This window comes from Companilactobacillus halodurans (assembly GCF_009600995.1).
Classification (GTDB): domain Bacteria; phylum Bacillota; class Bacilli; order Lactobacillales; family Lactobacillaceae; genus Companilactobacillus; species Companilactobacillus halodurans.
The window spans coordinates 1-57671 of record NZ_VDFO01000009.1 but is presented as its reverse complement, the minus strand read 5'-3'; the positions used below and the strand labels follow the sequence as shown (position 1 = coordinate 57671).

At 36.3% G+C, this 57671-nt stretch carries 55 protein-coding genes, 1 rRNA gene and 1 pseudogene (1 of these 57 running past the window's edge); 43 read left to right on the top strand and 14 right to left on the bottom strand.

From position 1 onward, the window contains the following. The 3 genes from FHL05_RS03510 to FHL05_RS03500 all read left to right on the top strand — a co-directional run. Positions 1-287 carry the final stretch of a cation:dicarboxylate symporter family transporter gene (locus tag FHL05_RS03510; protein ID WP_153522013.1) on the top strand. It extends 994 nt beyond the left edge of the window, so the window shows 287 of its 1281 coding nt (coding positions 995-1281); its start codon lies off the left edge, out of view; its stop codon occupies positions 285-287. Positions 288-728: 441 nt separating this feature from the next. Then, positions 729-1076, top strand: a complete 348-nt coding sequence (locus tag FHL05_RS03505) for a hypothetical protein (RefSeq protein WP_153522011.1) — start codon at positions 729-731, stop codon at positions 1074-1076. Further along, a complete protein-coding gene (locus FHL05_RS03500; RefSeq protein ID WP_153522009.1) occupies positions 1073-2644 on the top strand; it encodes a hypothetical protein in 1572 nt (523 codons plus the stop codon). The genes FHL05_RS03505 and FHL05_RS03500 overlap by 4 nt, the downstream gene beginning before the upstream one ends. Positions 2645-2720: 76 nt before the next feature. Here the strand turns inward: FHL05_RS03500 and FHL05_RS03495 are convergent, their stop codons facing one another. Further along, complete coding sequence (locus FHL05_RS03495) at positions 2721-3347, bottom strand: CPBP family intramembrane glutamic endopeptidase (protein ID WP_238333965.1); 627 nt, start codon at positions 3345-3347, stop codon at positions 2721-2723. 141 nt (positions 3348-3488) lie between these two features. Between FHL05_RS03495 and groES the strand changes: the two genes are divergently transcribed. The 4 genes from groES to FHL05_RS03475 all read left to right on the top strand — a co-directional run bounded on the left by groES (position 3489) and on the right by FHL05_RS03475 (position 7190). After that, positions 3489-3773, top strand: coding sequence for a co-chaperone GroES (gene groES / locus FHL05_RS03490; protein ID WP_153385178.1), 285 nt, complete (start codon positions 3489-3491; stop codon positions 3771-3773). A gap of 53 nt (positions 3774-3826) precedes the next feature. Then, positions 3827-5464, top strand: coding sequence for a chaperonin GroEL (groL, locus tag FHL05_RS03485; RefSeq protein ID WP_153385179.1), 1638 nt, complete (start codon positions 3827-3829; stop codon positions 5462-5464). Between the two features lie 153 nt (positions 5465-5617). Beyond that, positions 5618-6505 (top strand): alpha/beta hydrolase, encoded by an 888-nt coding sequence (locus FHL05_RS03480; protein ID WP_153385180.1) that lies wholly within the window; start codon positions 5618-5620, stop codon positions 6503-6505. Positions 6506-6629: 124 nt separating this feature from the next. Next, entirely contained in the window at positions 6630-7190 is a 561-nt protein-coding gene (locus FHL05_RS03475) for a hypothetical protein (protein WP_153385181.1), read from the top strand. 53 nt (positions 7191-7243) lie between these two features. Here the strand turns inward: FHL05_RS03475 and FHL05_RS03470 are convergent, their stop codons facing one another. Continuing rightward, entirely contained in the window at positions 7244-9496 is a 2253-nt protein-coding gene (locus tag FHL05_RS03470; RefSeq protein WP_238706867.1) for an isopeptide-forming domain-containing fimbrial protein, read from the bottom strand. Next, on the bottom strand, positions 9381-9752 hold the full coding sequence (locus FHL05_RS12505) for a hypothetical protein (RefSeq protein WP_238706866.1): 372 nt from the start codon (positions 9750-9752) through the stop codon (positions 9381-9383). The genes FHL05_RS03470 and FHL05_RS12505 overlap by 116 nt, the downstream gene beginning before the upstream one ends. Before the next feature lie 150 nt (positions 9753-9902). On the opposite strand from FHL05_RS12505, the gene FHL05_RS03465 reads away from it, so the two are divergent. Further along, on the top strand, positions 9903-10712 hold the full coding sequence (locus tag FHL05_RS03465) for a MerR family transcriptional regulator (RefSeq protein ID WP_153385990.1): 810 nt from the start codon (positions 9903-9905) through the stop codon (positions 10710-10712). A 75-nt stretch (positions 10713-10787) separates the two neighbouring features. Next, complete coding sequence (locus FHL05_RS03460; RefSeq protein WP_153385988.1) at positions 10788-11483, top strand: DUF554 domain-containing protein; 696 nt, start codon at positions 10788-10790, stop codon at positions 11481-11483. Between the two features lie 62 nt (positions 11484-11545). Here FHL05_RS03460 and FHL05_RS03455 read toward each other — a convergent pair whose 3' ends face one another. Then, positions 11546-11884 carry a nucleotide pyrophosphohydrolase gene (locus FHL05_RS03455; protein WP_153522007.1) on the bottom strand — a complete coding sequence of 113 codons (339 nt, stop codon included), beginning with the start codon at positions 11882-11884 and terminating at the stop codon, positions 11546-11548. Position 11885: 1 nt separating this feature from the next. Further along, on the bottom strand, positions 11886-13655 hold the full coding sequence (locus FHL05_RS03450; protein ID WP_153385984.1) for a DUF2075 domain-containing protein: 1770 nt from the start codon (positions 13653-13655) through the stop codon (positions 11886-11888). Between the two features lie 189 nt (positions 13656-13844). On the opposite strand from FHL05_RS03450, the gene FHL05_RS03445 reads away from it, so the two are divergent. From FHL05_RS03445 to FHL05_RS03345, 21 genes are all read left to right on the top strand, one after another. Beyond that, positions 13845-14648: a TIGR00282 family metallophosphoesterase gene (locus tag FHL05_RS03445; protein ID WP_153385982.1), complete on the top strand. Its 804-nt coding sequence runs from the start codon at positions 13845-13847 to the stop codon at positions 14646-14648. 24 nt (positions 14649-14672) lie between these two features. Further along, positions 14673-17312, top strand: a complete 2640-nt coding sequence (mutS, locus tag FHL05_RS03440) for a DNA mismatch repair protein MutS (protein WP_153385980.1) — start codon at positions 14673-14675, stop codon at positions 17310-17312. Positions 17313-17327: 15 nt separating this feature from the next. Continuing rightward, on the top strand, positions 17328-19250 hold the full coding sequence (mutL, locus tag FHL05_RS03435; RefSeq protein WP_153385978.1) for a DNA mismatch repair endonuclease MutL: 1923 nt from the start codon (positions 17328-17330) through the stop codon (positions 19248-19250). A 3-nt stretch (positions 19251-19253) separates the two neighbouring features. Beyond that, entirely contained in the window at positions 19254-19844 is a 591-nt protein-coding gene (gene ruvA, locus FHL05_RS03430) for a Holliday junction branch migration protein RuvA (RefSeq protein WP_153385976.1), read from the top strand. Between the two features lie 25 nt (positions 19845-19869). Then, positions 19870-20907: a Holliday junction branch migration DNA helicase RuvB gene (ruvB, locus tag FHL05_RS03425; RefSeq protein WP_420360965.1), complete on the top strand. Its 1038-nt coding sequence runs from the start codon at positions 19870-19872 to the stop codon at positions 20905-20907. Positions 20908-20974: 67 nt separating this feature from the next. After that, positions 20975-22012 carry a tRNA preQ1(34) S-adenosylmethionine ribosyltransferase-isomerase QueA gene (queA, locus tag FHL05_RS03420; protein ID WP_153385974.1) on the top strand — a complete coding sequence of 346 codons (1038 nt, stop codon included), beginning with the start codon at positions 20975-20977 and terminating at the stop codon, positions 22010-22012. Between the two features lie 9 nt (positions 22013-22021). Then, positions 22022-23164 carry a tRNA guanosine(34) transglycosylase Tgt gene (gene tgt / locus FHL05_RS03415; protein ID WP_153385972.1) on the top strand — a complete coding sequence of 381 codons (1143 nt, stop codon included), beginning with the start codon at positions 22022-22024 and terminating at the stop codon, positions 23162-23164. Between the two features lie 96 nt (positions 23165-23260). Beyond that, positions 23261-23779, top strand: coding sequence for a preprotein translocase subunit YajC (gene yajC / locus FHL05_RS03410; RefSeq protein WP_153385996.1), 519 nt, complete (start codon positions 23261-23263; stop codon positions 23777-23779). Between the two features lie 87 nt (positions 23780-23866). Continuing rightward, on the top strand, positions 23867-24013 hold the full coding sequence (locus tag FHL05_RS03405) for a hypothetical protein (protein WP_153385970.1): 147 nt from the start codon (positions 23867-23869) through the stop codon (positions 24011-24013). Positions 24014-24246: 233 nt separating this feature from the next. After that, a complete protein-coding gene (gene zwf / locus FHL05_RS03400; protein WP_153385969.1) occupies positions 24247-25683 on the top strand; it encodes a glucose-6-phosphate dehydrogenase in 1437 nt (478 codons plus the stop codon). A gap of 14 nt (positions 25684-25697) precedes the next feature. Continuing rightward, complete coding sequence (gene dinB / locus FHL05_RS03395) at positions 25698-26831, top strand: DNA polymerase IV (RefSeq protein ID WP_338025941.1); 1134 nt, start codon at positions 25698-25700, stop codon at positions 26829-26831. Continuing rightward, on the top strand, positions 26824-27780 hold the full coding sequence (locus tag FHL05_RS03390; protein WP_153385965.1) for a DHH family phosphoesterase: 957 nt from the start codon (positions 26824-26826) through the stop codon (positions 27778-27780). The genes dinB and FHL05_RS03390 overlap by 8 nt, the downstream gene beginning before the upstream one ends. Next, on the top strand, positions 27781-29130 hold the full coding sequence (locus tag FHL05_RS03385; protein ID WP_153385963.1) for a DEAD/DEAH box helicase: 1350 nt from the start codon (positions 27781-27783) through the stop codon (positions 29128-29130). It begins immediately after the preceding gene. Positions 29131-29378: 248 nt separating this feature from the next. Further along, positions 29379-32015, top strand: a complete 2637-nt coding sequence (gene alaS, locus FHL05_RS03380; RefSeq protein WP_153385961.1) for an alanine--tRNA ligase — start codon at positions 29379-29381, stop codon at positions 32013-32015. Positions 32016-32078: 63 nt separating this feature from the next. Continuing rightward, positions 32079-32336: an IreB family regulatory phosphoprotein gene (locus tag FHL05_RS03375; RefSeq protein WP_010018752.1), complete on the top strand. Its 258-nt coding sequence runs from the start codon at positions 32079-32081 to the stop codon at positions 32334-32336. Then, a complete protein-coding gene (gene ruvX, locus FHL05_RS03370; RefSeq protein ID WP_153385959.1) occupies positions 32337-32771 on the top strand; it encodes a Holliday junction resolvase RuvX in 435 nt (144 codons plus the stop codon). A gap of 10 nt (positions 32772-32781) precedes the next feature. Further along, positions 32782-33078, top strand: coding sequence for a DUF1292 domain-containing protein (locus FHL05_RS03365; RefSeq protein ID WP_153385957.1), 297 nt, complete (start codon positions 32782-32784; stop codon positions 33076-33078). A gap of 104 nt (positions 33079-33182) precedes the next feature. Further along, complete coding sequence (locus tag FHL05_RS03360) at positions 33183-33725, top strand: CvpA family protein (RefSeq protein ID WP_153385955.1); 543 nt, start codon at positions 33183-33185, stop codon at positions 33723-33725. Positions 33726-33777: 52 nt separating this feature from the next. Then, a complete protein-coding gene (locus tag FHL05_RS03355) occupies positions 33778-36132 on the top strand; it encodes an endonuclease MutS2 (RefSeq protein ID WP_153385953.1) in 2355 nt (784 codons plus the stop codon). A gap of 68 nt (positions 36133-36200) precedes the next feature. Further along, positions 36201-36512: a thioredoxin gene (gene trxA, locus FHL05_RS03350; protein WP_153385951.1), complete on the top strand. Its 312-nt coding sequence runs from the start codon at positions 36201-36203 to the stop codon at positions 36510-36512. 117 nt (positions 36513-36629) lie between these two features. Continuing rightward, positions 36630-38660, top strand: a complete 2031-nt coding sequence (locus FHL05_RS03345; protein ID WP_153385949.1) for a hypothetical protein — start codon at positions 36630-36632, stop codon at positions 38658-38660. 148 nt (positions 38661-38808) lie between these two features. On the opposite strand, the gene FHL05_RS03340 is transcribed toward FHL05_RS03345, so the two are convergent. Next, a complete protein-coding gene (locus FHL05_RS03340) occupies positions 38809-39288 on the bottom strand; it encodes a DUF2507 domain-containing protein (protein ID WP_238333998.1) in 480 nt (159 codons plus the stop codon). Between the two features lie 138 nt (positions 39289-39426). Between FHL05_RS03340 and murI the strand changes: the two genes are divergently transcribed. The 4 genes from murI to FHL05_RS03320 all read left to right on the top strand — a co-directional run bounded on the left by murI (position 39427) and on the right by FHL05_RS03320 (position 41647). After that, positions 39427-40254, top strand: a complete 828-nt coding sequence (gene murI, locus FHL05_RS03335) for a glutamate racemase (protein ID WP_153385947.1) — start codon at positions 39427-39429, stop codon at positions 40252-40254. After that, positions 40229-40831, top strand: a complete 603-nt coding sequence (locus FHL05_RS03330; protein WP_153522003.1) for an XTP/dITP diphosphatase — start codon at positions 40229-40231, stop codon at positions 40829-40831. Before murI ends, FHL05_RS03330 begins: the two co-directional genes overlap by 26 nt. A 62-nt stretch (positions 40832-40893) precedes the next feature. Further along, complete coding sequence (locus FHL05_RS03325) at positions 40894-41316, top strand: DUF948 domain-containing protein (RefSeq protein ID WP_153385943.1); 423 nt, start codon at positions 40894-40896, stop codon at positions 41314-41316. After that, a complete protein-coding gene (locus FHL05_RS03320; protein WP_153385941.1) occupies positions 41306-41647 on the top strand; it encodes a hypothetical protein in 342 nt (113 codons plus the stop codon). The genes FHL05_RS03325 and FHL05_RS03320 overlap by 11 nt, the downstream gene beginning before the upstream one ends. A gap of 52 nt (positions 41648-41699) precedes the next feature. On the opposite strand, the gene FHL05_RS03315 is transcribed toward FHL05_RS03320, so the two are convergent. Next, positions 41700-42800: a M24 family metallopeptidase gene (locus FHL05_RS03315; protein ID WP_153522001.1), complete on the bottom strand. Its 1101-nt coding sequence runs from the start codon at positions 42798-42800 to the stop codon at positions 41700-41702. A gap of 171 nt (positions 42801-42971) precedes the next feature. Between FHL05_RS03315 and ccpA the strand changes: the two genes are divergently transcribed. Then, positions 42972-43973, top strand: coding sequence for a catabolite control protein A (ccpA, locus tag FHL05_RS03310; protein ID WP_153521999.1), 1002 nt, complete (start codon positions 42972-42974; stop codon positions 43971-43973). 61 nt (positions 43974-44034) lie between these two features. On the opposite strand, the gene FHL05_RS03305 is transcribed toward ccpA, so the two are convergent. The 5 genes and pseudogenes from FHL05_RS03305 to FHL05_RS03285 form a co-directional block, all read right to left on the bottom strand. Beyond that, the gene (locus FHL05_RS03305) at positions 44035-44346 is read right to left on the bottom strand and encodes a hypothetical protein (protein ID WP_153385937.1); all 312 of its coding nucleotides are present in this window, start codon (positions 44344-44346) and stop codon (positions 44035-44037) included. Between the two features lie 23 nt (positions 44347-44369). Continuing rightward, entirely contained in the window at positions 44370-44672 is a 303-nt protein-coding gene (locus FHL05_RS03300; RefSeq protein ID WP_153385935.1) for a hypothetical protein, read from the bottom strand. A gap of 868 nt (positions 44673-45540) precedes the next feature. Then, positions 45541-47367 (bottom strand): annotated as a pseudogene (locus FHL05_RS03295) (transglycosylase domain-containing protein); the annotation flags it as partial. A 333-nt stretch (positions 47368-47700) separates the two neighbouring features. Further along, the gene (pepV, locus tag FHL05_RS03290; RefSeq protein ID WP_153521997.1) at positions 47701-49104 is read right to left on the bottom strand and encodes a dipeptidase PepV; all 1404 of its coding nucleotides are present in this window, start codon (positions 49102-49104) and stop codon (positions 47701-47703) included. A 66-nt stretch (positions 49105-49170) separates the two neighbouring features. Continuing rightward, entirely contained in the window at positions 49171-50604 is a 1434-nt protein-coding gene (locus tag FHL05_RS03285) for a glycerophosphodiester phosphodiesterase (protein ID WP_153385917.1), read from the bottom strand. Between the two features lie 64 nt (positions 50605-50668). Here FHL05_RS03285 and FHL05_RS03280 point away from each other — a divergent pair, with 64 nt between their 5' ends. Genes FHL05_RS03280 through FHL05_RS03255 form a run of 6 tightly spaced genes read left to right on the top strand, consistent with a single transcriptional unit; the run spans position 50669 to position 54942 of the window. Next, complete coding sequence (locus tag FHL05_RS03280; RefSeq protein ID WP_153385916.1) at positions 50669-51004, top strand: hypothetical protein; 336 nt, start codon at positions 50669-50671, stop codon at positions 51002-51004. Continuing rightward, entirely contained in the window at positions 51004-51615 is a 612-nt protein-coding gene (locus FHL05_RS03275) for a metallophosphoesterase (protein WP_153385915.1), read from the top strand. Before FHL05_RS03280 ends, FHL05_RS03275 begins: the two co-directional genes overlap by 1 nt. Positions 51616-51621: 6 nt before the next feature. Continuing rightward, a complete protein-coding gene (locus FHL05_RS03270) occupies positions 51622-52989 on the top strand; it encodes a bifunctional metallophosphatase/5'-nucleotidase (RefSeq protein ID WP_153385914.1) in 1368 nt (455 codons plus the stop codon). Positions 52990-52998: 9 nt separating this feature from the next. After that, positions 52999-53574 carry a YutD family protein gene (locus FHL05_RS03265; protein ID WP_153385913.1) on the top strand — a complete coding sequence of 192 codons (576 nt, stop codon included), beginning with the start codon at positions 52999-53001 and terminating at the stop codon, positions 53572-53574. Continuing rightward, positions 53571-54347 carry a TIGR01457 family HAD-type hydrolase gene (locus FHL05_RS03260; protein ID WP_153385912.1) on the top strand — a complete coding sequence of 259 codons (777 nt, stop codon included), beginning with the start codon at positions 53571-53573 and terminating at the stop codon, positions 54345-54347. Before FHL05_RS03265 ends, FHL05_RS03260 begins: the two co-directional genes overlap by 4 nt. Continuing rightward, on the top strand, positions 54340-54942 hold the full coding sequence (locus FHL05_RS03255; protein ID WP_153385911.1) for a TIGR01906 family membrane protein: 603 nt from the start codon (positions 54340-54342) through the stop codon (positions 54940-54942). The genes FHL05_RS03260 and FHL05_RS03255 overlap by 8 nt, the downstream gene beginning before the upstream one ends. Positions 54943-54952: 10 nt before the next feature. Here FHL05_RS03255 and FHL05_RS03250 read toward each other — a convergent pair whose 3' ends face one another. Both FHL05_RS03250 and FHL05_RS03245 read right to left on the bottom strand, forming a co-directional pair. Then, the gene (locus FHL05_RS03250; RefSeq protein WP_153385994.1) at positions 54953-55594 is read right to left on the bottom strand and encodes a DedA family protein; all 642 of its coding nucleotides are present in this window, start codon (positions 55592-55594) and stop codon (positions 54953-54955) included. A gap of 93 nt (positions 55595-55687) precedes the next feature. Next, entirely contained in the window at positions 55688-56683 is a 996-nt protein-coding gene (locus tag FHL05_RS03245) for an NAD(P)/FAD-dependent oxidoreductase (RefSeq protein ID WP_153385910.1), read from the bottom strand. Positions 56684-56762: 79 nt separating this feature from the next. Here FHL05_RS03245 and FHL05_RS03240 point away from each other — a divergent pair, with 79 nt between their 5' ends. Next, complete coding sequence (locus FHL05_RS03240) at positions 56763-57149, top strand: CvfD/Ygs/GSP13 family RNA-binding post-transcriptional regulator (RefSeq protein WP_153385909.1); 387 nt, start codon at positions 56763-56765, stop codon at positions 57147-57149. Positions 57150-57566: 417 nt separating this feature from the next. Continuing rightward, positions 57567-57671, top strand: a 16S ribosomal RNA gene (locus FHL05_RS03235); the annotation flags it as partial.

Below are 57671 nucleotides of genomic sequence, written 5' to 3'. Positions count from 1 at the left end.
TTGGGCAACAAATTACCCTTGTTGTGGTATTGATGTTAACATCTAAAGGGATGGCCGGAGTTCCCGGAGCATCGTTTGTCGTACTCCTAGCCACGGTATCGACTATCGGTGTGCCAATGCAAGGTTTGACCTTCATTGCTGGGATCGACCGTCTTGTAGATATGGGACGTACCGCTGTTAACGTTGTCGGTAATTCTCTTGCAACAGTTATTATTGCTAAGAGTGAACATGAATTCGATGACGATAAGCGTCAAAAGTACGTTGCATCATATAAGCGTGGGGATTAGTTAACTCCCTGTGATATAGACGATTTAAACACATAATTGGAAGTTGCCAAACTCGACTTTCAAGCATTAAAGAAAAAGCTACTAATTCGTATTTTGAATTAGTAGCTTTTTTGGTCTGCATCAAAATGTATTGGGGGGATTTTTTTCTAGAAGCAACTTAGAATGTTTATTCTCAAGAATAACTTAAATAAGGTTTCGGAATAATTTTAAATTCTGAAACTTTATTTTTTTAAATCAAATATTTTATAGAAAGTCAAATTATTAGCTCCGAAATTCAATCTAAATATTGAAAAATATTTTGCAAATATTGACTATTATATATTAAATCTCATGATATAATTCTTTTAGTAAAATGAAAGGGGATTCATAATGCACAAGTCAAATAAATTTTATAAGATATTATTTTGCTTGGTTATGATTTCTTTTTTTGCATGCCTTTTTATGAGTGATAAGTCCAGTGAAATTCAAGCAGACACCTTGGATTCTCCAGTTGCTAATTTGGACTTAAAGGATGAGGTAACGGTTGTACCCAAACATGAGCCAACCGATGATGTTAAGAAATTCTTGGGAATCTGGTTGACTTCAGGATACAATCTACAACCGAATGCGAATACTTATGTCGTTGAAAATAACACGACTAAACTCTATACCGATCAATCGAGATCCTTTGCTACTTTTTTGCTGACGGCTACATCTTGGGCCCACTATCAATGGTACGAAAGTAGCGATGGAAAAACTTGGTCAGAGGTTAAAGAAAAAACGGCGGGAATAAAAAGAATCTTACTTTGACACCGACAGAAGTGGGGACAAAATATTATCAACAAAAAACAGCGTGGTATATGTTTATTTCAGCATTATCGCCAACGGTTTGGTCACAAGTTGCAGCGGTCCACACCTTAGATAGCGACGTCGATGTTGATGATTTAACAGTCACAACTGATGATGATTATATCTATAATCAGACTTCAGATATCACGACGACTTCGACTTATGCCAGAGCACATGTGAAACCAGAAAACTTTACGGGGACGATTAAGTGGAGTATTGATAAACCAGAATTAGCAACTATTGATGAGGAAACTGGTTTAATTACGGCTAATAATCGTTCACAAAGTGGTGAAGTGACCGTTACGGCAACAGCTGTCAACAGTTCCAATAGTGCACCCAAAGAAGCTGAGGCGAAATTAATGGTTGGTGGTGGTTTGGAAGATCAAACCGTTAATGTCGGTGAAAAAGCTACTTTTGCTTTAATGGGAAATATTGGTGAATTCGAAGAACAAGAGGATTTGAACTACTCAATTCGTTGGTTTAAAGAAGATCCAATCACTCATGAACAATCAGAAATTGAAATTGGCAAGAATTCAGTTGCCCATACAACCGATGCAACCACGCTTGATGATGATGGAGCTGAATACTTTGCCCACATTGAAGCAAAGACCAATGGTAAGACTTACGAATACGATACTAACAAAGCTAAATTACATGTCTTGTCAACAGAAGGTCCGACAATTGAATTAGATGAGACTATCAAGAACAATACCTATGACAATAACAGTGATACCGAAAAAACGATTTATGATGTTATCAGTCAAGATAAGGTAGTTTACAATTCCACCATCACTAATACTAGTAATGGTGCTCGGCTCAAGGATGCCACCTATACGGTGCCATTACGATCAGATACAAAAGTTAACAAAGTTTTGATCGATGGCGAAGAGACGAATGATTATTCAGTTACTAGTGGCAGTGGGGAAGATGATTTAAAAATTAAGAACCTCGCTTTTGGAATCAATCAAAGCCATGAAATTGAAATTCAAACGACTGTCAGTGACGTCAACAGTCGTGAGAGCTTCCGGTCCAATGCTCATATAGAAGGAACTGATGATAATGGCAATACCGTCAAGAAAAGTGGCGATACTAGGACTTTAAACTTGATTACCAATAAACTCGAATATCAAGTTAATGATATCGATTATGGAACCATTAAACCAATTGGGAATGAGAAAGTTATCTATCGTCAAGATGAAACTAATTGGCCAAATAATATTATGAACGTTGATGATATGAGAAGAAGTAAATCAGGCGTGCAATTATATTTGAGTCAAGCTGCCGATTTTACTGATGATAGTGGCAATGTTTTACAAGGACATCTCAAGTATTACGATGATGATGGTGAAGCTGATCTTCTCAATAACTCCATTCTTGTTTCCAACTCTACCAGTGGCCAGGGAATGAACTCATTAAGCTGGCGTGCTGACAAGGGTGTGTTACTGGAAATGGATAATAGGATGATGAATGCTTCTGGAAATTACCATACTAAATTAAATTGGACTTTTGTAGATAGTCTTGATGAATAAAATTAGTGCTAAAAAAAGACAGATTATTTTCGATAAAATTCGAAAGTAATCTGTCTTTTTCTGTAAAGTGCTTGACCTAGGCAATAGCCAAAGTTAACACGATGGCATTCATCAATAAGTGACTGCCAGCACTGGCATAAATATTTTTTGATTTGTAATAAACAAATGAGAACCAAAGTCCCATGGCGACATAAACTAAAAATCTTGTATCTTGATGCATGAAAGCAAACAAACAAGCAGAAATTATTGCAGCAATATAAACATTGGTTGGTTTAATCAAGTTAGCGAAGAAAACTCGTCTGAAGATGATTTCTTCCATGATTGGTGCAGCTATCATAACGTAAATGAAATAGTATGGATAAGCTTTGACCATCAATAATAATTGCAAGGTGTTTTGGGAACTGGTATTAGCGTTAAAAATTAATTGATCAGCAAAGCCAATTCCGTATTGCAAAACAATAGCACCGATGGTTCCGATAATAATCCACTGCAAATCATGATTTAAAGTAGTTTTTTTCTCAAATTCATTTCGACCACTTAATTTGACTAAATAAATCATAATTCCGGTTGCAATCAGTGAACCGATAGTCAAAGTAACAAAATAGCCTGAGCCCGTCACAGAAAGCATTGATAGACCAGTACCCAAACATAATAATAGGATATAGGTCAACAGTGTAAAGAACTGATTTGTTTGGTAAGACATAGTTTCCTCCATATTTTTTAAAGGTAAATACTTGCATGTTACTGATAAAATGTTAATATAAAACTTGTGATTAGCACAAGAGAACTTCGAGTGCTAAATATTAATAATAAACTTAAAAATAATCAATCGGAGGGATTTAAATTGTTAAAACCACTTGGAGATAGAGTCATTGTAACAGTCGATAAAGAAGAAGAAAAGACAGTCGGTGGCATTGTTTTGGCAAACAACGCTAAGGAAAAGCCACAAACAGCGCAAGTTATTGCTGTAGGTGACGGATTAGTTGCTGACGATGGAAAGAAAGTACCTATGAGCATTAAAAAAGGTGATAAGATTCTTTTCGATAAATATGCTGGCTCAACAGTTAAGTATGAAGATAACGAATATTTGATCCTTCATGAAAAAGATGTCATGGCAATTGTTGAATAACATTAAAAATTAATCAAATAAAAATTTAAATTAATTATGGAGTGTGAAAATTAATGGCTAAACAAATTAAATTTTCAGAAGATGCACGTTCAAAGATGATGGCTGGTGTCGACAAGCTAGCTGATACAGTTAAGACAACACTTGGACCTAAAGGTAGAAACGTTGTTCTTGAAAAGAGCTATGGTTCACCTGAAATTACAAATGATGGTGTTACGATTGCTAAGAGTATTGATTTAGAAGATCACTTTGAAAACATGGGTGCTAAGTTAGTTTCTGAAGTTGCTTCAAAGACAAATGATATTGCTGGTGATGGTACTACTACAGCTACTGTCCTTGCCCAAGCAATCGTTAAGGAAGGTATGAAGAACGTTACAGCTGGTGCAAATCCTGTTGGTATCAGAAGTGGTATCGAAAAGGCTACAAAGGCTGCTGTTGATGAACTTCACAACATTTCACACAAGGTTTCCGGCAAGAGCGATATTGCTCAAGTAGCTTCAGTTTCATCAGCTAGTGAAGAAACTGGTAAATTGATTGCTGATGCCATGGAAAAAGTTGGTAACGATGGTGTTATCACAATTGAAGAATCAAAGGGTATCGATACGACACTTGATGTTGTTGAGGGTATGCAATTCGATCGTGGATACATTTCACAATACATGGTTACTGATAACGACAAGATGGAAGCTGACTTAGACAATCCATACATCTTGATTACTGATAAGAAGATTTCAAATATTCAAGATATCTTGCCATTGCTACAAAAGATTGTTCAACAAGGCAAGTCATTGCTTATCATTGCTGATGATATTGAAGGTGAAGCTCTACCAACACTTGTTTTGAACAAGATTCGTGGTACATTCAATGTCGTTGCCGTTAAGGCTCCTGGCTTTGGTGACCGTCGTAAGGCTCAACTAGAAGATATTGCTACATTAACAGGTGGTACAGTTATTACTTCTGACCTTGGCCTTGAACTAAAAGATACAACTATGGATCAATTAGGTTCAGCTGGTAAAGTTACAGTTACAAAGGACAACACAACAATCGTTGAAGGCTCTGGCGATAAGGATGCTATTGACGAACGTGTTGGCTTACTTAAGAAGCAAATTGGTGAAACAACATCAGACTTTGACAAAGAAAAGCTTCAAGAACGTTTGGCTAAATTAGCCGGTGGCGTTGCTGTTGTTAAAGTTGGTGCTGCTACTGAAACTGAATTGAAAGAACGTAAGTACAGAATTGAAGATGCTCTAAACTCAACACGTGCCGCTGTTGAAGAAGGTTACGTTGCTGGTGGTGGTACAGCTTTGATGAATGTACTTGATAAGGTTACAAGCCTTAAAGAAGACGGTGACGTCCAAACAGGTATCAACATCGTAGCTCGTGCACTTGAAGAACCACTACGTCAAATTGCTGAAAATGCTGGTTTCGAAGGTTCAGTTATCGTTGAACACATCAAGCAACAAGATAATGAAGTTGGTTTCAATGCTGCTAGCGACAAGTGGGAAAACATGGTTAAGGCCGGCATCATCGACCCAACTAAGGTTACTCGTTCAGCTCTACAAAATGCAGCCAGTGTTGCCGCATTGTTGTTGACAACTGAAGCTGTTGTTGCTGACAAGCCAGAACCAAAAGATAATAACGCTGCTCCAGCAGGTGGCAATCCTGCAGCCGGCGGTATGGGCGGCATGATGTAATTTTTAAATAAATTACTGATTGGTTAGTCTTGATTTAAATATTTAAATTAAAAATTAATTACCTCTTAAGTGAGTAGATTGAAAATGAATCTATTTACTTGAGAGGTTTTTTTGTTGAATAAAGTTATAAAATAAACATGGGGTGTTTATTTCATGACAAATCAAAAAATTACTGAAGCTATTTTAGCAATGAGAAAAGAATTCCAAACAAATGATGATAAAAGGGATGCTGGACTTCCCACCAAGGTTAAAGGTGTTAAAAGAATCGATAACCTTTCTTATGGTCCAGATCCCAAATGGAATCTCTTAGATATTTATTTACCAGAAAATGTTGATAAACCAATTCCAACAGTTATTAATATCCATGGTGGCGGCTGGTGCTATGGAACAAAGGAAACATATCAATTTTATGGCTTGAATTGGGCTAAGAATGGTTTTGCTTTTGTTAATCCTAATTACCAGCTAGCTCCAGATGCAGTTTTTCCAGAAGAATTGAATCAAGTCGACCAATATATCCATTGGGTAGCTAATCACGCTAAAGAATATGATTTAGATACTAACAATGTCTTTTTAGTCGGTGACAGTGCTGGTGGTCAAATGGCTGAACAATATGTAACCATTTTGACCAATAATAAGTATCGCAAATTGTTTGGTTACGAATTACCTGATTTGAAATTCAGGGCAGTAGCTTTGAATAGTTCAGCTAATTTCATGCTTGATCCAGGGACTATCTCAGGTGCTGTCGGTGGCTACTTTACGGATGAAGTTGTGAAATCTCAAAGAGAAAAGCTAGATACCGAAAAATACATCAATCAAGACTTTTTACCAACTTATATCTCAACTGCAAATAATGATTTTGTCAGAAACAACTCGATCAAAATGGATGGTTTCTTAACGGCTAAAGGAATTACGCATATTTGTAAAATGTATGGAGATCAAGAACATCCCAGAGCACATGTTTTCTTAATTAACCAAAAAGATGATATTGCTAAACAAGCTAATGACGATGAAGCAGAGTTCTTTAAAAAATATCTTAAATAGAATTAAAAATAAGCGATAGTAGATTAAACTCTATTATCGCCTTTTTATTTCCTATGTTACGATTAAAAGTATAAAATTATTAATTAGCAATAATAACCGTAAACTAATAGAAGAGAGAACCAGAATGGAAAGTATCGAATTTGGTCAAAAGATCAATTATGTACCAATGGCAATCAGTTGGGGAATCGGATTAATCATCGGACTAGGAATTGCCTTTTTCACCCATCTAGTGCTCCTAGCAGTGATTTTAGGAGTTACCTTTTTAGTGATCAGCGGGCTAGTTTTTGCACGTACCTTGAGCGATTTTTATGGCTATTGGGAAGTAGACAATAATGGAATCAAATCTTTCGATTATCAAAACTTTGCGGTCAGATTTCAATCAATTTTGATGCCATTTAGCGAAGACCAATTTATTTTTAAATTTAGCGATATTAAAGCTTTGACCGTTGTCGTGGGAAAAGATATGAATGCACCTGCCAACGTTTTAGGTGGTTCATTCAATGCCCCTAAGAAAATAATATTTAATTTGCCAACACCATATTATTTACGAGTTCAATTAAAAGATAGTCGTGAAGTCAACCTTGATTTGTCAGTCGATTGGGAAGATAGCGAAGCAATTCAGTACGTCATAGCCATGATTTGCGATAAAGCCAATATTGGAGCTGACATTGTTAAACAAGCATAAATAAAAAGCTAGTAATCATCAAACGGTTACTAGCTTTATTTTTATAAAAATTATTATTGTGGCACGTCTTGAATCGACCAAGTGATTTTGCCGTTGTAGTTTCCTGCATCAGTATTTCCGGGAACGCGCAACTTCCATTTCTTTAACCCAATATATTTACTGAGGTCGAAACCAGTATACGAGCCTTTGAAACCAGCGCTATTAATGGCTACACCATCTTTGGTAATCGGCAAGAAGTTATCTGAATTCTCAGAATCTGCTTGATTGAAGAACAGACAATCGTCATTAGATTGGTTGAGTTTTTCGCTCGTATTAGTGTTAGCGATAGGGTCGGAGCCATCATTGTCATAACTGACCAGCACTTGAAAGGCCGTGTCATCGGTATGGTCGATCACCAGTTTTCCAGTTGTACTGATATTAGGTAGTAACTTGTCAGCGGTAGGGTTATTGATGCTACCAAAGTCGATCTTACTAGGAACCTCTGTAAAAGCAGTCGTTGGTAAAGCTTCTTGAATCTCGACATCGGCACTCTGTTCGGTCGGCAGACTGCTGAAGGTTTCGTCGCCACTCGTCTTCACATTTTGCAGATAAGCTGTATTGGAAGCAGTTGATGCCATTGTGCCAGTAACTTTAGCTTTGAAACTAATGGTATTGGTCATGCCATTGACCAGCATATTAACTGGGAAATTGAGACTGTCACGACTGGAGCCATTTAAAGTAACACTGTTAGGAACTAATTCAAGACTGTCGGGCAAGGTATCGCTGAAAGTTGAGCTGTCCAAACTATCTTTACCGTTACTGATAAATTTTATTTGATACTCGATAATATCATCTTTTTTAGCAGTGACTTTGTTGGTAAAATCGCCAGTTGGGTCAGTTGTGTCATTTCTGAGTTCCTTAGTGAAGCGGTATTTAAAATCCGGTATTTCGACAGGAATATCGACGCTGTCAGTATAGGTTTGTGAATCGCTGAGACCAAGATTAGATCCAGTGAAACTAGCGGTATTGGTTAAGTGACCATCTGTTAAGTTGTCTGGGGCTTCATTGTTGATTGTAGCTTCAAAAGTAACTTTAGCTGAAGTACCATCTTCAATACTAAGGTAAGGGTTGAAAGTAATGGTGTTATTGTTAACACTAAAATCACCGACAAGAGAATTTTTGTTAACTGTTAACCCCGCAGGTAAGTCATCTATGAGTTTCGTTAAAATCCAAGTTGCGTTGTAACCATCATTTTTCGTGGTCAAAGTAAATCGTAAAGTATCGCCAACATGGTTTTTTCCATCTTTTGATGTTAAATTCTCATAAGTTTTACTAACAATAGGAATTGCATAACCAGCAATAGTAGCACCAATATTTGAAACGTAACGAGATACGCCACCAGCTGCCAAATTTGTTTCCGGCCATCTGAGAGTATAAGCTGTATCTTGTTTGTTGTTGGTATCAACAACATCATATTCTTTCCCAGAATTATCTTTACCTTTTAACAAATTAGCATCTTTTGCAGCCGCTGTATCACCGTTTTGAGTGGCGGTTGGATTACTGGCCCAAGGAAGAGTAGGCGAAACCATATTGGCACTGCTGCCTAAACCTTGCTTTCCTTTGACACCCCAGTTAGTAGGATTGGAGAAAACACGTCCCATGAAGTCTTTGAAGCCATTGCCATTTTTATCATCATTAGTTACGAATAGTTTTGAAGCTGGATCATAGGTTGAACCACTTAACAAATAGAGTCCTTCACCGTCACCGATAGCAAACATGGGGACATTATCAACTGTGGTATCCATGTTGGGACTCAAAGCTGTATCTTCTCCGAAGAAAGTTTGAAATTGCTTTTTGGCATTGCTAGGATTATAGACATACAATTCACGTTGGACGACCGGTGAACCACTGATCGATGGTCTTAGAACGATTTCAACGTAAACTTGTAATTTAGAATAGTAACCAACGATTTTAAAGACTGGTTTGTTGTTGGCGTCAGTTCCAGTGTAATAAAGTTTAGCAATGTGGTTAGTGCTATCGTAATCGCTTAAATTAGCTAGAACGTTGCTCGTTTTATTGAAAGTCGTGTCTGAACTAGTGGCGGTCAAGAGTGCGAAGTCGATTGAAGTATCAGAGGCCATTTGTGGACTGCCACCAGTACCGTTATATGAATCAGTTCCTTGGTGTAAAATTCCGTAATACTTACCATTATTATTTAAAAAAGACGTTGATTTTTGAATTAGTAATAATTGGACTGCTGCCTTGAGTAGCTGTGGTACTGGAAGAAGTGATGGTTTTATCGCCAGCTTTAACGTTATTATTGGCATCTCTTGCAGTACCAAAGGTGTATCCTAGTGAGACGTTTCCGCCAATGGTGATATTTCCAATATCATTTGAAGGTGAATTCAGTTGCCTTTTCCAATTAGTAATACCATCGTATTCGCTCATTTTTGTGGCAGCACTAACAAGGTCTGCTTCTGAAAGAGCTTTGACCGTTATTGTATTATTTGAAAAAGTGAGGACCATTATTATTGTCATAAAGAAACTGAATAGTATTTTTAGAAATGTTCTCTGGCACTTCATGTCTATTCCCCCAAAAAACTTGATCGTTTAATACAAATTTGTACTATCTACAATTTGCATTATATCGTGAATTAATTAACTTAATGGCCCATCTATTAACTAAAAAAATTTCATAATATGAATTAAATAATTAATTTAAGAGGAAAAATTATGAATCAATTATTTACAATTGGTCAGTTGGCTAAAATATTTAAAACTAAAATTCCTACTTTGCGGTACTACGATGAAGTAGGAATTTTGAAACCAGCTAAAGTGGATTCAAAGAACCATTACCGTTATTACACGACTGAACAATTTGAACGCTTAAATGTAATAACTTATTTACGAACTTTGGATTTGTCATTGGATGCCATCAAAGATTTTTTTGAAGCCCGCGATACTTCGAAATTGGAAGCAATGCTAAGAGAACAAAAAGTGCAGGTACAAAAGCAAATCACAACTCTGCGCAAAGTTGAACAAAGAATCGATGACCGTTTGCTGCAAGTTGAGGATGCTTTAAATAGTACGTTGGGTGAAATAGAAGTAGTGAAGTTAGAAGCTATTCCAGTAGTTATTTTGAAAGAATCATATCGACCTAATGAGGACATTGAATTTCCGATTTCAGTGCTACGCAAAAAGTATAATTTGGAGAAGAATATTTTTTTAGGCAAGATTGCTTTGGCAATTTCAAAAGAGCAATTGTTGCACCAAAAGTTTGATGAATATACTGAATTAATCATGATTTTAGAACCAGGCGCCGACAATCAAGCAACCGCAACTTTACCAGCGGGAACTTATTTACGTTTGCGATTTCATGGGACCCACAATACAGCAGGACCTGAGTATCAAAAGCTGATAGATTATTGTTCTCAACATAATTATCAAATCAACGGCGATGCTGTTGAGACGACTTTGATCGATTACGGCATCACCGATGATCTATCAAAATATGTGACAGAAATTAAAATACCAATAGTTTAACAATTTTTCATTGACCCTCTAGTTACTGGAGAGTTTATACTTATGAATTAAAATAACAGTATCTGGGGGATTACTATGATAGGAACGATTTTTAATGTGATAATGATTATCGCCGGAAGTTTTGCGGGCAGTTATTTCAAAAAGGGCATTAAAGCTGAGTATAACGAAATTCTGACGCAAGCTTTGGGATTAGCTGCCATGATGATTGGTATCAATGCCGTCGTCGAACGGATGCCAAAAAGTCATTATCCCGTTTTGTTCATCGTCAGCCTGGCAATTGGGGGACTGTTGGGCCAGTGGATCAATTTGGAGAAACATTTTGATAATCTGGTCGGTAAATTTTCCAAGAAGAGTACTGACGGAGGGAAAAATTTAGCAGAGGGTTTGGCAACCGGAGTGTTACTCTACTGTATCGGCTCGCTGTCGATTTTAGGTCCCATTCAAGAAGCATTGAATCATGACTCGACCTTCTTATTTACCAATGGAATGCTCGATGGAATCACTTCAATCGTTTTGGCATCCACCTTTGGAATAGGGATGGCTCTAGCGGCAATAGCTGTTTTTGTTTGGCAAGGGAGTATTTATCTGATAGCGATTTTATTGCAGAATTCGATTAATACCAATATGATTACCGAATTAACGATTGTTGGAGGCGTTTTGATTTTTGCCTCTGGATTAGGTTTGTTGAATATCAAAAAAATTAAAGTGTTGAATTTATTGCCATCTTTGGCAGTTCCAATTGTTGTGATTGAGATTATGCAGTTGTTTTAGGTAAAAAATGGAGTTACAAATTGAGATTTCATCAATTTGTAACTCCATTTTAAATTTGGTAATTAATTGTTTTTGAGTTCAGTGTATTTTTTATTATTACCGAAACTTTTATCCACAGGATATTTTTCACTATCCTTTTTGAGCTTCTCAGCCATTATTTCGTCAATATCAAAGTTCATATTATCAGCCATCATATACGAATAAATCAAAACATCAGCTAGTTCTTCTTTAATTTTATCAGGCTTTTTATCGACGACCTCTTGAGATTTTTTCCATTGGAATAATTCCAATAACTCGGAAGCCTCTAAAGAAATGGAAATGGCTAAATCCTTTTCGTTATGAAATTTTCTCCAATTGCGGTCGTCACGAAATTTATTGACTTTATCCATAGTATTTGACATATTAAATCGATCCTTTCTGTGCTTCTAAGAGTTTTTGTTGCAAAGCATCGTCAACGGCGAAGATATAAAGGCCATTGACTCCACGCGTTAAAAGAACATTTAATTCGTTTTTCAAGAATTCATTGGAATTATCAATCTTTTGTCCTTGGAAACTTCTTCTCTGGGTCGCTTTACGATTTTTACTAGCAGTTTTATCAAAAACAATTTTCCCATTTTGATATTTCACTGAGGGTCCGATAATGACACCTGCATAATTCAAATCGAATCCTTGGATAGTAAAAGTTGAACCAATTTCATCAATCGTTTGTTCCTGTTCAGCCCAAGCTAAATTTTTTGTCTTCTTTACTTTTGGCAATTGTAAATTCCAAGGCATTGAGAAATCATTGATTTTAACTTGCCATAAATCTCCATTCTCATCTTTTTTCCCGTTGATATATTTCCAATCAAAAGTTGCGAGAAGCCGAGAAATACCGGAATCTTGATTTTCAGATTTTGTTTTTATGGCTTGATAAAGTTTTTCAGGAGATGATAAAATTTTTAAATCATACTGGTCATCAAAAGGAATGTTAGAAATAGATTGTTTGTCAATCAAATTTCTAATCCAACTCACAGTGTCAGCATTCCCATTGATACGCATCTGATTTTTTAATTCAATCAAATTATTTTTGGCATGAGCATCAAGCTTTAATTTAGTAAGTTGATTTTCATCCCAATATTCTTCAGTTGTGAGAATCTGATTTGGATCGAACACAGCAACGACTACTTTGGCTCTTTGCAATAAATCAGCTAATTGATTTTTACCTTGATATGATTGCTTGCCCTGCGTCCAAAGTAAATGAGCTTCGTCTACTAATAAAATATCTACTTTTTTATCTACAGAGTGATGGGTAATAAAATTAGTAGGTTTATTAACTATTGATTTGTTTTTTCCTTTTGATAATCCTAATTTCTCTGCAATCTGTTGATAAACTTTCAATTGTTGTTCATGATTGACTAGCAAGGTTTCGGTTTTATTTCTCAAAATAACATTATCGCTGTCCTTAGCCGATAATTGAAATAATTCGTAGAATAGGTTACTTAACAAAACGGTTTTTCCAGCACCAGCTTCACCAGTTACTAAAATTAATTGACCGCTTTTATTGCGATTCAGTGCTTCTTCAATTTTGGCAAGAATTTGGTCCTTAGCTTTAAACTGTTCAATTGTTAATTTATGAAAGGGCGATGCTTTGAAAATGGCGGAATCTTTTATAACGTTTAGTGGTGGAAAAAGGTGTTCTTTTTTATTTCTCAAACCAGTCCAGATTTTTTGAAAAATACTATCTAGTTCATTAGATGTATAATACTCATCTTGCTGATTCGACCTTTTATTGGAAATACTTTTGACAGAATCTATTCCTGACATATAGTGCATCAAACGGTTTTCAATGTCTAAAGTTAATGATTTATTGAAGTGGCTGTGTCCTATCAAAAACATTTCAGCACTATTAGATTGTTCAATATCTTTCCAAAATTTACTTTCCTTTGAATCGATTTGAAGATGTTCATTGGTTCTACGTTTTATATCATTAGTTTCACCGACGTAAACAGAATAATTGTCAAATGATTTTTGATTTTTCTTAGAATTAGTTTTCTCGTTGACGATATAAATAGTTGGATACCTGAATAAGAGCTTTGATTTATCAGTTGAATTTATTTTCTTTTCAAGCTCAGTCAAAGAGTCATTATCATAATTAATTTCTTCAATGATTGGTGACGAAATATCTTTATCCATTGTTTAGATTCCCTTATTTGATTTTAAGATCATAATACCTGTTTTCTTTGATCGAGTAAAAGTAAATTTGATGAGGAATCGGCAGCTAAATTAAAATTCAAAATAAACCGACCAGACGTTCGTCTGGTCTTTTTAATTTCTGCTAAAATTGATACAATATCATAGGTAAAGATTGGGGATAAAAACGTAATGAAAATACTCTTCGTAGGAGATGTCGTCGGCTCTGTCGGCATTAAAGCTATAGAAACATATTTACCTGAGATTAAAAAGAGGGTAAAGCCACAATTAACGATTGTTAATGGTGAAAATGCCGCTGGTGGCAAAGGTATCAAAGAACCAGACTATCAAAAGATTACTCGTGCTGGTGCTGATATCGTGTCCGGTGGAAATCATAGCTGGGATAAACGCGAAGTCTTGGATTTCATTGATGATCCCAAGAAAAATATTTTGCGTCCGTACAACTTTTCTGGGGACCACGTTCCTGGAAGAGGCTACATTGAAATTAACGTTAATGGTAAAAAAGTTGATGTCATCAATATGCAAGGAACTGCTTTGATGCAGCCGCTCGATAATCCATTTATTGCTGCTGACAAGTTAATTGACAAATTGGACAAGGATGCCATAAAATTTGTAGACTTCCATGCTGAAACAACAAGTGAAAAAATTGCTTTTGCCAACTACATGGTTGGACGAGTTTCAGCGGTTGTTGGAACGCATACACACGTCCAAACAAATGATGCACAGGTTATCAACAAACAAACAGCTTTGTTAACAGATGTCGGAATGACTGGTTCATATGATGGGATTCTTGGTGACAAAAAGGAACCTATTATCAACCGTTTCCTCACTCAAAGACCAAACAAATTTGACGTCGATGAAGATGGTCGCATGCAAATCAATTTCTGCGTCGTTGAAATAAATGATAAAACCAACTACGCTCGTAGTATTAAGAATTACGTCATCACACCAAATAATCAAAATTTTCTAAATTAACTAAAAAATAAGTGGAGGGAATTCATGCCACAAAAAACTAAAGAAACGCCAATGATGGAGCAATATCTGGAGTATAAGAAACAATACCCAGATGCTTTTTTGTTATATCGAGTTGGTGATTTTTATGAAATGTTCTATGACGATGCCGTCAAGGGTTCTCAAATCTTGGAATTGACGCTGACATCTCGCAATAAAAAAGCTGACGAAGGCATCCCAATGTGTGGAGTGCCGCACCATGCAATCGAAGGCTATATTGACACGCTTGTGGATAAAGGCTACAAAGTTGCCGTTTGCGACCAGTTAGAAAATCCTGCTGATGCTCAAGGCAAAATGGTCAAACGTGGCGTTACTCGTGTTGTCACACCAGGTACCATCATGGACAAGACTGACCAAGCTAAGGAAAATAATTACATCACCGCAATTACAGCTAACAATGGAAAATTTGGTTTAGCTTACGCCGACTTATCAACAGGTGAAGTCAAAGTAACTTCTGTTTCCACACAATTAGATTTGACCAATGAATTGCAAAACCTTGATACCAAAGAAACAGTGGTTTATGGCACTTTCCCTCAAAAGTATCTCGATAAATTACGCAAACTAGGCATTTTAATTTCTAAGCTAGATGAATTGGAAGAAAACTACAGTTTCGACTTTTCACAAGTCACTTCTGACCAAGAAGTTTCAACCGTTAAGTTGTTGATAAGTTATCTGATTAAGACACAAATGCGTTCACTAGACCATTTAAAAGCCGCTCAACCTTATGAGATTTCGGCATATTTAGCCATGGATCACTCGGCTCAAAGCAACTTGGAACTGTTCAAGAACATGCGCACTAATAAAAAATCAGGAACGCTTTTGTGGCTGTTAGATGAAACTAAAACTGCTATGGGAAGCCGTTTGTTAAAACAATGGGTAGCTCGTCCTTTAGTGAGCGTGGATAAGTTAAAACGTCGTCAACATTTCGTGCAAGTCTTTTTGGACAATTATTTCCAACGTTCATCTTTCCAAGACTACTTAACTAAAGTCTATGATTTGGAACGTTTAGCCGGTCGAGTAGCTTATGGGACCGTCAATGGACGTGATTTGATTCAATTAAAGACATCATTAGAACAAGTCCCAGAGATTAAATCGATTCTCTTAGATATCGGTGACGATGAATTGACAGCATTTGTGGAAAAAATCGACGAAGTAGCTGACATTAGAGAACTTATCGACAAGGCAATCGTTGAAGCAGCTCCAATTTCTGTAACTGGCGGTGGCTTGATTAAAGAGGGCTTTGATGAACAACTTGATAAATATCTCGATGCTTCCAAAAATGGCAAGCAATGGCTGGCAACTTTAAAAGCTAAGGAACAAGAAGAGACTGGTATTAATAATCTCAAAATTGGCTACAATAAAGTTTTTGGCTATTACATCGAAGTTAGTCGGGCTAATATCGACAAAGTCCCCGAAGATCGTTATCAAAGAAAGCAGACACTGGTCAATGCTGAGCGTTATATCACGCCTGAATTAAAGGAAAAGGAAAGCTTGATTCTTGAAGCTGAAGAAAAGTCCAAGAGTTTGGAATATCATTTGTTCGATAAAATCAGAAAACAAATCAAAGACCAAATTCGCCGCATCCAAGCTTTAGCTAATATTTTATCTCAATTAGATGTTCTCCAAAGTTTTGCGGTGGTCAGTGAAGACTACCACTATGTCGCACCTACTTTTATCGAAGGTCATCAATTAGACATTAAAAATGGTCGTCACCCCGTTGTGGAAAAAGTCTTGAGCAACAATAGCTATATTCCAAACGATGTTAATTTTGATGATTCAACCGACATCCTGTTGATAACTGGACCTAATATGTCTGGTAAAAGTACTTATATGCGTCAATTAGCCTTGACTGTTATCATGGCTCAAATCGGTTGTTTTGTACCAGCAGAGTCAGCCAAGATGCCAATTTTTGATCACATCTTTACGAGAATCGGTGCCGCTGATGATTTAATTTCCGGTGACAGTACTTTCATGGTCGAGATGCGTGAAGCTAATGATGCTTTAAAGAATGCCACAGCTAATAGTTTGATTATCTTCGATGAAATTGGTCGAGGAACAGCCACTTATGATGGCATGGCGTTAGCTCAAGCTATCATTGAATATATCGACAAGAATGTTAAAGCAATGACGATGTTTTCAACCCACTATCATGAATTGACGGAATTAGAAAGTCAGTTGCCAGGATTACGTAATGTTCACGTTGACGCTTCAGAAGAAAATGGCGATTTAGTCTTCTTGCACAAAGTCTTACCTGGACCAGCTGATAAATCTTACGGTATTCACGTAGCTAAACTAGCCGGTTTACCAGATGATGTTTTGACTCGGGCTAGCAAGATTTTAAATAACCTTGAGAAAACCTCTGTTCATACGACTCTTTCAGAAGAAGAAGCAGAGCCAATTGAAGTACCAGAAAAGAAGCCGGAAAAAGAGGAGACGTTAAAAGTGGAAGAGCCAGCACCAACAGCTGACGATACGCAATTATCGCTTTTCCCAGAACCGAAAGCTCCTAAAAAACTCTCATCTAAGGAGAGTCAAATTATTAAAGAATTAACCAATGAAGATTTAATGGGTGTCACGCCAATTGAAGCCATTAACTTGATTTACAAGTGGCAGAAAAAATTAAAGTAGAGAAGGTGGAAAATTTTGGGTTTAATTCATGAATTGCCAGTTGAACTTAGTAACCAGATTGCTGCTGGTGAGGTTATTGAACGCCCCGCATCAGTCGTCAAAGAGCTGGTCGAAAATTCCATCGATGCTAAAGCAACACAGATTTTAATCACCGTCAAACAAGCTGGTTTAAAATTTATCGAAGTCAATGACAACGGTAAAGGAATCGAAAGTGATGACGTTGAAGTCGCCTTTTTGCCGCATACGACTAGTAAGATTTCCACTGAACGTGATTTGTTCAATGTTAGAACGCTCGGGTTTCGTGGTGAAGCCTTAGCAAGTATCGCGTCTATTTCTAAGTTGACCGTCGTCACCAGCACTGATGGCAAGTCGGCTGTCAGAGCAAAATTTTCTGGTAATGAATTAATAAAAAAGGAAACTTTTGCTCGTTCAAAAGGTACGACGATGACAGTGGAAGACATGTTCTTCAATACGCCAGCTCGTTTGAAATACGTTAAATCGCTTCATACCGAACTGAATCGAATCGTTGATATCGTTGACCGTTTGGCAATGGGACATCCCGAAATTTCCTTTCGTTTGATTCATGAAGGAAAAGATTTAGTTTGGACTTCTGGCAATAATAATTTGCAACAAACCATTGCCGGGATTTATGGACGCACGATTGCCAGTCACATGTTGGATTTTGAAAATTCTGACCCCGATTATCAAATCAAAGGCTACTTTTCAAAACCCGATACGACGCGGTCCAATCGCTCTTACATCTCATTTATGCTCAATGGACGTTACATCAAAAATTTCCAACTAACTAACGCTGTTATCAGAGGCTACGGTTCCAAATTGATGGTGGCTCGTTTTCCGATAGCTGTCATTGATATCAAACTTGATCCTAGTTTAATGGATATCAACGTTCACCCGACTAAACAAGAAGTCAGATTGTCAAATGAAGGACATATTGCTGATTTAATCAGTGAGGGCATCAAGAAACGGCTGTCGAATCAAAATTTGATTCCTGATGCCGTTAAAAACCTTGGTAAAAAAGAACCAACTAAGCCAGTTGATACGTATCGTCCGGAACAAATCAGTTTTCAAGATGTCTCAGCTATCGATAAAATTAATGAACCATTGACTACAACTGCTCAAAAAAATGTCGAAACTCCAAAACGAGTGGAAACGCCAATGGACGGAATGCCAATCTTTAAAGATCCTAAACACTTAAAAGCCTGGGATCAACGTTTAAAAGATGAAGTCGAAAGCAAAGTTAAAGTCTTAGATTCTAAGCAAACTTCAACTGTCGAAAGTTCTCAGCAAGTGGAGACTAAAGCTGAATCTAGTTTTCCAGATTTGCGCTACATTGGTCAGATTCACGGAACTTATTTAGTTGCCGAAAGCCAAGATGGCTTTTACTTGATTGATCAACATGCAGCTCAAGAACGGGTAAATTACGAATACTATCGAAAAGAAATTGGTAAAGTTTCAACTGATCAACAAAAATTACTCGTACCGATAGTTTTGGATTATCCTAATTCTGAAAGTATTTTAATCAAGGAAAAGAAACCAGTGTTAGAAAGTATCGGCTTGTATTTAGATGACTTTGGTCAAAACAGTTTTGTCGTCAATACTCATCCAACATGGTTCGTACCGGGTCAAGAAGAGTCGACTATCAAAGAAATGGTCGATTATGTATTGAATGATTCTAAAATCAGCGTGGCCAGTTTCCGTGAAAAAAATGCTATCATGATGAGCTGTAAACGTGCTATCAAAGCTAATCATCATCTGACTGATAATGAAGCAATCCAATTGTTGAAGAATTTGACTAAAGCAGAAAATCCCTATAATTGTCCCCATGGCCGTCCAGTCTTGGTACAATTTAGCAATAAAGATTTGGAAAAAATGTTTAAGAGAATTCAAGATCCACATGATACTAGAGAGAGTGAATAAAAAATGTTTGAATATTTAAATGGTTTGATTTCAATCGTTACCCCTTCATATATTGTGGTAGATGTTGGCGGAGTCGGCTACAAAGTCCAAGTTGCCAACCCTTATCGCTATGAAGAGAATCAAAAGACTCGTGTGTTCGTCGAACAGATCGTTCGTGATAACGAGCAAGCATTGTATGGATTTTATGACTTGAACGAGAAGAATATCTTTTTGCACCTAATCAGCGTTTCTGGAATTGGACCTAAGAGTGCTTTAGCAATTTTGGCTGGGCAAGACTTGCAAGGCTTGATTCACGCGATTGAAAATAACGATGTTAAATTCTTAACTAAGTTTCCTAAAATTGGTAAGAAGACAGCTCAACAAATTATTTTGGATTTGTCAGGCAAATTTACATCTGAAGGTCAAATGACCTTAGGACAAGCTCCAGTGGCCTTAACTACTGCCAATCAAGAATTAGAAGATGGCTTAGCTGCTCTAGATTCCTTAGGCTATTCACCAAAAGAAATCAGCAAGGTCAAATCGCAACTTGAAAAGACAAATCTTAAGACCGCCGATGAATACTTGCGTGCCGGTTTAAAATTATTGAGTAAGTAAAATTGATAGTTAAAAATAGAAGGGAGTGTCAAAAATCGAAAATAGCGAAAACGATAATGAACGTTTGACTGATGCAGATTCATTAGATGACATTGAAGATGTTGTCGAACAAACATTACGTCCCCAAAGTTTTGACCAATACTTAGGTCAAGAAAAGGCTAAAAAAGAATTAGCCGTTTATATCAAGGCTGCTAAACAACGGCAACAAACTTTGGATCACGTCTTGTTATATGGACCTCCCGGGTTAGGTAAAACAACTTTGGCAATGATTATTGCTAATGAAATGGGCGTTAATATCCATACGACGACTGGTCCTTCAATTGAAAAATCAGGTGACTTAGTAGCCGTTTTAGATGAACTTGAACCAGGCGATGTCTTGTTTATTGATGAGATTCACCGAATGCCTCGTGCAGTCGAAGAAGTGCTTTATTCAGCTATGGAAGATTTCTATATCGATATCATTGTTGGTCAAGGCAGCGAATCACGTTCCTTGCATCACCAATTAGTTCCTTATACTTTGATTGGTGCAACGACAGCAGCTGGAAAACTTTCAGCACCATTGCGCGATCGGTTTGGAATCGTTGAACGAATGGAGTACTATACGATAGATGAATTAGCAAAAATCGTCTTTCGTTCAGCCAGCGTTTTAAATATCAATGTTGACGAAGAGGGTGCTCATGAAATTGCTCGTCGTTCAAGAGGGACGCCAAGAATTGCCAACCGCTTGTTGAAGCGAGTTCGTGATTTTGCTCAAGTCGCCAATAAAGACACAATTGATTATAAAATGGCAAAGTCAGCTTTGAATCAATTACAAGTTGACGATGCCGGACTCGACCACTTGGATCGTCGTATTTTGATGATGATTATTGAATTGTATAATGGTGGTCCTGTTGGCTTGAAGGTCATCGCCGCTAATATCGGTGAAGATCAAGAAACAATTGAAGAAGTTTATGAACCTTACTTGATGCAAATGGGATTCTTGAAGAGAACTGCCAAGGGTCGCGTTGTAACGAGAAAAGGCTATGAACATATGGGGATGCCATACCCTGAAAAAAACGAGTAAAGCGATTTGCTCGTTTTGGCGTATCTGAAGAAAGTTTTAAAACCAGTTATTAAAGGAGATTTTGAATATGTCACTATCAACAGAAGATTTCGATTACGACTTGCCGGAAGAACTAATTGCTCAAACACCAATTAAGAATCGTGACCAATCGAGACTTTTAGTCTTGGATCATGAAACAGGAAAGTATCAAGATAAGCATTTCTATGACATCTTGGATTACTTGAATCCAGGGGATGCTTTAGTTATGAACAATTCACGTGTCTTGCCAGCTCGTCTTTATGGAACCAAAGAAGACACTGATGGACACGAAGAAGTTTTGCTGCTCAATAATATTGAGGGCGATAAGTGGGAAGTTTTGATGAAGCCTGCTAAGCGTGCCAAAGTTGGAACTAAGGTGAAATTTGGCGATGATGATCAATTGGAAGCTGAAGTTCTCGAAAATTTGGAACATGGTGGCAAAATCATTGAATTTCATTATCAAGGTATCTTCATGGAGATTTTGGAGCAATTGGGTGAAATGCCTTTGCCTCCTTACATCAAAGAAAAACTTGATGACCCTGATCGATATCAAACAGTTTACGCCAAGGAAAATGGTTCTGCTGCTGCACCAACTGCTGGTTTGCACTGGACTAAGGACTTATTGAAAAAGGTTGAAGATAAGGGTGTCAAACTAGTTTACGTGACATTGCACGTTGGACTTGGTACCTTTAGACCAGTGACTGAAACTGATGTTGATAAACATGTGATGCATTCAGAATTTTATCGTTTGGATGAAGATTCAGCCAAGACTTTAAATGACGTCAAGAAAAACGGCGGCAAAATAGTAGCGACTGGAACTACTTCAATCAGAACCTTGGAGACGATTGGAACTAAGTTCAATGGCGAAATCAAGGCCGATAGTGGTTGGACAGACATCTTCATTAAACCGGGCTATCAATGGAAAGTGGTTGATGAATTCATTACGAATTTCCATTTGCCAAAATCAACTTTAGTTATGCTAGTGGCCGCATTTACTGGTCGAGAAAATATTTTGAACGCTTACCAACACGCTGTTGAGGAGAAGTATCGTTTCTTCAGTTTTGGTGATGCGATGTTCATTAAGTAGAGGAAAGTTATGGAACTAGCTGTAAAATATACATTAATCAAAAAGGAAAAACATACTGGAGCGCGCTTGGGTCAATTGGAAACACCCCATGGAACTTTTGAAACGCCAATGTTTATGCCTGTTGGAACTGAGGCTTCAGTTAAGAATATGGCCCCAGAAGATTTGGAAAAAATTGGAGCTTCAATAATCTTGTCGAATACCTATCACTTATGGTTACGTCCTGGTGAAGATATCGTTAAAGAAGCCGGTGGCTTGCATAAATTCATGAATTGGGATAAGGGTATTTTGACTGATTCTGGTGGATTTCAAGTCTTTTCACTAGCTAACAGGCGTGATATCACTGAGGCCGGTGTTCACTTCAAAAATCATTTGAACGGTCGTCGTGAATTCTTATCGCCTGAAAAAGCTATCAAGATTGAAAACTATTTAGGTCCAGATATCATGATGAGTTTAGACGAATGTCCACCATTTTTTGAAAGCTACGATTACATCAAAAAATCAGTGGCTAGAACTAGTCGTTGGGCCGAACGTGGCTTAAGAGCTCACCGTAATCCTGATTGGCAAGCGCTCTTTGGTATCGTTCAAGGTGCCGGCTTTGAAGACCTCAGAAAGCAAAGTGCCAGAGATTTAGTAAGCATGGATTTCCCTGGTTATTCGATTGGTGGTTTATCTGTTGGTGAATCGAAGACAGAAATGAATCGTGTGCTTGATTTCACTACACCAATGCTACCTGAAAATAAACCTCGTTATTTGATGGGAGTTGGTACTGCGGATTCCTTGATTGACGGCGTTATTAGAGGAATCGATATGTTCGATTGCGTCTTGCCAACGAGAATTGCCAGAAATGGTACTTGTATGACAACTCACGGTCGTTTGGTTGTTAAAAATGCCAAATATGCTCGTGATTTTCGACCAATCGATGAAGATTGCGATTGTTACGTTTGTCGTAATTATTCACGTGCTTACATTCGTCATTTGATTAATGCCAATGAATTATTTGGAACGCATTTGACTAGCTATCATAATTTGTACTTCTTGTTGAACTTGATGAAGGGTGTTCGTCAAGCAATTCGAGATGATAACTTATTAGAATTTAGAGAACATGTCTTTGAAGATTATGGTTTCAATAAAGAAAATGCAAAGAAATTTTAGAAGATTTTTATAAGAAAAATCTTGTATTATGGAAACAGATGAAAATCTCTGTTATCCTATAGTTATGCAAATTATTAAGAGGTGGAAAATTTGAATATGCTTACATTAGGCGCTGCAGCCGGTGGTGGATCAATGGGATTTATTATTCTTATTGTTGTGATGTTTGTTGGTATGTACTTTTTATCAATTCGTCCACAAAAGAAGCAACAACAAAAACGTCAAGAAATGCTTAGTGCTATGAACAAGGGTGACAAAGTCGTTACACTTGGTGGTATTAAGGGTGTTGTTGCATCAATCGATCGTGCAAGTAAAGAAGTTGTTGTTGATTGCGATGGAATTTATCTAACATTTGATTTGAATTTCATTCGTCGTGCAGAACCTGCTAACAAAGTTAGTGGAGCTACAAAAGACAGTGCTGCTAAACAACCTGAAAATACTGATAATAAAGATGCTGAAGCTGAAACAACAGAAGATGCACCAAAAGCTGAAACAACAGATGCTCCTAAAGATGATGCCGTTGCAGCTAAACCTGAAGTAAAATCAGAGCCAGAATCTAAAGAAGCACCAAAGACTGACGATGCTGTTAATGATGATACTAAAGACGAAACAAAGTAAATTAATAAAAAAGATTGAAACCTTGAGTTCCAATCTTTTTTATTTGGGTCAAAATAGGTTACCCTGTTATTTGTGAGGTGAAATGAAATGACTGAAAACGAACATAAAAAAGTTGTTCCAGAATCATTGAGTAAGAAATCTCAACAAAAACTAGAAGAAGTAAAAGAGCAACAAGGTTTTAAAACTAAAGAAGAAACAATTGAATATTTGAGAGGTTTCTGTCAACAAAAGTAAAATTTTTGACATCATTGATTTGCTTACAAATTGATGATGTTTTTTTAGTTTAAAAGGTCTTTATACTTGCCCTAAACCTCACTTTAAGGGGTATTATTTAAAGTGTTGATATTAAAAAGTTTCATAGATATAAAGTATTCAAATTATTGATGATTAATAAGTCAATTAAACAGATGTTTAAGTAGACATGTTGTAAAATATAAGTACATGATGCTTTCAAAGGAGTTAAAAAAATGGTTAAAGAGAAATCAGCAATATTTATTATTTTTGGGGGTTCCGGAGACCTAGCACATCGGAAACTTTATCCTTCTTTATTCCGATTATACAAATCAGGTTTTCTAAAGGATCACTTTGCTGTTATTGGAACAGCACGTCGTCCATGGAGTGATGATTATTTCCGCGAGACTGTTATCACTTCTTTGAAGGATTATTTTGATGATGATGAAGATGTTATGAAAGAATTTGCCAAACATTTTTACTATCAATCACACGATGTGAACGATTCAGAACATTATATTGCTTTGAAGAATTTGGCTGCTAAATTGGATGACCAGTTTGATTGCGGTCATAACCGTGTTTATTACATGGCTATTGCCCCAAGATTCTTTGGTACCGTAGCTGAACATATTAATTCTGAAGGTTTGAAAACTAGTGGCTACAATCGTCTAGTTATCGAAAAACCCTTTGGACGTGATTTAGATTCAGCTTGCGAGCTGAACGGAAATATTTCAAAGGCCTTTCCTGAAGATGATATTTATCGAATCGATCACTATTTAGGTAAGGAAATGGTACAAGATATTCCACATATCCGTGCCAATAACCCTACTTTTGAAAAAGCTATGAATAATAAATATGTTTCAAATATTCAAGTTACTTTAGCTGAATCGCTTGGTGTTGAAGATCGTGGCGGTTATTACGAAACGGCTGGAGTTTTAAGAGATATGGTTCAAAATCATATTATGCAAATTATTGGTGCTGTTGCTAGCGATGAACCTGATGCAACTGATGCTAAAGTTATTCACCAACACAAATGCGATCTCTTTGGTAGTTTGAAAGAACTTACACCAGAACAAGTTGATAAGAGTTTTGTTCGTGGTCAATATGACACTGACAAATTAGGCGAGAAAAAATCTTATCGTGAAGAAGATAAAGTAGCATCAGATTCTGAAATTGAAACATTTACAGCTGGTAAAATTGAATTTGAATCAAAGCGTTGGAGTGGCGTGCCATTCTATGTTCGTTCAGGTAAGAGATTGCCTGATAAGCAATCCCGTGTTGATATTGTCTTTAACGATAAGGTAGCTGATTTAGGAATTAGAGCTAATACCGTCGTTACTTTGTTGATTGAACAAATTGATGGTCAAAGTATTTTGATTAACGGCATCAATTATAAAGATTCTGGTCAAGATTTCATCAAATTCCCTGAAGAAGCTGAATTCAATCATGCCCGTGAAGCTTATGAAAGCTTAATTATTGATATTCTTTCAGGAAATCGTGTTCACTTTACGCTTTGGGATGAATTGAGAAGTACTTGGAAATATATCGACACTATTAGAGAACGTTGGGACAGTCAAACTCCCGAATTTCCTAATTACATTAGTGGAACAATGGGTCCTGATGCTGCCGAAATGCTATTAGAACGTGATGGTAATACTTGGATCTGGGACTAAGGGTGGTGTGAGTCATCTTTTTAAAAATACCAATTAAAATTGAAGAAAATCGAAAAATCATCCATGTTGACATGGATGCTTTTTTCGCGTCTGTGGAAGAAAGAGAACATCCCGAATACAAAAAGAAATGTTTAATTGTTGCCCAAGACCCTAGAAAGCACAACCATCACGGGGTTGTGACAACTGCAAATTATAATGCTCGAAAATACGGTGCTCATTCAGCTATGCCAGCTCAACAAGCGGTTGAATTAATACCTAAGAGCAAATTGGTGATTTCTCCACCTAATTTTGAATTGTATCGACAAGTATCCGACCAAATTCATGCTATCTTTTCAGATGTAACTGATAATTATCAAACGGTAGCCTTAGATGAAGCCTATCTTGATGTAACCGAAAATAAATTACATGAAACAAATACCATTAAAATTGCCAGTTATATCCAACAAAGAATCGTTAAAGAAACTCGCTTAACTTGTTCAGTTGGGATTTCCTACAATAAATTTTTAGCGAAGATGGCTTCAGATTATCGCAAGCCGTTTGGTCGGACGATTATTTTGGGAAAATATGCCAAAGAATTTCTCAAACCAATTCCGATTGAAAAATTCAATGGTATCGGAAAAGCTATGCAGGAAAAGCTCCATGACTTAGGAATCTATACTGGTGAAGACTTGCAAAATATGGACCAAGATGCCTTTTTGAAGAAGTTTGGTAAAATGGGGTATGTAATTTACAAACGAGTCCACGGAATTGACGACTCTCCAGTACAAGGGCACCGGTTGCGCAAATCAATTGGTCGAGAACGCACTTATAATCGAAATTTAGTCACGGAAGAACAGATTGACCACGAATTAGATTTTCTGGCTGAAATGGTCAGTCAAGATTTAAAGAAGAAACGACAACATGGCAAGACGGTCGTCCTGAAATTGAGAAATTCCGAATTTGAAACGATTACTAGACGAATGAGTTTCCAAGATTATGTGCAAACAAAAAGCGATATTTATCGTGTTGCCAAGGATATTTATGATAAATTAAAGGTGACTGATCAAAAAATTCGCTTATTGGGGATTACCGTTACTAATTTGGATCCTTTATCTTACGAAGAAGTTTCTTTGGATTTGTCTTATAAGGAGGACAACTTTTATGAATAGCTTTGCCGAAATAATTGCAACAATTAAAAAATATGATAGAATTATCATTCTACGTCATCAAAACCCTGATCCTGATGCATTGGGATCACAAGCAGGTTTAGCAACAACGATTCATCAAGCTTTTCCCGAGAAAAAAGTTTTAATTGGGGGAAATAATACAGAAGGTCTCAAATGGCTTAGTACAGTTGATGAAGTAACTGATGCAGACTATCAAGATGCTTTGGTTATCGTCACTGATACAGCTAATCGACCAAGAATCGATGATCAACGTTTTGATGATGGAGCTTTCTTAATCAAAATCGATCATCATCCTAACGATGATGCTTATGGAGATCAATTATTCGTTAACACAGATGCCAGTTCTAGTTCAGAAATTATTGCTGATTTGATTGCAAGCAGTTCCGACTTAGAATTAACTAAGGAAGTTGCTTACTATCTATATGCAGGGATTGTTGGCGATACAGGCCGTTTCTTGTATCCTGCCACAACTCAACACACGATGGAAGTCGGTGGCAAATTCATCGCCTTAGGTGTCGATACGGCGGCTATCAACAATAAAATGAATGAAATTACTTTGAAACAGGCTAAATTGCAAGGAGTCCTCTTCGATATTCTACAAATCGATGACTCAGGAGCAGCTTATGCAGTGATTGACCTCGACTTAATGAAGAAGTTAGGCATCAATCAAGAACAAGCTAACTCAGTAGTTTCAACTCCAGGACGTCTTAAAGAAGTTCGCTCATGGATGGAAGCTGTTCAAAAAGATGATGGCACATTTAGAATGCACTTGCGTTCTCAAGGACCAATCATCAATGAATTAGCTAAAGAGCATGATGGTGGCGGACACCCACTAGCAAGTGGCGCAACCGCAAAAGACTTGGCAGAAGTTAAACAAATGTTTGAAGAATTGAAAGAAATCGTAGCTAAATATAACCAGAAGGGTGAATAGATGACTAAATTTTCACAATACAATTTTAATGATGCAATCAATAAATCATTAAAAGAAATTAATTTTGAGGAACCAACTAAGGTTCAGGAGGCTGTAATATCTTTAGTTAATAAGAAAAAAGATATTATCGTTCAATCCGAAACCGGTTCAGGTAAAACTCACGCATTCCTGCTACCTTCAATGAATGCATTGACTAAGGATCAAGAAGTTCAGCTCCTTATCGCTACTCCCAGTCGAGAATTGGCTTATCAGATCTATGAAGATACGCAAGCTATTTTAAAGAATTATCCTGAAGAATATAATGCCTTTATCTTTGTTGGTGGGGCAGACCGTGACCGTCAAAAGAGAAAGTTGGCAGCTCACCAACCACAAATCGCAATTGGAACTCCCGGACGTTTATGGGATTTGATTCGTGAAAATGATTTACACGTTGAAAATGTTCAAAGATATGTAATTGATGAAGCTGATATGACTTTGGATATGGGCTTTTTACAAGAAGTTGACAATATCACTGAGAAGTTGCCAGAAGACCGTGAAATGATGGTCTTTTCAGCTACTATTCCTCAAAAACTTGAACCATTTTTGAAGAAGTATATGCATGGTCCTAAACGTGTTGAAATCACATCAGGAACGATTATTCCGAAAAATGTTGACAATTGGTTGATGTTCACTCATGGACGCGATAAGAATGAAATCATTTATCGCTTAATGACAATGGGTGAACCATACTTAGTTTTAGTTTTCGCTAATACTAAAAAAACTGTTGATACGATTTACAATTATTTACGCAATAAAGGCTTGAAAGTCGCTCGGATTCATGGTGGCTTGACTCCTAGAGAACGTAAAAGAACTATGAAACAAGTTGAAAATATGGATTATCAATTCGTCGTTGCAACAGATTTAGCTGCTCGTGGAATTGATATCAATGGTGTTTCCCATGTTATCAATGCGGAAATCCCTGATGACTTGGACTTTTTCATTCACCGTGTTGGTAGAACTGGCCGTAACAAAATGTCAGGAATTGCCATTACTTTATATGATCCAGGTGAGGAAAATAAAATTGCCGATATTGAACACATGGGCATCAAATTCGTTGATAAAGATATCAAGAATGGTGAAGTAGTCGATGTTAAGGAACGTGACCGTCGAGTAAACCGTAAGGCTGACCAAGAGAAACTTGATACTAAGCTAGTTGGTTTCGTTAAGAAACAAAAAACTAAGAAAAAGCCTGGCTACAAGAATAAGATTAAAAAAGCAATCAATGAAGAACGTCGTCAACAAAGAAAAGTTCGTATCAGACAAGATCGTCGTCGCGAACGTGATGCAAGACGTAAAAAGAATAAAGATTAGTCAAAAATTATAAATATTGACAATTTTTGAGTTGATGGTTAATATTTTCTTTGGATATATCTTGTGTTAGATATTTTAAGAGAAGGCTAGATGGTGAGAAAGCCTAAATATTTAAGATAAAGATGCTGCCAATTTAAATTGTAGATAATATTTTTGAGAGGCTAACGAGAATCGTTGCAAACAAGGTGGTACCGCGCAGTGGCGTCCTTGGAATTGCAGCGATTTTGTGTTTTTTTAGGGGAGATAAAATGAAAAATTTATCAAGTGCTGAAATAAGAAAAATGTTTTTAGACTTTTTCCAGACAAAAGGTCACATGATTGAACCCAGTGCATCATTGATACCACACGATGATCCAACTTTGTTGTGGATTAATTCTGGTGTTGCTACTTTAAAGAAGTATTTTGATGGTACCGTTGTACCTAAGAATCCACGGATTACTAATGCTCAAAAATGTATCAGAACGAATGATATCGAAAATGTTGGTAAGACAGCTCGTCACCAAACCTTTTTTGAAATGCTTGGTAATTTCTCAGTTGGTGATTACTTTAAAAAAGAAGTTATTCCTTGGGCATTTGAATTTTTAACAAGTCCTGAATGGATTGGTATGGATAAAGATAAGATGTATGTGACAACTTATCCTAAAGATACTGAAACTCAAAAACTATGGGCTGAAGTGGGAATTCCTGAAGACCATATTCTAAAGAATGAAGATAATTTCTGGGATATTGGTGAAGGTCCTTGTGGTCCTGATTCCGAAATCTTTTATGACCGTGGTCAAGAATTTAATAACCTTTCAGAAGATGACCCTGAAAATTATCCTGGTGGCGAAAATGAACGTTACCTTGAAGTTTGGAATATTGTCTTTTCAGAATTAAATCACTTGCCAAATGGTCAATACGTTGAACAGCCTCATAAAAACATTGATACGGGGATGGGTCTAGAACGTCTAGTATCAATTGTTCAAGGAACAAGAACAAACTTTGAAACTGATTTGTTCATGCCTTTGATTGAAGATGTTGGTCAATTGTGCAATAAGAAGTATGGCGAAAATGCTGAAGATGATATTTCATTTAAGATTATTGCCGATCACGCTAGAACGGTTTCTTTTGCGGTTGGCGATGGAGCTTTGCCTTCAAATGAAGGACGTGGCTACGTTATCAGAAGATTGATTAGACGTGCAGTTTTGAATGGTAAGAAGTTAGGCGTCAATGGTCCTTTCTTGTATAGATTAGTTCCAATCGTTGGTAAAATTATGGAAAGTTATTATCCAGAAGTTAGCCAACAACAAGAATTTATTGCTAAAACGATTCAACAAGAAGAAAAACGCTTTTCAGAAACACTCGATGCTGGTCTAGCACTATTGAATGGTGTGATTAGTGATCTTCGTAAAGAAAAACAAACTGTTATTGACGGAGCTAGTGCTTTCAAACTTTATGATACTTATGGCTTCCCTATGGAACTTACTCGTGAGTATGCTGAAGATGAAGGCTTGAGCGTCGATGAAGCAGGCTTCAAAGAAAACATGGAAGCTCAAAAGCAACGTGCTCGTGATGCTCGTGGCAATTTACAATCAATGGGTATGCAAGATGAAACTTTGATGGAAATCAAGACCCCTAGTGAGTTTGTCGGTTATGATCACAATGAAACTCAAAGCAATTTGAAGAATATCATTGCTGATGACAAGGAAGTTAAAACAATTGCTGAAGGTCAAGCACAATTAGTCTTTGATAAGACTCCTTTTTATGCTGAAATGGGTGGTCAAGTTGCCGATGCCGGTAATATTTATGACTTAAAAGGCAATCAAGTTGCTGAAGTTGTTGATGTTCAACATGCTCCTAATGGTCAAAATATCCACGTGGTAAATGTTATGTCAGAGATTTCAGTTGATACTGACTACAAATTGGAAATTGATGTTGATTTTCGTGAAAAGGTTCGTCACAATCACACTGCAACTCACTTATTGGATCAAGCTTTACGTGATGTTGTCAGTTCCAGAACGCACCAAGCAGGATCATTAGTTGAGCCTGATTACTTACGATTTGATTTTAATAGCAATGCTGCTTTGACAGATGAACAAATCAGTCAATTGGAAAAAATCGTTAATGAAAAGATTTGGGCTGCTATTCCAGTTAAAACAGAAGTTTTGCCAATTGAAGAGGCTAAGAAGAAAAAGGGTGCAATTGCCTTATTCAGTGAAAAGTATGGCGACAAGGTCCGCGTTGTTGAAATCGATGATTATTCAACTGAATTTTGTGGAGGAACACATGCCCACAATACTTCTGAATTAGGACTTTTCAAGATTACTTCTGAATCAGCTATTGGTTCTGGTACAAGAAGAATTGAAGCTGTCACAGGTGAAGAAGCCTTTGAATATTTGAATGAACAATTACAATTGTTACAAGAAACTGCTAAGAATTTGAAAGTTAATCAACTAAAAGACGTTCCAGCTAGAGCAAACCAAATGGTCGATGAGATTAAAGAACTCAAGCGAGACAATCAAAATCTTAAGACTCAATTGACAACTCAAAAAGCTGATGAAGTCTTCGATAATGTTGAGGAAATCAATGGATATAAAGTTATTTCAAACATTATTCCTACTGATATGGCAACATTAAGACAATTAGCCGATACTTGGAAAAATGATGCTAAATCTGATATTTTGGTACTTGGCGCAAGTGGCGATAAAAAAGCTAGTTTAGTCGTGGCTGTAAATCAAGCTACACAAGCAAAAGGCGTTAAGGCTGGAGATTTAGTTAAAAAAATATCTAAGGAAATTCAAGGTGGCGGCGGTGGCCGTCCAGATATGGCGCAAGCTGGTGGGAAAAATCCTGCTGGTTTAACAAATGCGTTACAATTAGCCAAAGATATTATTAAATCTTATTAAAGTGGGCTATAATTGAAATGAAGCTATTCAGTCACTTAAATTTTAGTTATATGGAGGTTTGCCATGAGTTCACTTGATAAAACTATGAGTTTTGACTTTAATGAGAATAAAGGCAAAGATGTTAAAGAAACACTGCAAAGTGTTTATCAGTCACTAGAAGAAAAGGGTTATAATCCAATTAATCAAATTGTTGGTTACTTACTTTCTGGTGACCCAGCATACATTCCACGACACAATGATGCCCGTAATTTGATTTTGAAACATGAAAGAGACGAGATAATTGAAGAATTAGTTAAGAGTTATCTCAACCAAGGTAAATAAATGAGATTATTAGGTTTAGATGTTGGTTCACGTACTGTCGGAGTTGCCTGTAGCGATCTTTTAGGCTGGACAGCTCAGGGAGTAGAAATTATTCGTATTAACGAAGATAAAGAAGAATTTGGCTTGGATCGTCTTGGCGAAATAATTGAGGCAAAAAAAGCAACCGGAGTTGTTTTGGGCTTGCCCAAAAATATGAATAATACTGAGGGACCAAGAGTGGAAAAATCTCGCGAGTATGGCAAAATGGTAGAAGATAGATTCCATTTGCCAATCGATTTTATTGACGAACGCTTAACAACAGTTCAAGCTGAAAGAATGCTGATTGATGAAGCTGACGTTTCACGCAAGAAACGTAAAAAAGTCATCGATAAGATTGCTGCGGAAATGATTCTACAAAATTATCTTGATGCTAAAGGTAAACTAACACGAAATTAAGGTGATAAATATGAATGAAAAACAACCACCAAAAGATTTAGATGAAGTTATTTTAAGTGATGATGAAGGCAATAAAGAAGTTTACAAAATTCTTTTTACTTTTGATTCCGATGATTATGGTAAATCATATGTCTTCTTGTATCCTAAGGAATCTGAGGATTCAGATGAGATTGAAGTTCAAGCATTTTCATTTTCACCAGATGAAAATGGCGATGTTGATGCTGGCGAATTGAATCCGATTGAAGATCCAGATGAATGGGATATGGTTCAAGAGGTATTGAACACCTTCACAAGTGACGAGGAATAAGATAAAACAATAACGATTGGCGCAAGCCAATCGTTTGGTTTTATGGTCAGTTCATAATATGATTTTAAATACGCTTTTTAGCATGAATGAAGTAAGGGGAAATAATGCTTAGTCTGTTACTTATTTTACTTTTGATTTATGGTTTTTATATTGGTGCCCGCCGTGGTTTAGCCATGGAGACATTTTATGCAGTTGGTTACGTAGTATTTTTTGCTTTGGCCTTAGTGTCATTTAAGTTTTTAGGCCCAAAATTTGAAATGCTCGTACCATATCCATCTGCTAATTTAGGCAGTGAATTTGCCTTTTTCTCAACAAAAGTTGGTATGGAACTAGACAATGCATTTTACCGTGCCTTTGCGTTTATATTTGTTTGTTTCATTGGCTGGATTATCATGCGCTTTTTAGGGCTATATTTTAAAAAGTTAACGTATTTTCCGATGTACAATGATATAAATGTTTTGAGTGGAGGAATTATTGCCTTCGTCGTAACTTATGTAAGTATCTTTATGGTCTTATTATTGTTAGCGATGATTCCAGTAGTTGGTATCCAACACGCTTTGCAACATTCTTTTGTGGCTTCAACAATGATTAAGAGTACGCCTGTTTTGACAGGTTTACTTAGTCATTTGTGGATAGGTGCCGCATAACTTTTAGACTGGGACAATTTGTTTCAGTCTTATTTTGTAATAGGAGAGATTGATGAATAATAAAGCTTTGAAAGTATTGGAATTTGACAAGATCAAAGCTGAAATTGCCAAATATCTGATTACAACACGTGGGAAAACTCTCTTAAAAAAATTAATGCCAATGTCGGTTGAATCAATCGTTCAAAGACTGATTGATCAAACCAAAGATGGAGCCGATATTATTCGTATTAAGGGGGAAATCCCAGTTCGAAAATTAGCTGATTTGCATGATGAAGCTAATCGTTTAAAAAAAGACGGAAATTTGAACGGAACAGAATTGGCTGCTATTGGACAAGTTCTGAAAAATACTAGTGAATTAAAAGAATTCTTCGAAGATTTAAAAGATGATCAAGTTGATTTGCGTCAGTTGTATCATTTGAATGATGATTTGATCGATAATCCTAAGTTGACTAAATTGTTGGCTCGTTCATTGGATGAAACGGGTCGAGTTTTAGATACAGCTTCTGAAGATTTGAAATATATCAGAAATCATATCGGCAAATTAAATGACCAAATCAGACAAACGATGAATCAGTTTACGCGTGGTAAAAATACCAAATATTTAACTGAACCTATCGTGACTTTACGTGATGACCGTTTTGTTATCCCTGTTAAAACTGAATACAAGACGAGATTTGGTGGAGTTGTCCATGACCAAAGTGCCAGTGGGCAAACTCTTTACGTTGAACCACAAGCAGTCGTCGGTCTAAATAATCAACTGCACGAAGCTCAAGTTTCAGAACGTTCTGAAGAGAATCGGATTTTAAATAATCTATCTAATTTAGTTCGTCCTGAAATCAATGAAATTGTTAAAAATAATGAAGTTTTAGCTCAGTTTGACTTAATTAACGCTAAAGCTAAGTATGCTAAAGAAATTAAAGCCACTGAACCAATTATTTCTGATGACCATACAGTTGACTTGTATAATGCTAAACACCCACTGATCGACCCTGATAAAGTCGTCGCCAATGATATTAAAATGGGCAATGGCTACAAGACGATGCTCATTACCGGTCCTAATACAGGTGGTAAGACTATCACCATGAAAACTCTTGGATTGATTCAATTAATGGCTCAAGCAGGACTCTTTATTCCTGCTCGTGAAGAAAGTGAAGTTGCCGTTTTTGACGAGGTTTTCGTCGATATTGGTGATGAGCAATCAATCGAACAAAATTTAAGTACGTTCTCATCTCACATGGATAATATTATTAATATCATTCACAAAGTATCAGAACACAGCTTAGTCTTGATTGATGAATTAGGTGCCGGAACTGATCCTCAAGAAGGTGCTGCCATTGCGATTGCAATTTTGGAAAAATTATCAGTTTCAAAATGTTATATTATGGCAACGACTCATTATCCAGAATTGAAAATCTATGCTTATAATGCACCTGATACAATCAATGCCAGCATGGAATTTGACGATGAATCGCTTAAACCTACATATCGCTTGTTGATAGGGATTCCTGGTGCAAGTAATGCCTTTAATATTGTGGCTCGTTTAGGAATGGATCGAAGCGTAGTTGACCGTGGACAGGCTTTGATGGATGGCGAGAGTCAAGATTTGAATAATATGATTGCTGATTTGGAAGATCGTCGTAAAGAATTTGAACAAAAAAATGACCAGTTGAAGATTCAATTGGACAAAAATAAAGGCGTTCAAAAAGAATACGAAAAGAAACGTGATGATCTCGATAAATCGAAGAATTCTGAAATTCAAGCTTCTAAGGTTCGAGCTAATCAAATCGTTGCTAAAGCCAAAAAGGAATCAGATAAGATTATTGACCAGTTGCACAAGATGCAACGTGACGGCGTAGCTGTTAAGGAAGATCAAATCATTGCGGCTAAGACTGGCCTTAAGAACTTGCATCAAGATGATTCAGTCAAAAAGAATCGAGTTTTGCGTCGGAATAAACGTCGTCAACAATTAAAAGTTGGCGACCATGTTAAATCCTTGCAGTACGACCAAATTGGGACAATTGTTAGAAAAGACAAGAATGATCAATTTGAAGTACAATTAGGTATCTTAAAAATGAAATTTGCGGCTGACGAACTAGAAAAGGTCAAAAATGTTGAACCAGAACCTGAAAAGAAACCAACCATGGTTAAGAGAACTAAGAGTTCAGGACTTTCTAGCAAGTTAGATTTACGTGGCAAACGTTATGAAGAAGCTATGTCGGAATTAGATTCATATATTGATTCAGCTTTATTGGCTGGTTATAATCAAGTAACAATCGTTCATGGCTTTGGTACTGGCGTTATCAGAAAGGGAGTTACCAACTATTTGCGCAGAAATCCGCGTGTTAAATCATTTGGATATGCTCCTGCCAGCTCTGGTGGTTCCGGTGCTACAATCGTAGATTTGTAGATTAAGCAAAAACTTTTTAAAGATTAGGCATTAATGATAATATTTATTTTGTTAAAGGAGTGATTATAATGGTTGATGAAGTAACAGATAAGAATTTTGAAGAAGAAACAAAAGATGGTGTCGTCTTAGTCGACTTTTGGGCAACTTGGTGTGGTCCATGTCGCATGCAATCACCTGTAGTTGAAGATCTATCTGAGGATGATGATTCAGTTAAGTTCTTGAAGATGGATGTTGATGCTAACCCTGATACACCAAAGAAATTTGGAATTATGGCAATTCCAACGCTACTCGTTAAAAAAGATGGCGAAGTAGTTGATAAATTAACTGGTTTCCGTAACAAAGCTCAATTAGCAAAAGTTTTGGACAGTTATTCTGATTAATAAATAAGTTCCATAGTTATTAGAAGTGAATCTAGTAATTATGGAACTTTTTTTATTATTTTTTTGTGATAAAATGAAACCGTTTTATTATTAAAAATAATGATTGAGGTGAATTGTATGTTTCAGTATTCTTTACGTTATTCAATTGATTATCGGACTAACACTAAGGCTAAGGATGACAAACTACTCGATTTTTGTCAGAATGCTTTGATAGATAATGTAACGTTTTTCATGAATTCAGAAGAAATAAATGCTGGTCATTTGGATGCGGAGCAGACTCAAACTTGGTTAGATGCAATTGAAAAAATCGCTAAGAAATTGAAAAAATCTGAAATAACATTCAGTTTGAACCCTTTTTCAACGTTGATGCATAGTGACCGCGGACAAAAGATTGCAGCAGGTTTTGAGCCAATGGTGGACCAAAATGGGCGAGTTGCGCAATCAATTGGTTGTCCAGCTGATGAAAAATGGCGAGACTACCTAACAGATCGTTACGCCCAATACGCTTCAATTCATCCTAAAGAACTTTGGTTAGAAGATGATTTTCGTCATTTCAATCACAGTCCATTGGAATTGGGATGTTTTTGCGACCACCATATGAAAATATATCAAGATAAATTAGATGAAAAAATATCTCGAGCACAATTTGTAAAAAAAATTTTGCAAACTGGGGAACCAACCAAAGAAAGACGAGTCTATTTAGATGTTGCTCGTCAGGAAATGATTGAAACTGTCCATCAAATTGAAGGTCGAGTTCATGTCATTTCGCCCCAAACTAATTTAGCATTGATGACATCTTTACCAGATTGGCATGCTTTGGAAGCTCGTGATTGGAATAAATTATTTGATAATTTAAGTGGTGCCGGACATCCCAGAATTGCTCGACCACATTTGCCAGCCTATAACGAAATTGCACCTTTAAAATATTCACGGACTTTTGAAAAATATACGCGTACTACAGCTGCATATTTAGGTGACGAAGCACAACTTTTCCCAGAATTGGAAAATTACATGTATTCGCCATTCGTCAAATCATTGAAATTTACTCAATTTCAAATAGAGACATCAGCTTTAGTAGGAGCTAAAGGAATTCTAATGAACCTGTTTGATATGAGCGGCAATGGTATCAACGATGAATATCATTACGCAGAGATGTTGGCTGAAAGCAAACCATTTTTAAATGAAATAACTTCCAGAACCTTAAAGATGGGTCAAAGCCAAGGCATCAAAATTTTAGTTGACCAAGATTCAAGTTATACACTGCATACAAAGATAGGAAAAGATATTAAAGAACTGTTGCCTCATGAAACTAATTGGGCGGCCTTGTTAAGCACGTTTGGCTTTGCGACATCAATTGTTCCTTATCAGTCCGGATTACGCTTAGAGGATGAAATTATAGCCATTAGTGGACAATTGTTTCGGAATATGAAAACAGAGCAGGTCACCGACTTAATTGAAAACAACATTGTTTTGCTAGATGGTAAAGCCGTGCAAGTATTATTGGACCGAGACTTGGGCAAATTGTTGCATATTAAATCTGCCAAGTGGCATCAAGTCAGAAGCGGCTATCAAACTTTTGAGAGTGCTGACAATCAAACGATTGAGGGCATTAAGAATCCAAGAATCTCAATGTTGCAACATACAGGCGATTATTTGCAGCTTGATTATGACAATGAAGCTCAAGTTGACGTCTGGACTTACGCTTACAATCAAGAAGATAAAAAACTTGGTAAAGTAATGACCATGATTGATGATCACATTATCGTTATGCCCATGAATGAAGATGAAAAGTATGGTTGGGAGTCGCAATATATTGGTTTTAAGCAGGTCCTTTACCAAAAGATGCTGGACTCGATCGTTTCAGTCGATTATCTTTCTAAGATGCCTAATACCAAATTAGCAATTGGGGGAGAAGATAGTCAAACGCTTTGGATAGCTAACTTTACTTTAGATGATTACAATCAAATCACCTGGCATGCAGCATCTGAAGTTGCTGGCAAAAAGGCTGTTGTTATTTTGCGTCATGATAATCAATCGGTCAAAAAAGAGGTTGTTTTACGTCAAAAAGATGACAATGTTATTATTCCAATTGCTTTGCCACATTTGACCTTAGTTCAAGTTAGGATAGAAGAAGATTCCGAAGAATAAAAAAATAGACCCAGTAATGTGTAATTACTAGGTCTATTATCATGTTTAAAAAATTAAAACATATTATTCAGTAATTTAATTAAATTAATCGTTATCAATTACATTTACAGATGGATCCATCCACATCAATCGATTTTTGGTGTATACTTTAGTTTCGATCAATTTGTATTTTAATTGAAACGCTTTTGGCTTTACTGTTGACAGTATAAGTTCCTAAACAATATGCTGCAATCGTTTTTTCAACAGTTTCAGTAATTATTCCAGTCTCTAATGAAAATTCTGGATCATCATTATTAGTATCAAATCGTTGAACGACTTCTGGACCATTTAAACTATATGTGTAACTACTTGGTGTTTGTTTGGTAACTGTTAACGTTCCAAAGCCAGCTTTGGAAAATAATTCAGGTAGACTTTCCATATCAAGAATTAATTGTCGGCTAAGATTCTTGCCTGCCCAGTATAGTAATTCAACGGTATCTTTATCGAGAAGGTCAGGAAGAATAAAATCGCGGAGTACCGAAACGGCAAAGTAATTTTCAGTTAACGCATCTACATTATTACCATCTTTATTTTCTTGTGAAGAATCCGTTAACGTTTTTTTGTTAAGATCTTTTGATTTTGCGGCCATTGCTTTAACTCCTTTTTTCAGACAATTTATTATATCATTAGAATAATTGCTTTTTAAGTCAATGTAAAAGATAGAACATAAATCTTTTCATGTAAATACAAATAATTCGCTTATTTAAATAAAGGCAGGGATACATTTATGAGTGATAATAGACCAATTGGAGTACTAGATTCAGGCTTAGGTGGTTTGACAGTCGTTAATGAAGTAATCCATCAGATGCCAAATGAAGATGTAATCTTTATCGGCGATGAGGCACGGATGCCTTATGGAATCAAGACCCATGAACAAATCATATCTTATACACGTGAAATGGTACAGTACTTAATTAACCAAAATGTTAAATTAATTATCTTTGGTTGCAATACAGCCACTGCTCAAGCATTGGATGCAATGAAAAAAGAATTTACTATTCCAATGATTGGGGTTATAAAACCCGGTGCTAAAGAAGCTAGTGAAACTACTAAAACGAATCATATTGGAATCATTGGGACTGAGTCGACAATCAATTCTAAAAGTTATAGTCAAACGATTGCTTCAATCAGTCCTAAATTTAAAGTATTAGGAATTGCTGCACAAAAATTTGTTTCACTTGTGGAAGCTGACAAAACTGATACACCTGAAGCTAAGCAAAATGTTGCTGAAACTTTGAAACCATTTAAGGATAGTCAATACGATACTTTAATTTTAGGATGTACCCATTTTCCTATGTTGAAAAAGCAGATTAATGCTTATTTACCTGACACGAAGTTGGTTGATCCAGCTGTTAATACGGTTAAGGTCGCTCAAAATTATTTAACCGCAAATAATTTACTATCAGATGATAAACATCGTACAATTAAGTTACATGCAACCGCTGACTTAGATGATTTCTCGAAATTAGCTAAACGTTGGTTGATGACAGAAATTGCTGAAATCAGTTTGGTAAACATCGGAGGAAACAATGAAAGAAATAATAATCGCAACTAAAAATCCTGGTAAGGCTAGAGAATTCAAACGAGTTTTCAATGACCAAGAATTTACTTTGAAGACATTGTTGGATTTTCCAGATTTTCCAGAAATTAGAGAAACAGGGACTACTTTCGAGGAAAACGCCACTATAAAAGCTCATGCCGTCATGCAACGGTTTAATTTACCAACTATTGCAGATGACTCAGGACTTGAAGTCGATGCTCTTTATGGACGTCCAGGGATTTTGTCAGCTCGCTATGCTGGCGATCACAATGATGCAGCTAATAATGCCAAGTTATTGAGTGAACTAGGTGGCGTACCGATGGAAAAAAGAACAGCTCAATTCGTTTCCACTTTAGTTTTTGCTAATCCTAACAATGAAAAGGACTTAGTTGTTCGTGGGGAATTCAAAGGATTGATTGGAACGCTTCCTCAAGGGGATGATGGATTTGGTTATGATCCATTGTTTTATTTACCAGAGTTAAAGAAGACAATGGCAGAGATTTCAATTGACCAAAAAAATCAGATAAGTCACCGCGGACAAGCGATTAAAAAGCTCGAACAACAGTGGCGTGATTGGATCAATTGGTATTAATTGCCGATGGATTAATATAATGCTAGTATAAATATGCTATTAGAATACAGGAGGGTAATAATATGACTGGTGGACAAATTGCAGGTTTAATTGCAGCAGTCGCATTTGTAGTATTGGTTGTGTACTTAGCCAGAACTTTAGTTCAGACTGCTAAATTGCTTCAAGAATTGCAACAAACAATGAAAGAAACAACAAAGATGGTTGAGGTCTTGTCCAAGAATACTGAACAGATCATGGATCAAAGTACTAAGTTGGTCGATAAGACGAACACGCTAATGGACGATGTAAATCACAAATCTAGTAAGTTAAATCCATTGTTCGATACCGTAGAAAATCTTGGTAATAAAGCCGCTCATGCTACTGCTGAGAAGCAGAATAAGGGTTTTAGCCTTCAAAATCTTTTAACCTTAGGAAATATGGCTACAGTTATGAAGACAGCAACAAAGGTCTGGCCAAGAAAGAAGAATAAAAAGTATGAAAAATAGTCACTTTTTAATAGGTTTAGCACTAGGCAGTGCATCAGGATATTTTGCTTCGAAGTATTTAACTAGTGAAGCGGGTCAAAGAATGTTAGAAAATGTCAAAACTATTCGTAGCGATTTTAACAATGGCGGCGTTGGTTTGCATTCTAACAACGATTTAGTTGATTCGTTCAATCAAAAGACGGATGCCTTGAAAGAACAAATGGCATCGACAGTTGATAAAATTAAAGATGATGAAGATGATTCCAACATTATCTTTAATGAAGATGAAATTGACAACACTAAAAAAGATGTTAATAGCAATAAAGAAAAAGAAGAAAACAATAAAGAATAAAGCAAAAAATCTGTTAATTCATTTTGAATTAACAGATTTTTTTGACTAATTATTAGTCGATATATTTAAGTTCTTTTGAAGTATGCGTGAATGGTTCGCAGCCATCTTCAGTAATGTAGACGCAATCTTCAATTCTAACTCCAGCAACGTTTGGAATATAGATACCAGGTTCAATCGAGAAGCACATGCCGGGTTTTAGAACCATATCATTCCCTTCCATGATTGAAGGGAATTCGTGCTCTGAAGTACCCATACCATGTCCTAGACGGTGAATGAAGTATTTGCCATAACCAGCTTTATCAATGATGTCACGTGCAACTTTATCAAGTTGTGCTGCAGTGATTCCAGGCTTTGCTGCATCCATAGCTGCATATTGAGCTTCGAGGTCAACTTTATAAATATCGAGTGATTTCTCATCTGGCTGACCAAAAGCAACAGTTCTAGAGGCGTCAGAGATATAGCCATTGTGAACTGTACCTAAATCGAATAAGACCAATTCATTTTTTTCCAATGGAGTCTTCTCAGGTCCACCGTGTGGGTTAGCAGCATTAGCGCCAGCTTGGACGATCGTGTCAAAGCTCATGTGCATAACGCCTTTTTTCATCATCGCATATTCGATTTCAGCAACGACTTCTTGTTCTGTTCGACCTTCTTTGATGGCATTAAAAGCAACTGAGAAAGCATAATCAGCCTCTGAACCAGTAGCCTTTAATTCATTGATTTCTTCATCAGTTTTAATTAATTTGGCATTTTCCATATAACGAGAAAGGTTATTAGGAAATTCTGCTTCAGGAAATTGTTGCTTTAAAGCTTCTAATTTTTGAACTGACATGTCATCTTTTTCGATGGCCCAATTTTTAGGAGTACCAACAGCATCTTTAATGTGTCCGGCCATTAAATCGAAAGGATTTTCGTGATCCAAGTAGCCAAAGACATCTTTGTCCCAGCCAGCATCCTTAGCAGCTTCAACTTCAAGTTGAGGGGCAAAGAGGAATGGGTCTTTATCTGGGAAAACGAGAAGTGCGAGGATTCGTTCAACAGGGTCACTGTAAAAGCCGGTGAAGTAGTTGATATCGGTTGGATTTGAAACATAAGCTGCATCAAGCTTGTTTTTAGCTAAATAATCTTGTAGCATTGATAATTGTTTCTTCATGAAAATTCTCCTTTTTGGTCATATTTATATGTAGTATATCATTGAAAACAATTTTCTTTTTGAAAAAATATGAAAACATAGCACAATAAAGTAGAAACCGCTTGCAAAATGTAAAAAACTTTGATAAATTAGAGATAATTAATGAAAATAAGTTTGAGAGAGTGAATATTAATGGAGAAAAAAGTAGTAACAATTTATGATGTAGCTGAGGCAGCAAATGTCTCCATGGCCACTATTTCTCGTGTAGTAAATGGTAACGCTAATGTTAAAGAAGAAACAAGAAAACGTGTTCTCGAAGTTATTGATCGTTTAAATTACCGTCCTAATGCGGTTGCACGAGGCTTAGCAAGTAAAAAGAGTACAACGATCGGAGTTATTTTACCTGATATCACTGATCTTTACTATTCTTCGCTAGCTAAAGGTATCGATGATGTTGCTTCAATGTACAAGTACAATATCATTTTGACTAGTTTGCAAGAATCTGTTGGTGATGAAGAACAAATCTTGAATAATTTGTTATCAAAGCAAGTTGACGGACTCATTTACATGGGTAAACAATTGTCCAAGAAGTTAAAGCGCATCTTGGCAAACTCAAAGACACCAATCGTTTTGGCTGGTTCAGTTGATAAGAACAATGAAAGTGCAAGTGTAAACATCGACTTTGCCGATGCTGTTTGCAGCGTAGTTAACCAATTGACACAAAATGGACACAAGAAGATTGCCTTTGTTGGCGGAAGTCTTGAAAATCCAATCGACGGTAAATATCGCTTAGATGGCTATAAAAAGGCCTTAAAGAAAGCACATCTCAATTTCAGTTCCAACTTGGTCTTTGAAGCAGAATACTCAGTCAGAGCTGGAGAAGCAATTTGGGATGCTATTCAGGGAAGTGGAGCTACAGCTGCTTATGTAACTGAAGACTTGCTTGCATCTGGAATTTTGAATTCAGCTGTCAAATCAGGAATAAAGGTTCCTGATGACTTTGAATTAGTAACAAGCAATGACACAGTTGTCTGTGAAGTTACACGTCCTAAGATGAGTTCAATTGAAGAACCATTATATGATATTGGTGCGGTTGCAATGCGTCTTTTGACTAAGATGATGAATCAAGAACAAATTGATGATAATACGATTAAATTGCCATACAGCATTGTTAAACGTGAATCAACAAGATAATTATAGATAATAAAAAAGCTATCAACTTTTCGATTAAATTGAAGAGTTGATAGCTTTTTAGTTAGTTCTTTTTTTGAGTAAATCGTTTAATGATGGAACTGATAATAAAGAGTACCACCACAATCATAAAGATGACTGAAATCACAGTATTGATATAACTTAAATTAGCTGGTAATTTCACGAAATTCATCAAAGTCGTGTAAATGCAATAGATGGCAATCAAAGTTAAAAGAACTGTATCAAGAGTCCAGATTTTCTCCTGATCACGATGTGAGAATTTAGATATCATGTAGATAATATAAACCACGATTAATAAGACAGCTACCATTGATGTGATAGCATTTCTTGCCAATTCAAAATTAGCTGGTACCATTTGCTTTTCCCCCAAAAAGAAATTTATTTATTATTTACAGATTTACGTTGTTTGTAAAAATCCCAAATTATAACAACGATATAGCCTAAAGCGACTAATGACAAGCCTCCTGTAATAATGGAGCTTAATTCATAGGGAAGATTGAAAAAACCGCCTAGGATGGAATAAAGCGTATTGAGTAAGACAATTGAAGCTAAAGTCATCGTTTTATCCCAAAGCTTGATTTTATGTGAGACCTTGTAAATTATTACACCTAACATAAGAATGATTAAAATAGCTGCAACGATGTACAAAGAATTTTGTAGAAAACTTGGACTGAAATACATACGTGTTTCTCCTTAAATCAAAGTAACATTTTTATTCTATCATATATAAGTAAAGTTATGTTGTTTATAAAAACCCAATCAACTTAAAAAGTCGATTGGGTTTTATTAGTAATAATAACTATTCAGCAGTTGGACTTGGAGTTTCTTCAACGCTTGAACCAGAGCCTGCTTGAGACGAATTGGAACTAGAATTATTTTCTAAACCTTGATTGGTTGAACTTTCATTTCCAGTACTTGAATTCGAGCTTGCATTGGAACTGGAACTAGAATTTGATCCAGATGTTGAATTAGAGCTGGAGCTAGAACCTGAACCACTAGAGCCGCTTGTTCCTGACCCAGTTCCTGTTTCAGTATTCCCGTTTGAAGTAGTGGAATTATTGTTACTTGAGGAATAAGTCGAAATACTATCAGTTACGACTTCAGAAGAAGCATTGCTGTTAGTACTGTTACTGAAACCAGAAGTACGACCGCTGCCATTTTCAGAGGCTAATTCAGAAGTGCTCTTTTTGCTGCTTCCAAGAGTTTTTACGGTTGCGTAACCATTGTCACGTCCGAAGTAATTATCCCAGAAGAGTTTATAATTTTTAGACTTGCCACCAATAGCAAAATTATCATAAGACATTTCTTTAGGACTGCCTTTGTAATAAAGCGACTTAGTAGTGTGTTGGTTAACTTTAGTAGTTATACCATTGTAGCCGATCGTTCCGGGTGAAGTTCCGGTTTCTTTATCAACGGTATACGATTTAACGCCGCTAGGTTTCTTAAATTTCTTATTGATATTAAAGACTGACTTATCTTCTTGATATAAGGCATTGGCCATCTTAGCCCACAATTCTTGATTAATATCAGTCGAATTGCTTGCCAGGTTGTAGTTATTGCCATAAAGATTATCGTATCCAATCCAAGAAGCTAACGTCATACCATCGGTACTACCAATGAACCAGTTATCACGATAGTCATTTGATGTACCAGTTTTACCAAAGAGATTCTTGTTACTGAAGTTAGTTTCGTAAGAAAGGGCAGAAGCAGTACCTTTAGTGACAACTCCGTGCAACATGTTTTTAATAATGTAAGAAGTTTGTTTGCTAAAGACACGAGTCTTTGAACCCTTGTGCTTATAGACTGTCTTTCCGGAAGGATCGACGACGCTAGATAAGACATAAGGATCAACATGGACACCTTTATTAGCAAAAGTTGAGAAGGCACTAGCTTGTTGAAGAACTGTCACACCTTCAGATGTACCACCCAATGTAATTCCGAGCTGGTTGTATTCTTTGTTACTCAAGTTAATACCCATCTTGGACATGTACTTCTTAGAACTGACACCTTGCTGTCTGATGTAGTTATACAAGTTAACTGATGGAATATTGTAAGACTCTTCTAGAGTTTCACGAGCTGAGACAAATCGATTTTGAATCGTTTGACCATAGTCGGTTGGTGAATACTTTTTAAAGCTAGTCTTGAAATCGGCTAACATTGATTGTGAACCAATTAAACCATTTTCTATAGCTGGCGCAAAGGTAATCAATGGTTTAATTGAAGACCCTGGAGATCTGTTAGTAAAGATGTGATTCAATTGAGATTTCTTGAAGTTGACTCCACCGACAAAGCCTAGGACTTGACCAGTCTTGTTATCGAGGAGGACAGACCCATTTTGAACAGGTTCAGAAACCTTAATCGTTTTTCCTGTATTAGGATCTTGAGCAGTATCGGTATGAGTTGTTCCAAGATTACCCTTAAAGTCTTGGGCTTGCTTGTTCATAGCGATATAAAGCTTTTTATTGATAGTACTGTGAATCTTGTAATTTTTATTGTGCAATTCAGTATTTGCTTGTTCTGAATAGCGATCATATAGTGTTTTATCTTTTTTAACTTCTTTATACTTGAGGCCATCGCTCTTAACTAATTTTTTAATTAGTTCAGTTTTAGCTTCATCAGTTAATAAGTTATAAAGATAACCATATTTGATTTCTTGTGAACTAGCTTTAGCTGGCTTGATAAAGTCTTTTTTCAAATTAAACTTCTTAGCCTGATTGTACTGGGCTTCAGTAATTTGATTATCACGATACATCCGGTACAAAACAATATTTTTACGCTTCATACCTAGATTGAGATTACTCTTCATTTTTCCACCAGTACCTGTGGTGCTATAAGGTGTATAAATCGAAGGACTTTGAGGAAGACCAGCGATAAAGGCTGATTCAGCTATGTTTAACTGACTTGCATCCTTACCGAATAATCCTTTTGCAGCGGCTTGAACACCTTGGATGTTTTGACCTTTATTATTGAGACCAAAGGTTGCGGCATTAAGGTAATCTTGCAAAATCTCTTTTTTAGAGAAATACTTATCAACTCGCATAGCTAAGAAAATTTCTACGGCTTTACGTTTCCAAGTAGTTTCGGAAGATAACATCTGCATTTTGACAGTTTGCTGCGTCAAAGTTGAACCACCAGTTTGAGCACCGATACCAGTTAAATCAGAGATAATGGCTCTAAAAATTGATTTAGGTACGACACCCTTATGGCGGTAGAAGTCACTATCTTCAGTTGAAACAATCGCTTTTTTCAAATAAGGCGACATCTGCGACAGTGGTATTTTTTTACCTTGAACTTCTTTTTGGAGATTTTCGATTTTACTACCATCAGCAAAATACAACGTTGCTGAATTATTAACGTCTTGTAGTTCAGTCTTCATTTCATTTTTAGTGGGGACGGAGACTTGATTTGTTAAAGCAGATACGTATCCGGTTCCCAGACCAATAGCCAAACTTAGTAAAATCATCAATCCAGCAAAGGTATAGACGATAATACGACGAATGACTTCGATCGTTAGATTAGCTCTATTAGCAAAATCAGACCAGCTCTTGATACTTTTAAAGCTGTTGACGATGCTATTCCATAAATTTTTCACTTTCAAATAAGCTCCCTTAAAAAGTTACATAACGTAATTATATAATAAAATCGAATTAGAAGTGTAAAAACAAAAAAAGTTCTGTAGAAAAGAGTCTCTACAGAACTAAAATAAATGTTACTTAATCAAGCGGTAAATGGCGTCTGCGTAAATGGCAGTCGACTTCAATAATTTATCGATATTAATATATTCATTAGGTTGATGCATAACGTTTTCATCACCAGGGAACATCGCACCATAAGCAATTCCGTGTTTTAAAATACGACCGTAAGTTCCGCCACCAACAGTGAATGGTTTAGTATCATCGCCAGTGTGATCGTGATAAGCGCCGACTAAAGCTTGGACCAAAGGATCATCAGCTGCTACAAAATGAGGTAACTGATTGTGTCCCTCGATTTCTGCTGAGGCGTTTGTTGGTAAAGCTTGATTGATTTTTTCAGTCAAAGTATCGCCAGTGTCACCCTTGGGGTAACGAATATTTAATAGAATATTGGCTTTAGTTTCGTCATATTCATAAATATTGGGCGAAAGTGTTAATTCACCCATGACATCATCTTTGTTAGCAATATTCAAACGTTGACCAGCAAAGTCTAAGTGCAAATCATCGGCAATGAAGCCAAAATAAGTCTTCTCACTATCATTAAGCTCTAAGGTAGTTAAAAACTTAGCTAAATAAGTTGCTGCGTTAACCCCATTAAATGGTTCCATTGCATGGGCGCCTTTTCCAATGATAGTTATTTCAGCAATATTGTTTTCATCATCTGATTCAACATTGCCCTTGATCATTTTGTTGTTTTCTAAGAATTCATTTAGTTTAGCTTTGATATCATCAAAACTAGCTACATTTAAGTCAAGTTTTGTTGAAGCATTTTGAGGGACCATATTTGGTCTAATTCCAGCTTCAAATTGCTTTACCAAACCAATTTCAGGTTTAGGGAAATTGACTCTAAAGGAGACAATTCCTTTTTCGCCATTAATAGCAGGAAATTCTGCATCAGGTGAAAAACCAGTTTCTGGTAAAGTTTCCTTTTCCATATAATGATTGATTCCGACCCATTCGCTCTCTTCGTCAGTTCCAAGAATCAATTGAACGCTTTTAGATACTGGTAAATTTAATTCCTTGATAATTTTCATAGCATAGTATGCTGCTAAGCCAGGACCTTTATCGTCACTGGCACCGCGAGCATAAAAATTACCATCTTTAATTACGGGTTCGAAGGGATTGGTTTCCCAACCTGGACCTTCAGGGACAACATCGACGTGAGAAAGGATAGCAATTGCGTCATCACTTTCACCAAATTCAATTCGTCCGGCTAAATTATCAACATTTTTAGTTGCAAAGCCATCACGGTCTGCAAAATGTAGAAATGCTTGTAAGGCTTTTGCTGGTCCGGGACCTAATGGAAAATCGCTAGTTTTATGTTCTATATCTCTAGAACTATCGATACTTACTAATTCGGAAAGATCGTTGATCAATTCGTCCGAACGATGCGAAACTTCCTTTTCCCAATCTATAGACATGTATTTCTGACCTCCACATGAAGTTTTTTTCATTTTACCAAAGGTTAGCTTTAAAGGCTAATCGAGTTAGATATGATTTATGGAATCGTTATCATTGCTGAAAGAATAATCAACGAAAATATTATTAAAATTCTTGATTAAATCAGTATTCTTAAGCGATTGTTGATTGTTATCAGGTTGAGCAATCGCGATATCTTCCATTAAATCAATATTTTTGATTCTTTGCCCACGAGGTAGATTATAGTAGCTTTCTTTTGAATTGTTACCTAAATAATTATTAGGATTTAGTTGAATCAAAACATTTTCGGCGTTGATCCAGCCATCTTTTAATCTTAACCAAGTCTGTGAACCGATTTTTTGAATCGTTAAAATCTGTTCAGCTTTATTAGGCTCAAGACGATTAATGATTGAAGATGGGTCCGTAGGGTCACTATAAAGGAAATTATTAGCTTGTTGATTTCTAAAGATGGCCTTGGCACCAAAATATGGGCGTAATTCTGAAAGAACGTATTCGGAATTGAAACCACTAGCATTAGCAAATTCATTTTCACCTAGTTGAACGTATTTTTTACCGTTGAATTTGATGATATTAGTAATGTGATAGCCGTCTAACGGTTTAACAACCTTTTTAGTTTTAATCAGCCGGTAAGGATTTTCATAAATGGGTTCTTCCTTAGTACTCATGTAAAAGACATTTTGATTTAATTTTTCATTCTTAGATTGTTCCTTTAAATCACGATAGTCGTTTCCGGTAGCAGGGTAATTAGTAACAACGCCATCAATCGGCATGTTGATTAAAGTATTCCACTTTTTAGGACTCTCATTCATTTCATCCCAAACATAGACGCTTTTACCCATGTAATGCAAAGTATCGATAATTTGTGGTGTTATGATACTTGACGAAAGATTAACGCCAGTGACATATTGTAAGACATCGAAGTTAACTCGTTTAATGGTTCCGGCAATGAAGATTCTAGGGATGTCGGGCATCAATTCAGCTTCATTTTGCAAACTCTTAGTCGAGAATGAATGAAACATGATTCGGTCTTTCATGTTGTACTGGTCGATAGCTTGTTTGAGCAAGGATTCCATATTCTGAGGATTGCCCTTTTTAGTCTTTTTAGTTTCAATAAGGAACTTGGCATTGGGATTGTTCTTGTAATGTTCGAACACTTGATTCAAACTGTGCATTGATTCGCCATTCTTTTGCTTTAAGGTCGCAATCTGTGAGAAATTATTTTGGGAGACAATTTCTGATGTACCTGTCACACGCTCCAAATTACGGTCATGAGAAACAACTAGAACGTTATCTTTGGAAACATGCAAATCTAATTCGACATAGTCAGCACCTTCTTTAAAAGCTTTATTGAAACTTTCGAAGGTTTCTTCAGGTGCATTGATAGGATCGCCACGATGACCAATGACGGTAAAACCACTGGCAAAAATAAAGATAAATAAAGCTAGTGAAATCTTGAAAAAAGTAAAACTTTTAGAAATCATAATTAACTCCCTAACTTTTTAGATATTATATACTAGAGTAAGTAGTGAAACGTGAGGTATTTATATGGATAATGAGAAACAAACACTAGATATGATTGAGCAAATTACTCGTAATGATGGGACTAAGTATTACGAGATTGCCAATATCGTAATGAACGGCAGAGCTGAAAAAGCTGCTGAATTAGGAATGATTAAAGAAGTACGTATTTTAAAATTAAACATTCCACATTCTTCAGCTGTCGGCATCTACGAAGATTACGTTAATGAGAATTATACCGTTCCACCAATGAATTTAACAGAATGGGTTGAATATAAGAAACCTGAGGGCAAGGTTTTGGATGCATTCAATGAAATCCTCAAAGCAAACCGAATAACTTCAAAAGATCAGGATAAAGAATAATGAATTATTTTATAGCAGACACGCATTTTTATCATTATCAATTGTTACAGCCTAATAATTTTGCCCCACGTCATTTTGGCAATGTTGATGAAATGAATCAAGCTATGATTGATGCTTGGAATGCTCGAGTCGATGAAAACGACCGTGTTTATCACTTAGGCGATATTTCCATGCGACCACAACAAACGCCAACTAATGAAGAAACATATGACATGTTGCGACAACTGAATGGTCACATGACCTTGATTAAGGGCAATCATGATTATCGTTCGCTTTTTAAATTTATCAATAAGCACAATCAAACAATGGATGATGGCAAGCAACGCTTTGAATTTGAAGATGTCGGTTCGCTTCTGAAATTTGACCATCACCAGTTTTACTGTACGCATTATCCAATGCTACTTGGAAAAGTTGAAAAAATTATTAATCTGCATGGCCACATTCACCATTATTCAGTTCCCATAGCTGAAAATATCAATGTTGGAGTCGATGCTCCTGAACGTGATTATTTATCAGAAGATTTACCTTGGGGTTCACCATTGCGCGGTGAAGAAATTTTAGAGATGTATGATAAGAAGAAAAAGGATTTGGCAAAGTTACAAAGAAAGTAGGATATTATGGAAAAAATTCAAATAGTTCATACGAATGATTTACATTCCCATTTCGAAAACTTTCCCAGAGTTAGTCGCTTCATTGAGCAATCACGCAATGAAAGTTTCGCTGATGATTTTTATTTGTTCGATATTGGGGATGAAATGGATCGAGCACATCCATTAACAGAAGCAACTAATGGTCAAGCCAATATTGAATGGATGAATCCACTGCACTACGATGCAGCAACGATTGGTAACAATGAAGGCTTAGGCAATAGTCATGAACAACTAGAACATCTTTATGACAAAGCAAATTTTCCAGTGATACTCAATAATCTTTATGAAACTAAAGCTTCCAAATTAGCTGATTTTGCTAAGCCTTATAAAATTATTACCACGAAGAATAAAACTAAAATTGGATTGATGGGTCTAACGACACCTTATATTTTGACGTATCCATTATTAAAATGGGACATCAAATTGGTTCAAGAAATGTTGCCTAAATCTTTAGAAGCAGTTAAAGATTGCGACGTAATAATATTATTATCGCACCTTGGAGTTTCGATGGACCGATTGATTGCTAAGAAATATCCACAAATAGATGTTGTCATTGGAGCTCATTCACACCATTTATTTGTCAAAGGAGAACTTGATAATGGCGTCTTATTAGCTGCTGCTGGGAAGTACGGTCAACATATTGGCACAATCAATCTAAAGCTAGATGATAAACATCAAGTTATTGCTAAATCTGCTTTTACAACTAAGACTGAGTCTTTGAAAACTTTGCCGGAAGATGATAAGTGGATTAAGGATCAATATGATAAGGGTGAGAAATTGTTAGATGAAAAGCCGGTTGCTAATTTACCAAAGACTCTAACAAACGACTATCAAGCTGATAATTCTATCATCCAAGAAGCATTGACTGCCGTTCAAGACTTTGCTCAAACTGACGTGGCTATCTTGAGTTCAGGTCTATTTTTAGATGATTTGCCAAAGGGAATCATCACAAAAAGAAATATGCACGATGTTTTGCCTCATGCAATTCATGTAATGAAAACAACCATGACGGGAAATAACGTTTGGCGTCTAGTTATGGAAATGGAAAAAAATCGTCTCTATTTACGTAATCATATGCAAAAAGGGATGGGATTTCGTGGTAAGATATTTGGCGAACTAGTTTATCGTGGGATTACTGTTGATCACAAACGTAATGTTTACGTTAATGGCCAAGAATTGAATATGAATCAAAAATACACCTTGGCCTTATTGGACCATTATATGTTCGTGCCATATTTTCCTTCGATTGAGATTGCTGGTGAAAATGAAATTATGTATCCTAAATTCTTGAGAAATGTTTTTGGAGATTACTTAAATAAAAAATATCCGATTTGAGGTGATTACTTGCAAGAAATCGAGGATAACAAAGTTAAAAAATTAGCTGATGTTATTACATTGGCTGATGGTTTAATTACAATTGATAAAACACAATATAAAATTGTTGAAAATCATGACAATGGTTTTAATGAAGAACGAATTGAAGAACGTTACAATCCAGTTTTGAATAAATATGACTACATTGTTGGCGACTGGGGCTATGACCAGTTAAGGTTTAAAGGATTTTATGAAGATCAACGAAATGAAAGTACCTTAGATAATCGTATTTCTCACTTAGAAGATTATTTAATTGAGTACTGTAATTTTGGCTGCGCTTATTTTGTCTTGGAGAAGGTTAAGAAAGCACCGTTGAAACCACATAAGACAACGCGTCATCGTAAGGCTAGTCATCATCGTTTCAAGACTCGCAATACAAACAATACGCATACTAATAGTATTAAGACTAATAAAAGTCATAATAATCAAAAACGTAAGAATAAAGTTTCGAGACGTCATGCGACTAAGGTGACTAATAAAAAGAAGCCTAATGCATCGACTAAGAAAACATTCAAAATCAGAAAAATAGGTGAAAAGAATAAATGAAGTATCAAACATATCTAATTGACTTAGACGGAACTATGTATCGTGGAAAAGCAAAGATTCCTGAAGCAAGAGTTTTTGTCGACAATTTGAATCAAAAGGAAATCGATTATTACTTTTTAACAAACAACACGACCAAGACTCCGCAACAAGTAGCTGATAATTTGACGAACAATCATCAAATTACTGCTAAAGCTGATCAGGTCGTTACGCCATCGCTTGCTACGGCTGCTTATATTAAGGATATGTTTGGCGAAGACATTTCCAACCACTCAGCTTATGTCATCGGTGAATATGGTTTAAAGAGCGCTATTTTTGGAACTGGCATTAAGCTTAATGAGTATGACCCTGATGTTGTTATCGTAGGGTTAGATTATGATGTTACGTATCATAAATTTGAATTAGCTACCTTGGCAATCAAACGAGGAGCTTTATTTATCGGAACGAACGCCGATACTAATTTACCTAATGAACGTGGATTGGTTCCTGGAGCTGGTTCAGTTATTTCATTAGTAGAAACATCTACTCAACAAAGAGCTCACTATATCGGTAAACCTGAACCTGAAATGATTGACTTTGCCGTTGAAGCAAAGAAGTTCGATAAAAGTTCCGCTTTAATGGTAGGAGACAACTATAATACTGATATCAAATGTGGAATCAGTGCTGGCGTTGATACGCTTTTGGTGTACACAGGCGTAAGTACTCATGATGATATTAAAAAAGTGTCAGTTAAACCAACGCATGAGGTAGAAAGTCTGGACAAGTGGGATGTCTAATTCACAAAAGGATGTTTTATACACGATTGTTTTAGCATTCTTTTTGTTGACGACAGCCATCACGGTAACTATTTTTGCCAGCTACCTATTATTTGCTATTGATATTAAACCGTACTACTTGGAACAAGCAGTGGGGATGAAGTATTCAACTATCATGAAGAATTACGCTCAGATGATGGATTATTTGATTAATCCATTTAATTGGCATTTTCAATTGAGTGATTTCGCTTCATCATCAGCCGGAAGACTACATTTTCAAGATTGTAAGAAATTGTTCCTTTTGAATTTCTCAGTTTTTATCGTTTCAGGGCTATTGGTAGCTAAATTCCACAAGTTTAGAGCACGTTTTAATCGAACTTTCTTGTGGATTGGCATTGGTGGAATAATCATTGCTATTTTGATGTTGTTAAATTTTGATGAGTTCTTCGTTGTTTTCCACGAATTACTCTTCAGGAATAGCGATTGGTTATTTGACCCCAGTAAGGATCCGGTGATTAATATTTTACCGGAAGAATTCTTTACTCAATGTTTCATTCTTTTCTTTATCGTATTTGAAGGATTGAATTTTTGGAAAGCTAGACTAAAAAGAGCCTAAGACAAATGTCTTAAGCTCTTTTTTTCTTACTATTTTTAATTGCTGTAATAAGTACGGGAATCAATGATACTAAGACGATTCCGATAATTATCATTGAGAAGTGATCTTGAACGGCTGGGATATTTCCAAAAAGGAAACCAGCAACTGAACAAAGGGTTACCCATAAGAAAGCTCCTAAAAAGTTAAATTTAAGGAAGGAACCATAATGCATTGTTCCACTACCGGCAACGAATGGTACGAAAGTTCTAATTAATGGAATAAATCTTCCAATAGCGATGGTTTTACCACCATGTTTCTCAAAGAATGTGTGTGCTTCATCTAAATGTTCTTTATTAATGAGTTTACTGAGATATTTATTCCTCGTCGCATACTCGCCAAAGTGTTCACCAATTTCATAGTTCAAGGAATCTCCTAAGACGGCTGCGGCCAAGAATATTAAAAACATCAGCCAAGCTAATAATCCATATTTAGAATTAGCAGCAAGAGCCATGGCGGCAAAAATCAAAGAATCTCCTGGAAGAAATGGTAGGATAACCACTCCGGTTTCAATAAAGATGATTAGAAAAAGTATTAAATATGTCCAAATACCGAAATTATTCACTATATTAACTAAGTGACTGTCAATATGAAGAATAAAGTCGATTAGACTCATTACGTAACTCAATCAATCAACTCCAGAATTCATTTTTTAAACTTTATTATACTAGCATACCTTAAAACAACTTTAAAATTAACGTAAATAGGATTATTTTTCAAAGATAGAAGTACTGTGTTCAAAATAATCTTTGTCAGGATATAAATTACGTAAAGCCTTGGTAACGGCAATAGGTCCTTCAGCAAATGCTGTAGCAATCAATTGTAATTTACCAGGGTAAGTCACGATATCGCCAATGGCAAAGACGTTTGGCAAATTAGTTTCCATTTCTTGAGTGACCTTGATGAAAGGACCATTTAGCTCAACATTCCAATCACGCAATATTTTCGAGTCGGAAACAAAGCCATAGTTAACTAATAATTTATCAACTGTTACAACATCTAAATCATTCGTCTTGATTTTTTTAAGCGTGATATCTATTTTGTCCTTATTGTCAGGATTATAATTTACTCCTTTAATGATGTAAGGATTTAATTGCTGAATATCGCTTTTATTGAGCTTGTCGACGCTTGATTCCATGGCACGATATTTATTGCGACGATGAATCAGGGATGTGCTCTTGGCAATCTTGCTGATATCGATAGCCCAATCAACGGCTGAATCGCCACCTCCGGCAACGGCCACGTCAACATCTTTGAAATCATCGATGTTGTTGACAAAATAGTTGATTTTTTCGTCATCGAGACTAGAATCATAATCAAATGTTAACTTACGTGGTTCAAAGGCTCCATTACCGATAGCAATAATAACGGCTTTAGTAGTAATAGTTTCACCTTTATTGGTAGAAAGCTCCCATAAATCATCTTTTCTTACTATAGATGTAATGGAAGTACTGAGATATTGATCACAGTTTCTGATTTCTAATTGTTCAGTCAATTGCTTAGTCAAATCGGTACCTGATACTTTTGGAAGGGCTGCTATATCATAGATGTGTTTTTGCGCATAGAGAGTTTCTGGTTGACCGCCTAATTTAGGCAAACTTTCTATTAATGCTACTTTTAAGTTACGCAAGCGGGCAAAGTAAGCTGCAAACATACCAGCAGGGCCTCCGCCTATAATTGAAATGTCATAAATTTTGTCATTCATATTTTTAGTCACCATTTTCTGTTATATAATCTATAGATACATTGTTACATAAATACATCTTACATAGGGAGGAAAGTAAATGCGAATTGGAGATAAAATAACTGGAACTATTTCTGGCGTGCAGTCATATGGCGTTTTCGTAAAGATTGACGATACTCATCAAGGCTTGATTCATATATCTGAACTAAAGCATGGATTCGTATCGGACTTAAAGGATAAGTATCAAGTTGGCGATAAGGTAAAAGTAGTCGTTATGGGTATTGATGAATATACGGGAAAGATAAGTCTTTCTATTAGAGCATTGCATGAAGAGAAGATTGGTCGTCCTATTTTGCATAAGCATTTTTGGACTAATTACCGCGATAAGATTGGATATAAGACGATTGCCAAGCATAAAAAGGCCTGGGTAGACGAGGCTATGGCACGAATTTCAGATAAAAAGCAAAAAAATTCAACTTTTTTGTAAAAAAGGGTTGCGTCCCTCTTATCTAATTGGTAATATATATCTTGTTGTTGCGACAGAGCAATGGCGACAAGGCTTTGCGAGTTTATCTCTTGGCTTTATCGCTTCAAATAATTTTAAAAAAGTTATTGACTTGGTCTTGTAACTTCGATATGATTATTAAGTTGTCTGTTAGACATCACCTAACATCTTATCAATTCGTTGATATCTTGTTAGAAAAATTATTTTAAAAAGTTCTTGACATTAACTTGTCGGCTTGATAAACTAATTAAGTCGCTGATGAGCGTAAGCGCTTAATCAGCTGGTAGATCTTTGAAAACTGAACAAAGTTTTAACACTAAATTGTGTAGGCCAACATTTATTTGTTGGAATACAACGAAGTCAATTCGCTAGTAATATTTTTTATGAGTCACAAACTTTTAATATGAGAGTTTGATCCTGGCTCAGGACGAACGCTGGCGGCATGCCTAATACATGCAAGTCGAACGAACTTTCCTGATGATTGATGCTTGCATCATGAATCAG

Excerpts from the sequence above, each read along its gene's own strand:
- FHL05_RS03505 (WP_153522011.1), top strand. The coding sequence starts at position 729 with ATGAGTGATAAGTCCAGTGAAATTCAAGCAGACACCTTGGATTCTCCA.
- FHL05_RS03495 (WP_238333965.1), bottom strand. The coding sequence starts at position 3,347 with ATGTCTTACCAAACAAATCAGTTCTTTACACTGTTGACCTATATCCTA.
- groL (WP_153385179.1), top strand. The coding sequence starts at position 3,827 with ATGGCTAAACAAATTAAATTTTCAGAAGATGCACGTTCAAAGATGATG.
- FHL05_RS03480 (WP_153385180.1), top strand. The coding sequence starts at position 5,618 with ATGACAAATCAAAAAATTACTGAAGCTATTTTAGCAATGAGAAAAGAA.
- FHL05_RS03475 (WP_153385181.1), top strand. The coding sequence starts at position 6,630 with ATGGAAAGTATCGAATTTGGTCAAAAGATCAATTATGTACCAATGGCA.
- FHL05_RS03470 (WP_238706867.1), bottom strand. The coding sequence starts at position 9,496 with ATGCCAATAATAACGTTAAAGCTGGCGATAAAACCATCACTTCTTCCA.
- FHL05_RS12505 (WP_238706866.1), bottom strand. The coding sequence starts at position 9,752 with ATGAAGTGCCAGAGAACATTTCTAAAAATACTATTCAGTTTCTTTATG.
- FHL05_RS03465 (WP_153385990.1), top strand. The coding sequence starts at position 9,903 with ATGAATCAATTATTTACAATTGGTCAGTTGGCTAAAATATTTAAAACT.
- FHL05_RS03460 (WP_153385988.1), top strand. The coding sequence starts at position 10,788 with ATGATAGGAACGATTTTTAATGTGATAATGATTATCGCCGGAAGTTTT.
- FHL05_RS03455 (WP_153522007.1), bottom strand. The coding sequence starts at position 11,884 with ATGTCAAATACTATGGATAAAGTCAATAAATTTCGTGACGACCGCAAT.
- FHL05_RS03450 (WP_153385984.1), bottom strand. The coding sequence starts at position 13,655 with ATGGATAAAGATATTTCGTCACCAATCATTGAAGAAATTAATTATGAT.
- FHL05_RS03445 (WP_153385982.1), top strand. The coding sequence starts at position 13,845 with ATGAAAATACTCTTCGTAGGAGATGTCGTCGGCTCTGTCGGCATTAAA.
- mutS (WP_153385980.1), top strand. The coding sequence starts at position 14,673 with ATGCCACAAAAAACTAAAGAAACGCCAATGATGGAGCAATATCTGGAG.
- ruvA (WP_153385976.1), top strand. The coding sequence starts at position 19,254 with ATGTTTGAATATTTAAATGGTTTGATTTCAATCGTTACCCCTTCATAT.
- queA (WP_153385974.1), top strand. The coding sequence starts at position 20,975 with ATGTCACTATCAACAGAAGATTTCGATTACGACTTGCCGGAAGAACTA.
- tgt (WP_153385972.1), top strand. The coding sequence starts at position 22,022 with ATGGAACTAGCTGTAAAATATACATTAATCAAAAAGGAAAAACATACT.
- yajC (WP_153385996.1), top strand. The coding sequence starts at position 23,261 with ATGCTTACATTAGGCGCTGCAGCCGGTGGTGGATCAATGGGATTTATT.
- FHL05_RS03405 (WP_153385970.1), top strand. The coding sequence starts at position 23,867 with ATGACTGAAAACGAACATAAAAAAGTTGTTCCAGAATCATTGAGTAAG.
- zwf (WP_153385969.1), top strand. The coding sequence starts at position 24,247 with ATGGTTAAAGAGAAATCAGCAATATTTATTATTTTTGGGGGTTCCGGA.
- FHL05_RS03390 (WP_153385965.1), top strand. The coding sequence starts at position 26,824 with ATGAATAGCTTTGCCGAAATAATTGCAACAATTAAAAAATATGATAGA.
- FHL05_RS03385 (WP_153385963.1), top strand. The coding sequence starts at position 27,781 with ATGACTAAATTTTCACAATACAATTTTAATGATGCAATCAATAAATCA.
- alaS (WP_153385961.1), top strand. The coding sequence starts at position 29,379 with ATGAAAAATTTATCAAGTGCTGAAATAAGAAAAATGTTTTTAGACTTT.
- FHL05_RS03375 (WP_010018752.1), top strand. The coding sequence starts at position 32,079 with ATGAGTTCACTTGATAAAACTATGAGTTTTGACTTTAATGAGAATAAA.
- ruvX (WP_153385959.1), top strand. The coding sequence starts at position 32,337 with ATGAGATTATTAGGTTTAGATGTTGGTTCACGTACTGTCGGAGTTGCC.
- FHL05_RS03365 (WP_153385957.1), top strand. The coding sequence starts at position 32,782 with ATGAATGAAAAACAACCACCAAAAGATTTAGATGAAGTTATTTTAAGT.
- FHL05_RS03360 (WP_153385955.1), top strand. The coding sequence starts at position 33,183 with ATGCTTAGTCTGTTACTTATTTTACTTTTGATTTATGGTTTTTATATT.
- FHL05_RS03355 (WP_153385953.1), top strand. The coding sequence starts at position 33,778 with ATGAATAATAAAGCTTTGAAAGTATTGGAATTTGACAAGATCAAAGCT.
- trxA (WP_153385951.1), top strand. The coding sequence starts at position 36,201 with ATGGTTGATGAAGTAACAGATAAGAATTTTGAAGAAGAAACAAAAGAT.
- FHL05_RS03345 (WP_153385949.1), top strand. The coding sequence starts at position 36,630 with ATGTTTCAGTATTCTTTACGTTATTCAATTGATTATCGGACTAACACT.
- FHL05_RS03340 (WP_238333998.1), bottom strand. The coding sequence starts at position 39,288 with ATGGCCGCAAAATCAAAAGATCTTAACAAAAAAACGTTAACGGATTCT.
- murI (WP_153385947.1), top strand. The coding sequence starts at position 39,427 with ATGAGTGATAATAGACCAATTGGAGTACTAGATTCAGGCTTAGGTGGT.
- FHL05_RS03330 (WP_153522003.1), top strand. The coding sequence starts at position 40,229 with ATGAAAGAAATAATAATCGCAACTAAAAATCCTGGTAAGGCTAGAGAA.
- FHL05_RS03325 (WP_153385943.1), top strand. The coding sequence starts at position 40,894 with ATGACTGGTGGACAAATTGCAGGTTTAATTGCAGCAGTCGCATTTGTA.
- FHL05_RS03320 (WP_153385941.1), top strand. The coding sequence starts at position 41,306 with ATGAAAAATAGTCACTTTTTAATAGGTTTAGCACTAGGCAGTGCATCA.
- FHL05_RS03315 (WP_153522001.1), bottom strand. The coding sequence starts at position 42,800 with ATGAAGAAACAATTATCAATGCTACAAGATTATTTAGCTAAAAACAAG.
- ccpA (WP_153521999.1), top strand. The coding sequence starts at position 42,972 with ATGGAGAAAAAAGTAGTAACAATTTATGATGTAGCTGAGGCAGCAAAT.
- FHL05_RS03305 (WP_153385937.1), bottom strand. The coding sequence starts at position 44,346 with ATGGTACCAGCTAATTTTGAATTGGCAAGAAATGCTATCACATCAATG.
- FHL05_RS03300 (WP_153385935.1), bottom strand. The coding sequence starts at position 44,672 with ATGTATTTCAGTCCAAGTTTTCTACAAAATTCTTTGTACATCGTTGCA.
- pepV (WP_153521997.1), bottom strand. The coding sequence starts at position 49,104 with ATGTCTATAGATTGGGAAAAGGAAGTTTCGCATCGTTCGGACGAATTG.
- FHL05_RS03285 (WP_153385917.1), bottom strand. The coding sequence starts at position 50,604 with ATGATTTCTAAAAGTTTTACTTTTTTCAAGATTTCACTAGCTTTATTT.
- FHL05_RS03280 (WP_153385916.1), top strand. The coding sequence starts at position 50,669 with ATGGATAATGAGAAACAAACACTAGATATGATTGAGCAAATTACTCGT.
- FHL05_RS03275 (WP_153385915.1), top strand. The coding sequence starts at position 51,004 with ATGAATTATTTTATAGCAGACACGCATTTTTATCATTATCAATTGTTA.
- FHL05_RS03270 (WP_153385914.1), top strand. The coding sequence starts at position 51,622 with ATGGAAAAAATTCAAATAGTTCATACGAATGATTTACATTCCCATTTC.
- FHL05_RS03260 (WP_153385912.1), top strand. The coding sequence starts at position 53,571 with ATGAAGTATCAAACATATCTAATTGACTTAGACGGAACTATGTATCGT.
- FHL05_RS03255 (WP_153385911.1), top strand. The coding sequence starts at position 54,340 with ATGTCTAATTCACAAAAGGATGTTTTATACACGATTGTTTTAGCATTC.
- FHL05_RS03250 (WP_153385994.1), bottom strand. The coding sequence starts at position 55,594 with ATGAGTCTAATCGACTTTATTCTTCATATTGACAGTCACTTAGTTAAT.
- FHL05_RS03245 (WP_153385910.1), bottom strand. The coding sequence starts at position 56,683 with ATGAATGACAAAATTTATGACATTTCAATTATAGGCGGAGGCCCTGCT.
- FHL05_RS03240 (WP_153385909.1), top strand. The coding sequence starts at position 56,763 with ATGCGAATTGGAGATAAAATAACTGGAACTATTTCTGGCGTGCAGTCA.